Genomic DNA, 57,096 nt, shown 5'->3' on the forward strand with positions numbered 1-57,096 from the left:
GGGGAGCGCGGATCCCCAGGCCCCCGGCCCACGCGATCCCGGACCACAGGACCCCGGCGCGCCCAGCGTCGCCAAGCTGCTGTGGGGCGGCTGGCACCAGCGGCTCGGCGAGCTGGCCGTGCAGGTGAGAGGCGCCGCGGCCGCACTCGGCCCGGCGCGCTGGACCGCCGGCCGGCCGTACGAACTCGACGCCTTCCAGCGTCTCTTCCTCTTCTCCCGCGCCGACACCATCTACGGCGGCTCGGACGAGATCCAGCGCACCATCATCGCCGAGCGCGTACTTCACCTCCCCAAGGAATCACGCCGATGACGAAGACCTATGCGCACTGGATCGGCGGCTCGTGGCGGGATCCCGGGAACGGGCACTACCCCGTCATCAACCCCGCCACGGAGGAGACCGTCGGCCATGCCCCCGAGGCCGACCCGGCCGACGTGGACGCCGCCGTCCGGGCCGCCCGCGCCGCGTACGACGGCTGGTCGCGCACCGCCCCCCGGGAGCGCGCCGCCGTACTCGACAGGGCCGCCGATCTGCTCGCCGAGCACACCCCGGACCTGGTGCCCCTCGTCCAGGCGGAGACCGGGGCGACGCTGCGCGTCACCTCCTCCCTCCAGGTGCCCCCGGCGATCGACCGCTTCCGCCGCTACGCGCGCGGCGCCCTCGAACCGGACACCGTGCCGCTCGCCCCGCTGCCCATGGCCGCCACCCCGCTGGCGCCCGGCGGGCTGATCGGAGCGGCAGCGGTCCGCCGTCCTCTCGGTGTCGTCGGCTGTATCACCTCCTACAACTTCCCTCTCACGAATCTCGCGGGCAAGCTCGCCCCGGCCCTGGCCATGGGCAATACGGTCGTGGCCAAACCCGCACCGCAGGACCCGCTGTGCTGTCTGGAACTCGGCCCCCTGCTCAAGGAGGCCGGGCTCCCGGACGGTGCCTTCAATGTCGTCACCGGCTCGCGCGCGGCCGCCGGCGAGGCGCTGGTCGCGCACCCCGGTGTCGACATGGTCAGCTTCACCGGATCCACCGCCGTGGGTAAGAAGATCGCCGAATCCGCGGGGAGGTCGATGAAGCGCACCCTGATGGAACTGGGGGGCAAGGGCGCGGCCATCGTCCTGGGGGACGCCGACGAGCGAGCGATCGCGTCGGCGGTCGGGGCGGTCGGTTCGACCTTCTCCTTTCACAGCGGGCAGATCTGCACGGCGCCGACCCGTGTGCTCGTCCATCGATCGCTGTACGAGAAGGTCATCGCCGCACTCACACACTACGCAGAGTCACTGAAGATCGGGGACCCTGTGGATAACTCCACGATCGTCGGCCCGTTGATCTCCGCCGCGCAGCGCGATCGCGTCGAGGCGTATGTCTCCGGCGCCCGTGAGCAGGGCGCCCGGATCGTCGTGGGCGGCGAACGCCCCGCCCGCAAGCCCGGCTTCTACGTCGCCCCCACCCTCATCGCCGACGCCGACCCCGCGATGACCGTCGCGCGGGAGGAGCTGTTCGGACCGGTCGTCGTGGCCCTGCCCTTCGACGACGAGGACGAGGCGGTGCGGATCGCCGACGCCACCCCCTACGGCCTCTACGACTACGTCTTCAGCGCCGACGCGGGCCGCGCCTGGACCCTCGCCGCCCGTCTGCGCAGCGGAAACGTCGGCATCAACACCGCCCAGCGCCACCCCGAGACGCCGTTCGGCGGGTTCAAGGAAAGCGGAGTCGGCCGCGACGGCGGCTCGTTCGGCCTGCACGCGTACAGCGAACTCCAGTCGCTGGTATGGGTCTCCTGAGGCACCGGAAGGGTGATGAGGATGAGAGGCGTCATCTTCGACGGTACGGCGCCGCGCGTGGTCGAGGACCTGGAGGTGCGCGACCCCGGCCCCGGCGAGGTGCTGGTGCGCATCACCGCCGCCGGGCTGTGCCACAGCGATCTGTCGGTCATCGACGGCACCATTCCCTTCCCCCTCCCCGTCGTCCTCGGCCACGAGGGCGCGGGCGTGGTCGAGGAGATCGGGCCGGGCGTCACCCATGTCGCTCCCGGCGATCATGTGGCGCTGTCCACCCTCGCCAACTGCGGGACCTGCGCCGACTGTGCACGGGGCCGCCCCACCATGTGCCGCGCGGCGATCGGCCGGCCGACCCGGCCCTTCCGCCGCGGCGACGAGCGGCTGTACAACTTCGCCTCGAACTCCGCCTTCGCCGAGCGCACCCTCGTCACCGCCGTCCAGGTGGTGCGGATCCCCGAGGAGATCCCGCTCGTCTCCGCCGCCCTCATCGGCTGTGCCGTCCTGACCGGCGTCGGCGCCGTGCTCAACCGCGCCAAGGTGGGCCGCGGTGAGTCGGTCGTCGTCATCGGCAGCGGCGGCATCGGGCTCAATGTGCTGCAAGGGGCCCGGATCGCCGGGGCGTTCCCCGTCGTCGCCGTCGACTCCAACCCCGCCAAGGAGCCGCTGGCCCGGCGCTTCGGCGCGACCCACTTCGTGCCCTCCGCCGACGCCGTACGGGAGCTCCTGCCGACCGGCGCGGACCACGCCTTCGAATGCGTCGGCTCGACCCGGCTCATCCGTCAGGCCGTCGATCTGCTCGACCGGCACGGCCAGGCGGTGCTGCTGGGCGTGCCGCCCGCCGACGCCGAGGCGGCCTTCCGCGTCTCCTCCATGTATCTGGACAAGTCCATCCTGGGCTGCCGCTACGGCTCCTCACGGCCGCAAGCCGATATCGCCCTGTACGCCGACCTCTACCGGCAAGGGTTGCTGCTGCTGGACGAACTGGTCAGCAGAATCTACCCGTTGGAGGACTTCGCCAAGGCCGCCGACGACGCCCACCACGGCCGGGTGGCGCGCGCCGTGCTCACCTTCTGACGGGCTCCGGCCTGCCTACGGTCCGCGTCCCGCCCGCCTCCGGCCCGCCTCGGTCACCGTACGGTTTCGCGGACATCGGCCTCGGCGGCCGCGCGGAAGGTCCGGCGGTAGGCGGTCGGGCTGACGCCCACGGCCGCCTGGAAGTGCTGGCGCAGGGACGCGGGGGAGCCGAAACCCGCCTCGCGCGCCACCTGGTCCACCGACAGGTCGGTGTCCTCCAGGAGATGACGGGACCGCTCCACCCGCTGCCGGGTCAGCCACTGCCCCGGGCTGACGCCGACTTCCTCGCGGAAGCGGCGGGTGAACGTCCGCACACTCATCGACTCCTGGGCGGCCAGCTCCCTCAGCGAGATGGGCCGGTCCAGCCGGCCGAGCGCCCAGGCGCGCGCCGTCGTCGTGGTGGCCTGCTGGGGTTCGGGCAGCGGGCGCGGGATGTACTGGGCCTGGCCGCCGTCGCGATGGGGAGGCACCAGACTGTGCCGGGCGATGTCGTTGGCGACGGCCGTGCCGTGGTCGCGTCGCACCAGATGCAGACACAGGTCGATCCCCGAGGCGACACCGGCCGAGGTGAGCACATCGCCGTCGTCCACGAACAGCACATTCGGATCGACCTTGATCGTCGGGAAGAGCCGCTGGAATTGGTCGACGCTGGCCCAATGGGTGGTGGCCGGGCGGCCGTCGAGAAGACCCGCGGCGGCGAGCACGAACGAGCCGGTGCAGATGGACACCCAGCGTGCGCCCGGCCTGGCATGGGCGAGCGCGGCGCCGAGCGGCTCGGTCATCCGGCCCTCCTCGCGGACCGGGCCGAGTGCGTACGAGGCGGGCACCAAGATGGTGTCGGCCTCGGCGAGGGCCTCCGGGCCGAGCTCCACGGTGATCGGGAAGTCGGCGTCCGTGGGCACCAGACCGGGCTTGACGGTGCAGGTGACCACCTCGTACAGCCGCCGGCCGTCGGCGGAGCGGGCCTTACCGAAGATCCGGTACGGAATGCCCAGCTCGAAGGGGATCACACCGGGGAGGGCGAGGACGACAACGCGATGGCGCCCGTTGGCGTTACCGGGCGGGGATTGGGGCACTTCCGGCCTCCCGTCGTTCGGACATGGCCCCGAAAGGGGTGTGGCCCGATCCTAGCGAATACTGTCCCACGGGCCACTCGCTCGTAGGGAACCGCTGCTCAATGCTGGTCCGGTGACGCAGACAACCGAACTTTCCGGAGCACCCGAACAGGACGAGCAGCCCTGCCGGCCTCCACGAGGGGCCCTCCCACGCCTTCCGCACCGCGCCTGGTCGGTCGCCGCCGTCGCCTTCGTGACGATCATCGGCGCCGCCGGATTCGCCTCCCTGCCCGGTCTGCTCATCGATCCGCTCCACGACGAGTTCGGCTGGTCGCGCGGCACGATCGGGTTCGCGGTCTCCGTCAACCTCGCCCTCTACGGGCTCACCGCACCCTTCGCCGCCGCTCTGATGGATCGCTTCGGCATCCGTAAGGTCATCGCGGCCGCGCTCGCCGTCATCGCGACCGGTGGCGGCCTTACGGTCTTCATGACCGAGCCCTGGCAGCTCATCCTCTGCTGGGGTGTGCTGGTCGGCCTCGGCAGTGGCTCCATGGCGCTGGCCTTCGCCGCGACCGTGACCAACCGGTGGTTCGTCGCCCGACGCGGTCTGGTCACCGGCATCCTCACGGCAGGCGGGGCCTCCGGGCAGCTGATCTTTCTGCCGCTGCTCTCCTGGATCGTCGAACGGCACGAGTGGCGGCCCGCCGCGCTGACGGTCGCGATCGCCGCGCTGGCGATCATCCCCCTCGTCTGGCTGCTGCTGCGCGACTACCCCTCGGATGTGGGCCTCGCCCCGTACGGCGCCGACGGGCCGCCCACCCCGCCGCCCGCACCCCGGCGCGGTGCCGCCCGGCGGGCCGTCAAGGCCCTCACCTCGGCCTCGCGCACCGGCACCTTCTGGCTGCTCGCGGGCACCTTCGCGATCTGCGGCGCCTCGACGAACGGCCTCGTCAAGACCCACTTCGTGCCCGCCGCGCACGACCACGGCATGCCGGTGACGGCCGCCGCGAGCCTGCTCGCCGTCATCGGCGTCTTCGACATCATCGGAACGGTGGCCTCCGGCTGGTTCACCGACCGCTTCGACGCGCGACGGCTGCTGGCCATGTACTACGCGCTGCGGGGGCTCTCCTTGATGTTCCTGCCGATCCTGCTGGACGACGCGGTACATCCGCCGATGATCTTCTTCATCGTCTTCTACGGTCTCGACTGGGTCGCCACCGTGCCGCCGACGATGGCGCTGTGCCGGGAGCAGTACGGGGAGGACAGCGCGATCGTCTTCGGCTGGGTGCTCGCCTCCCACCAGGTGGGAGCCGGGATCGTGGCCTTCGTGGGCGGTATGGCGCGGGACGCCTTCGGCTCGTACGACCTGGTCTGGTACGGCGCGGGGGCGCTGTGCGCGATCGCCGCGCTGATGTCGCTGGTGATCCGGCGCGGCCCGAACGCGCAGGCCACGGCGGCGACGGTCTAGGGGTCGCGTGGTCTTGGGGAGGATGCGCGGGCCTTACGGAAGGCCGCGCGGCGCCTTACGGGAGGCCGCGCGGGCTTACGGAAGCGCCGTGAACTCCCCGAAGGAGCCGCGGTGGAAGAGCAGCGGCCCCGATCGCGCCGCGGACTCGTCCGTTCCCAGGGCCCGGACGCGGCCCACCACGACCAGATGGTCGCCGCCCGTGTGCACGGCGTGGACCGCGCAGTCGATCCACGCCGGGACGTCCGCGAGACGCGGTGAGCCGGTGACGGGGGCCGGTTCGTAGCGGACACCCGCGAATTTGTCGGGGCGCCGGGAGCCGCTGACCGCGAAGGCGCGGCACAGCTCGCCGTGGTGGGCGCCCAGGACATTGACGCAGAAGACGCCCGCGCGGGCGATGCGCGGCCAGGTCGTGGAGGTGCGGGCGACCATGAAGGCGACCAGCGGCGGGTCCAGGGACAGCGAGGCGAAGGACTGGCAGGCGAAGCCGGTCGGGCCGGTCCCGTCGACGGTGGCGATGACGGTGACCCCGCTCGCGAAATGGCCCAGCACGCGGCGGAATTCGGCGGGGTCGACCGGGGGCCGCTCATCGTCGCGCACACAGCGCAGCTCCGGCGGGGGCAGCGGGTCGACCGGTCGTACGGCGGCGGTCGGCGAGCCTCCCGCCCGGAGGTAGCGGACGGCGGTGGCGGCCATACCGGCGTGTCCCATCATGGCCCGTCCCCCTTTCTTGGCTTGCCCGACGGCTTTCCTGGCTTTCGTGGGTTTTCTTGGCTTGTGTGACGGCGTGGGTCTCTCAGCGGCCTCGGTACACGGCGGGCCGGCGCTCGATGAACGCGTTCACGCCCTCCTGAGCGTCGGCCGTGGTCATGTTGGTCTCCTGCGCCGCAGCCTCGGCGGCGAACGCGGCCGGGCGGCCGGACTCCAGGGAGGCGTTCACCAGTGCCTTGGTGAGGGCGAGGGCGCGGGTCGGGCCGGCCGCGAGGCGCTCGGCCCAGGCGCGTGCGGTCTTGGCCAGTTCGTCGTCCGGGACAACCCGGTTGACCAGGCCCAGCCGCTCGGCCTCCGCGGCGGGCAGCGCGTCGCCGAAGAACATCAGCTCCTTCGCGCGCTGCGGGCCGGTCAGCCGGGGCAGGAGATACGCACCGCCCCCGTCGGGGACCAGACCGCGGCGGATGAACACCTCGATGAAGACGGCCGATTCGGCGGCCAGCACCAGATCGCAGGCGAGGGCGAGATGGGCGCCGAGCCCGGCCGCCGTGCCGTTGACGGCGGCGATCACCGGCTTCTCGCAGTCGAGGACGGCGGCGATGAGCCGCTGCGCTCCGCCGCGGATCAGCCGGGCGACATCGCCCGCCACGCGTTCCGCCGCGGCCGGTGCGCCGCGCAGATCCGCTCCCGCGCAGAAGCCCTTGCCGGTGGCGGTCAGCACGACGGCCCGGACGGCCGGGTCCGCGGAGGCGTGGTCGAGCAGCGAAATCAGGTGTTCTCGCTGGTCGGGGGTGATGGCGTTCATCGAGGCGGGGCGGTTGAGCGTGATCCACGAGACGCCGTTGTCAGTGGTGTGCCGTAGAACGGAGTCAAGCGCTTCTTCGGGGGAGGGAGAGGTCATGGGAACGCTCCATCGGTCAGCGGCAGATCGCCAGCGCGTCCAGTGCCACGGCGCCTTGGCCGCGTTCCAGCACCATCAGCGGATTGACGTCGAGTTCGGCGAGGTGGTCCCCGAGTTCCAGGGCCATGCGCTGGACCCGCAGCACGACCTCCACGAGCGCGTCCACATCGGCCGGGGGAGCGCCGCGCACACCGTCGAGGAGGGCGCGGCCGCGCAGTTCGGCGAGCATCGCGCGCGCCTGGTCCTCGCCGAACGGGGGGACGCGTACGGCGGCGTCACGGAACACCTCGACGAGCACACCCCCTATACCCACGGTCACGGTCGGGCCGAAGAGGGTGTCGTGGCTCATGCCGACGACCATTTCCACCCCGCGCTGGACCATCTGGCAGACCAGCACCCCGTCCAGTTCGACGCCTTCGCAGCGGGCGATGTCGGTGAGCTCCCGATAGGTGTCGCGGACCTGGCTGGCCGAGGTCAGCCCCAGCCGGACCAGCCCCAGCTCGGTCTTGTGGGCGAGCTGCGGCGCGGATGCCTTCATGACGACGGGGTAGCCCACGAGCCCGGCGGCGCGGACGGCCGCGGCGGCGCTGGTCACCAGCTGCTCGCGCGGCACCCGGATGCCGTACGCCCGCAGCAGCTGTTTCGCCGCGTGCTCGCTCAGGCGGCCTCCTGGGCGCAGCAGATCGCGCACCTTGCGCAGGGACGGGGACGGGGTGCGCGGGGCGTCGTCGAAGGGCGAGCGGTACGCGGCGGTGAAGCGGTGGTGCCCCAGATAGGCGCGCACGGCGGTGATGCAGTTGGCGAACGTGCGGAAGGTGGCCACGCGCGAGGAGCCCAGCAGGGTGGTGCGGTAGGCGTCCTCGGTGCCGACCGGCGAGCCCCACACCACGCACACCAGCTTGTCCGTCTGCTCCGCCGCCTCCACCAGATCCTGCGCCAGCTTGTCGCTCATGGGCGGAAAGGGGCCGGTGATCGGGCAGATCAGCACGCCCACGGCGGGATCGGCCAGGATCGCGTCGATGATCTTGCGGCCGCGCCAGTCGCCGACCGGGTGACCGCCGTTGTCGACCGGGTTGGCGACGCTGAGATCGCCGGGTATCCACTGGTGGAGCTCGGCCTGCTTCTCGGTGGAGAGGGTGGGCAGGGTGAGGCCCGCCGCGGTGGCGAGGTCGGAGAAGTGGGCCCCGGTGCCCCCGGAGATCGAATACACCACGACGCCCTCGGCGAGCGGCGGGCGGGCGCGGGCGAGCAGCGCCGCCGTGTCCTGCAGCTCGTCCAGGCCGTCCACGCGGATCACGCCGAACTGCCGCATGGCCGCGTCCACCACCGCGTCCGAGCCGGTCAGCTTGCCGGTGTGGGAGGCGGCCGTGCGGGCGCCGGTCTCGGTGCGGCCGACCTTCACGGCGACGACGGGCACCTTGGCGCGGGCGGCCCGGTCGGCGGCGAGGAGGAAGCTGCGGCCGTCCTTCAGCCCCTCCGCGTACAGGGCGATGGCGCCGACCTCGGGCCGGGTGGCGAAGTAGGAGATGAAGTCGGCGGTCTCCAGATCCGCCTCATTGCCGGTCGGGGCCCAGTGGCTGAGCCGGATGCCGAGTTCCTGGAGGGTGAAGACCGGGCGGCCCTGGTGGCCTGACTGGGTGATGAGGGCGATGGCGGGCCCGTCGAGGTCGTCGCGGAACTTCTCGAAGGCGTTGAGGTTGGTATTGGGGCCGAGCAGCCGCAGCCCGGCGCCGCGGGCCGCGGCGGCCAGCCGGACCTGCGCGGCGGCGCCCTCGGGGCCGGTCTCGGCGAAGCCGGAGGCGAAGGCGACGGCGAACTTCACCTTGCTCCCGTCGAGTTCCTCGATGATCGGGAGCGGGTCACGGACGAGGAGGACGGCGAGGTCGACGGGTTCGGGCAGTGCGGCCACGGACGGTACGCACGGAATGCCGAAGACGGCGGGACGGGAGGGATGCACGGGGTGCAGCCGGGCGCCGACGCGTTCGGCCCAGGCCAGGAGCTGGCGGGTGATACCGGTGTTGGGACGGCCGTCCGCGTCGGAGGCGCCGATGAGGGCCACCGACTCGGGATGGAAGAAGCGGTCCAGATCGGGGACGGCGGAGTGCAGCGGGCGCCCGCTGACGTCCACGTCGTCCGCGCCTTCGGCCGTCCCGCCCGCCGCCTCCCTGCTGGAGACGTGCACGGCGGGGCCGGGGGCCCGCCCGCAGGCGACGGCGCGGGCATGACGGGAGTTGGTGGTCAGGGTGCCGTAGGTCGATCCAAGCATCGGTATCCGCCACTCCTGCTCGTTGGCCAATAACCGGGCAGGTGACCGGGTGGTTCGGCGGCAAAACTGACGCCAAGTCACATTACCCAGTAGTCAGGTTACTGAACTGACGGCCTGTCAGGAATGCTCGGGGCGCGGGGAACACGCAGGGTGACGGTGGGGGCGGCGGGATTCGGGCCTGGCCGCGCGCCCCGGGTTGCGGTGCGTGGTGTCGCGTTCGTGCCGCTGCCTGTGCCTGTGTTGGTGGTCTCGCCTGCTCGGCGGTCACGCCGTCGTGTGGGCCACCGTCTTGGCGATCTTCCGGGCGTCGATGGCCAGCTCGCGCAGCATCCCGCTGATCGGGTTCGTGTAGCCCGTGAAGTGCAGTCCCGGGGCGGACTTCAGAGTCCGCCGGCCGTGGGGGAGGGGGCGGCCACGGTCGTCGAGCACGCCCAGATGGCCGACCAGCTCCTCGAGGCCACGCCGGTAGCCGGTCGCGGCGATCACCACTTCGGGGCTGATCCGCGAGCCGTCGGCGAGGATCACCTTGTCCAGGTCGAAGGAGTCGACCGCCGAGACCACCTCCACCCGCCCCGTCCGGACCGCGTCGACCAGCCCCACGTCCTGGACCGGGATCGCGCCCTCCCGTACGCGGCTGTAGAGCCCGGTGTCGGGCCAGGGCAGACCGTGCTCGGTCAGGTCCGGCATGCTCAGCCGGCACATCGCCCGTGCCGCCCGGTCCACCGCGCGCCGCGGCAGCCTGCGCACCAGGATGCCGGTCGCCTGCGCGGGCCAGCCGGCCGTCGAGCGGCGCAGGATGTGCGGCACGGTGCGAACCGCCAGCCGCACCCGGGCCGCGCCGCCCTCGACCAGGTCGACCGCGATCTCCGCGCCCGTGTTGCCGACGCCGACCACGAGCACGTCGCGGCCCTCGAAGGGGCGGGCGTTGCGGTAGTGGGCGGCGTGCAGCAGCTCACCGGTGTAGGCGGTGCGGCCCGGCCAGTCCGGCACCCGTGGGGTGTGGTTGAAGCCCGTCGCGACGACGGCCACGGGCGAGGACAGCGCACGCCCGCCCGTGGCGCGCAGTACCCACTCCGTGTTGTCGGGCGACCGGTCGATGCGGGAGACCTCGACCCCCGTGACGATCTCCAGCCGGTGGTGCTCGGTGTAGCGCTCCAGGTAGCGCACCACGTCGTCGCGCCCGACCCAGCGCCCGTAGGACCGGGGGATCGGCAGCCCGGGGAGCGCGGACAGCCGGCGCGTGGTGTGCAGATGCAGCCGGTCGTAGTGGTTCCGCCATGACGCGGCGACCGCCTCGGACTTCTCCAGCACGACTGCGCGGATCCCGCGGTGGCTGAGCGCGGCAGCGGCGGCGAGTCCGCCCGGTCCACCGCCGATCACATAAACGGGTGAGGACTTCTCGGGGGAGCTGTCGGCCATGCGGGTGAGCGTAGCCGGGTATTTGACGGGTTTCGGTCAAAGCGATCCGGTCAAAGTGATTCCGAATGGATTGCGGACAGGTCACGGCCGGTCTGCCGGTCGCTGCTGCGGCGTCCCGTCGGTCCGGTGACCCGCCGGTCCCTGTTCCGCTGGTGCGACCCCTTGCGTGGGTCGCGCTCGGTCCGTGAAACTGACGTACCGTCAGATTCGCTGGGACGGGAGAGGTGGGGAACGATGCGGACGATCGGGCTCAGCGGGGCCGAATGGCTCGCCGTACTGCGCATCGGACTCGGCCTGTGGTGGCTCGAGAGCTGGCGGCACAAGAACAAGAAGGACTGGTTCGAGCGCGGCACCGGTATCGGCTGGGCGGTGGGCGTGGCCGACAAGCACCGCTGGGCGTTCGTCCGCAGCGGCTTCGGCGCGGTGGTCACACCCCGTCCCAAGGTCATGGCGTACGTCGTCGTCTACGCCGAACTCGCCCTCGGCCTCGGCCTGACGCTCGGCTTTCTGACCCCCATCGCCCTGGCCGGCGCGATCGTGCTCAATCTGCTCTATTTCCTGCTGATGATCCACGACTGGGCGGAGCAGGGGCAGAACTCGATGATGGTGCTGATCTCCGTGGTCGGGCTCTTCGGCATGTGCTGGCAGACCTGGTCGCTGGACGAGGCATGGGGGCTGTTCCTGTGAGCCCGGCGCCGCCCGCGGGCGCCCCGCGCTTCGACCTGCCCGAGATCGACGCCTTCACCCGCCCCTACTGGGACGCCGCGGCCGAGGGCCGACTGCTGATCCGGAGGTGCGCCGACTGCGGCCGGGCTCACCACTACCCGCGCGAATTCTGCCCGCACTGCTGGAGCGAGGACGTCACCTGGGAGGAGGCGAGCGGCGCCGCGACGCTCTACACATGGTCCGTGGTGCACCGCAATGACCTGCCGCCGTTCGGCGCCCGCGTCCCCTACACGGCCGCCGTCGTCGACCTCGCCGAGGGACCGCGGATGATGACCGAACTCATCGAGGCCCCGGCGAGCGGCCCGCGTGTCGGGATGCGGCTCCGGGTGGCGTTCCGGGCCGCCGATGCCGCCGAAGGGGACGCCCCTGCCGTTCCCGTCTTCCGGCCGCTGCTCACCTAGTCGCCCGCCGAGCGCATCGCGTCACGGCGTCGCCGCCTTACGGCCGCACTGTTCGACGGTGCACGCCTTACGGTCGCGTTCGCCTTCTCGTCGCACCCTTACGGTCGCCGCCATACGGCCGCACCGCCCCTATGGCCACAGCAGCTCCCGCCGCCAGCCGCCGCGCTCACCGGGGTCGCGGCGGTAGCGGAGCCGTACGTGCCGCCGCCGCGCCTCCTCCTGGTAGAACTCGACCTCGTCCGCCTCCAGGACGTACAGGGTCCAGGTGGGGGCGGTCGCGTCCGGTTCGCGTTCGGCCCGCTCGTACGCCGCCTCGGAGGCCCGTAGCAGCTCCTCGTACGAGCCGAGCACCTCGCTCTGGCGCCCGCTCCCGGCCAGCGCCGCCGCGAGCGCCGCGGGGGACCGGCCGCGAAGATCGGCCGCGCTCTCCTCCGGCCCGGCCTCGCCGACCCGCCCGCTGACGCGCACCTGACGGCCCGCCCGCATCCAGTGGAACGCGAGCGAGGCGTATGGGTTCTCAGCCAGTTCCCGGCCCTTACGGCTGGTGCGATGGGTGCCGAAGTGCCAGCCGCGCTCATCGGCGTCGTGCAGCGTCACCGTGCGCTGGGACGGGCGGCGGTCGGCGTCCGCGGTGGCCAAGGTCATGGTGTGCGGGCCGGGTTCCCCCGCCTCGGCGGCCTCCCGCAGCCACCGCCGGAAAAGCGGAAGCGGTGCGCCCGGGGCCGTGTCCGGGTCGAAGACCGGCAGATCGTCCGCATGGGGTACGCGCAGGCCGCGCAGCACTGCGCGGAATGCCTCGGCCTCATTCTGGTCATCGCTCATCGGCTCCCCATCCGATCACCCGCGACGGGCCGGGGCAAGCGGGGGCGTACGTACGGCCGGGGCGGGCCGAACCGGGACCGGCGCGGGCCCAGCAGTCATCCGGTCCCAGCCCCCGCGCGGGCCCCGGTCAGCCGCGGCCCAGGACGACCGTGCCCGCTGAGCAGAACCAGCCCCCCGTGCCCGACGCCACGGCCAGCTCCGGCAGCCGTCCGCCCGTCTTGCGCACCTGCCGCTCCCCGGCCTCGCCGCGCAGCTGCCGTACCGCCTCGACCAGCAGGAACAGCCCGCGCATCCCCGGGTGGCAGGCGGAGAGGCCGCCACCGTCGGTGTTGGTCGGCAGCTCGCCGTCCCGCGTCAGCCGCCCCTTCGCCGCGAACGCCCCGCCCTCGCCCTTGGCGCAGAAGCCCAGGTCCTCGAGGGTCACCAGGGTCATATAGGTGAAGGCGTCATAGAGCTCGGCCACATCGATATCCGAGGGCCGGACGCCCGCCCGTGCGAAGGCCGCCCGCCCCGAGGCCGCGGCCGGGGAGACCGTGAAGTCCTCCCATTCGGACATGGTGGTGTGCGAGACGGCCGTGCCCGAACCCAGCACCCACACCGGGGGTTTCACCGTGTCCGGTACGTACTCCTCGGCCGCGAGCAGCACCGCGCAGCCGCCGTCCGAGCGGATGCAGCAGTGCAGTTTGGTGAAGGGGTCGGCGATCATCGGGCCGCTCAGGACGTCATCGACCGTGATCGGTTCGCGAAACATCGCGTCCGGATTGTGCCCGGCATTGATACGCGCCTGAACGGCGATGTCCGCCAGCTGTTCGAGGGTGGTGCCGTACTGATGCATATGGCGGCGCGCGGCCATCGCGTACTTGGCGACCAGCGTATGCCCGTACGGAACCTCGAACTGCAGCGGTCCGCGCGCCCCGAAGGAGAGGTTCGCGGTGCGGCGGCCCGCGCGGATATCGGCGCGGGCGGTGGAGCCGTAGACGAGCAGGACGGCGCGGGCGTGCCCGGCGGCGATCGCGTCCGCCGCGTGCGCCGCCATGACCTCCCAGGTGGAGCCGCCGACGGCCGTCGAGTCGGTCCAGGTCGGCCGCAGCCCCAGATACTCGGCCACCTCGACCGGCGCAAGGGTGCCGAACCCCGCCGAGGCGAAGCCGTCGACGACCGACCGGTCCAGACCGGAGTCGGCGAGGGCCCGGCGGGCGGCCTGGGCGTGGAGGGCGTAGGGGGTGGCCGTGTCGACGCGGCCGCAGTCGGAGAGGGAGACGCCGACGACGGCGACCTTACGGGCGCGCTGCGCTGCGGGCGACATGAACCTGACGGTACATCAGATGAGCGGGAGGGGAAGAGGGCGTGGAAAGGGGGGTGGACGGGGGTGCTGCGCGCGAGCGTGCCGGGGAAGGGGGGTGGTCCGGACGCTCTCCCGTATGGCCGTGCTCGCGCCTCGAACACAAGCCCCGTCCGGACCACGCGTGAGGCGCCCGATTACTGCAGGAACTGCCCCACGCAAGCGGCGATCGCCACCAGAAGGCTCAGCACTCCAATGATGACCTGCCACTTGTCAGGGCCGGTCCATCGGTCGTCGCTCGTCTCCTGCGTGCTCCGATCGTCCATCACCCCTCCTCGCTCCTCCGAGGGGCCCCGGAGGACAGGGCCACCGCCGGTCTGCGCTCCGGCGGAGCCAGTGGGGAGGAACGTGGTGAGGTGCCGGCAGTTTAGCCATGGAGGAGGGCGGAGGGGTGGGAAAGTCCGGAGCCCGTCTCTAGTATGACGGCCCGTCAGAAAACGGAGGTGCTCGCCGATGGACGCCGCGTTCACCGAAGAACAGGACGAGATCCGCCGTACGCTGCGCACACTCCTGCGGGAGCGGTGCGGGCCGGACGAGGTCAAGGCGGCGGTCCGTACCGCGCCCGGCTACGACGAGGCCCTGTGGCGGCAGCTCGCCCGGACGCTCGGGCTGCCGGGCCTGGCCCTTCCGTCGGCGTACGGGGGCGTCGGCTGCGGAGTCACCGAGCTGGCGCTGGCCTGTGAGGAGACGGGGCGCGTACTGCTGCCCTCGCCTCTCCTGGCCACCGCCGTGTTCGCCGCGCCCCTGGTCGCCGCGGTGGGGACGGAGGCGCAGCGCGCCGAGCTGCTGCCGCGTATCGCGGAGGGCGCCCTCACGGCGGCGCTCGCGGTGCCGGGGCGCGCGCTGCCGGAGGCGCTCGGGCTCGTGGGAGCGCGGGACGGCGCGTGGGCCGGTGGGGGGCGCGCGGGGGGTGTCCAGGCGCGTCCGGACAGCGACGGCGGTGCGGGGTGGCGGCTGTACGGGCAGGTGGAGCAGGTGCCGGGTGGGCACAGCGCCGAACTGCTGCTGGTCGCCGCCCGCGCCGGGGGCTATACGCGTGGGCGGACACTGCTGTTCCTCGTCCCGGCGGACGCGGACGGACTGGTCCGCACCCGGTTGACCGCGCTCGATGCGACGCGCCCGCAGGCCCGCATCGAGCTGCGGAACGTACCGGCCGAGCTGCTGGGGGTGGATGGCGGCGGGAGCAGGAGCGGGAGCGGGGACGGGGTGGCGGAGGCGCTGGCGGCAGTGGGAACGGCGGCCGCGGCCGTGCTCGCCGCCGAGGCCGTGGGGGCAGCGGACGCGGCCCTCGCCCGGACGGTCGATTATGTACGGGCGCGTGAGCAGTTCGGCCGCCCGATCGGCTCGTTCCAGGCGGTCAAACACCGGCTGGCGGATGTGTACGTCGCGGTTCAGGCGGCCCGTTCGGCGGCCTACTACGCCGCTTGGGCCGCCGCCCAGGACGGCGCGGAGGGCGCGGTCGCGGCCCAGGGTGGTGCGGAGGACCCGGACACGGCCTCTGGTGGCGCGGAAGGCACGGACGTCGCGGTCGCGGGCGGGCTCGCGCTCGCGCAGGCGCTGGAGGCGCAGCGCATGGCGGCGGCAGAGGCGGTGCAGCTGCACGGCGGCATCGGCTTCACCTGGGAGCATGAGGCGCATCTCTACTTCAAGCGGGCCGCCTCCGACGAGCTGCTCTTCGGCCCCGTCCACCGGCTGCGGGCCCGGGCCGCGGAACGGGAAGGACTCTTCGGTGCGGCCGACCGCGCTCCTTACGGCGGCCATGGCGAGCGCGGGGGGAACGGTACCCACGGCGGGCATAGTCGGCGCGATGGGCCTGACAGGCGCGATGGGCGTGATGGGCGTGACGGGCCGCGGAAGGCGGTGACGGTCTGATGGCCGGTTACGGCGTGAAGCTGGTCCGGAAGGTGTCCTCGACCCGCGCCTTCGCCAAGGTCGCGCCCCATGTCATCCCCGCCTTCGACCGCACCGTCCACCGGCTGACCCGCGGCAAGGTGCTGCCGAGCGCGCGGATGCTGCCCGGCGTGATCCTTACCGCGCGCGGCGCGAGGTCGGGGCTTCCCCGCCGTACGCCGCTGGCCTGCATGCCGGAGGACGGCGGCACCTGGCTCCTGATCGGCAGCAACTTCGGCCGTCCGGGCCATCCGGCGTGGACGGCGAACCTCCTGAAGCACCCGGAAGCGGAGATCAGCTGGCGGGGCCGGGACATCGCCGTCCGGGCACGGCTGCTGGAGGGCGCCGAGCGCGAGGCGGCCTGGGCGGCGGCCCTCGCCTTCTGGCCGCCGTACGCGAGCTATCAGTCGCGGGTGGAGCGCGAGATCCGCCTCTTCCGCCTCCAGCGCGCCGAGGAGCGCTGAGCCGGTCCGTCGCCCGCCGGCCGGGCCCCGGCCCTCCCCGGCCCTCCCCGGCGACCTCAGGCCCTCCCCGGCGACCCCATGGCCGGTGGCGGCCGCGGTGGGGGGCAAAAAGGCCGCGGCGGATCACTCGGGAGTGATCCGCCGCGGCGTGACAGGACGTGCGGGCTCGGCCGGGCGGTCGGCGTGGAGAGGCCGGCAGGGAGAGGCCGAGGGTAGGGGCAGGGGAAGGGTGCGGATTCGTTACTTCGGCGGTTTGCGCCCGGTGACGCCGAGGTGGACGAGCCAGGTCAGGCTCGGCCTGAGGTCGGCCTGCTTGACGCCCCAGCTCTGGAAGCCCTTCTGATGCGCCGCGACCGCGGCCAGCATCGCGACCAGCGAGCCTGCGATGGCCCCGGGGTTGAGGTCCTCGTCGATCCGGCCCTTGGCCTGCTGTTCCTTGACGGCGTCCGTAAGGGAGTTGGTGACGGAATTGAGGATCTTCATGCGGATCTTGTAGAACCGCTTGTCGCCCTCGGCGGCGCCCAGGTCGACCACCCTCAGGATGGCGTCGTGTTTGCGCCAGAAGGAGAGGAACCCTTCGACCAGGTCCTCCGACGCCGCCGCGCCGGACTTGCCCGCCCATGAGCGGTCGGCGACCAGATCGGTCAGGTTCGCACCCTCCTTCGCCATCTCCTCGGCGAGCTCGAGGACCGCGCCCTCCACGTCGGGGAAGTACTGGTAGAACGTCGCAGGCGAGGTCCCTGCCTTACGTGCGACATCGATGACCTTGACGTCTCGATACGGGGATGTGCTGAGCATCTCGCCGAGGCAGTCGAGCAGCTTCTGCCGCGTCGCCTGCCCGCGACGACCGGCCACCCGCCCGTCGACTGTGCGTACTTGTCCTGTCATGCCGTCAGCTTACCGAGGGGTGATCGGAGCGCGATTCGGCTGCGTGCAAATGGGGTTAGGGCGGGATGAGAGGGTTTGTGAGCCTCGCCGAGCAGGCTGGAATGGCTGATTCCGGCCCCTGTTCGCCGTCGTCAAGCCCTCAATCACCGCTCACCCACACGTGTGAATTGTGTTATCAACAGGCTGTGGATAACAACGGTGGATGACGCGGTCGGATCCGTCTTGGTGCGAAAAGGATTGGCCAAATATTTCGAGTTCCGGGGCGAGCAGACCGGGCGATCCCCCGTTAGCGTGGCAAGTGAGGCAAACGAGCAAAGCGGCTCCAAACCCGCGCCAAGTATCTCCAAACGGGCTGTGCGTAAGCTCCCAGGGCCGAGCCCCAGGGCCGAGCCCCAGGGCCGAGCCCCAGGGCCGAGCCCCAGGGCCGAGCCCCAGGATCGAGCCCCAGGGCCGAGTTCCGATGACCGACTCCGAGGACCGAGGGACGCGAGAGGACCCGGACCATGGCGGCATTCGCGGAAGGCGTGCCCTGCTGGGCGGATGTGCTGCTGTCCGACCTCGCGGCGGGCCGGCGCTTCTACGGTGAGCTGTTCGGCTGGGCCTTTGAGGAGATCGCCACGGACTACGGCTCGTACACCCGTGCCCTCCTCGACGGTAAGGAGGTCGCGGGGCTGGTCCCCAAGCCGGACGGCCGGATGCCCACCGTCTGGAACATCTACTTCGCCGCCCAGGACGCCGCCGCGACCGCCGCCCGGATCCGCGAGGCCGGTGGCCGGGTGATCACCCCGCCGGTGTGGATCGACCGGTTCTGCGTCATGGCGACGGCCGCCGACCCGGGCGGCGCCGTCTTCGGGATCTGGCAGGCGGGCAGCCACACCGGCTTCGGACGGCGCGGCGGGCCCGGCTCGTACGGCTGGACCGAGGTCCACACCCGTCAGCCGCGCGCCGTGGACGCCTTCTACCGGGCGGTCTTCGGGTACGGGATGGAGCCCTCCGCCGAGGGTGCGTCGGCCGACCTGGTCCTGTGGACGCCGCGCGGAGAGCCCCCGGACCCCCGTCACGCGATCGGCGGACGCGTCGTGATCGGCGAGGAGTACCCGGCCGTTCTGCCCGCCCACTTCCTGACGTACTTTGTGGTGGCGGATTGCGATCGGACGCTGCGCACGGCCCACAGGCTGGGCGGGCGAGTTCTCAAGACCGCCGAAGATACGCCGTACGGGCGTTTCGCGGTTCTTGCGGACAATCAGGGCGCGGCCTTCGCCGTCATCGACACCTCGACGGCAGGCTGAACCCCGGCCGGAGAACTGGGCGATACGGGCCTGAGGGCACTTGGATGATCCTCGGTCGAACCGGACGGTCCCCGGCTCCGTATCGCCCGATGACACGACGATTCGCCCCCGGGTTCGCAACCGCCGCCTTCGCCAGAGAGAATGCAGGATGCGTGCCGCCGGTTGGTTTGTCGGTGAGACGCTGCACGGGGCTGTATTTTTTCAAGCCCCCACGGGGAGGTGGCAGGCAAGTGGTGGAGCAGCTGACGCAGCACGATCCGAGGCGGATCGGCCCTTTCGAGGTGCTCGGCCGTCTCGGCGCGGGCGGCATGGGGCTGGTCTATCTGGCCCGCTCGGCATCGGGCCGACGGGTCGCGATCAAGACGGTCCGGACCGAGCTCGCTGAGGACCAGCTGTTCCGTGTCCGGTTCACCCGTGAGGTGGAGGCGGCCCGTGCGGTCAGCGGCTTCTATACGGCCGCCGTCGTGGACGCCGATCCGCGCGCCGCGGTGCCATGGCTGGCCACGGCCTATGTGCCGGCTCCCTCCCTCGAGGAAATCGTCAACGAGTGCGGGCCGATGCCGGCCCAGGCGGTGCGGTGGCTGGCGGCCGGGGTGGCCGAGGCGCTGCAGTCCATCCATGGCGCGGGCCTGGTCCACCGGGATCTGAAGCCGTCCAATGTGCTGGTCGTCGAGGACGGCCCGCGCGTGATCGACTTCGGTATCGCCTCCGGTGTTTCGAACACCCGGCTGACGATGACCAACGTCGCGGTCGGCACCCCCGCCTATATGTCGCCCGAGCAGGCGCGCGACTCACGCAGCGTGACGGGCGCGAGCGACATCTTCTCGCTCGGCTCGACCCTGACCTTCGCGGCCACCGGGCACGCGCCCTTCCACGGCGCCAACCCGGTGGAGACCGTGTTCATGCTGCTGCGCGAGGGCCCCGACCTGACCGGGCTGCCCGACGAGCTGCGGCCGCTCATCGAGTCGTGCATGCAGATGGAGCCGGAGCGGCGGCCGTCCCCGGCCGATCTGCAGTCCCAGCTTGCCCCGCATCTGTTCGCGTCCAACGCCGACGACAGCGGTACGGCCTCGGCCTGGCTGCCGCCCGGCGCCGTCGCGCTCATCGAGCGCAAGCGCAGCGGCCGCAACCAGGTGCGCGGCTCCACCCGGCCCGCGTCCGGAGGCGGCCGTCCCGGGGTCGCCGGGCACGCCGCGAACGACGGCAGCCGGCCGTCCGCGCCGCTTCCGCCGGAGCGTCCGCCCACGCCGCCGCCCTCGTACGCCCCCGCCGCGGGAGGCCCCGCGGAGGGCCATGGCGGGCGGCACGGCGCGGCCGCGGGCGGGCCCGCGGGTGCGGGCGGCTGGGAGCCCGTGGGCGTGGGCGATCCGCGCGGGGGTCTGCGTGCGCCGGAGGCCGCGAGCCCGCCGAGCGCGCTGGGCTCCATCGGGCCCGGGCGGCACGCCGCCCCGTCCGCCGCCGCGCCCGCTCCGGCGCCCGCCGGGGCCGACGGGTCGGTGCGGCTGCCCGGTTCGCAGGTGCCGATCGGCCCGGGGCTCCGGGCCGACCAGGCGCGGGACCCGCAGCACGGCACCGGGCCCGCGACCGGCTGGGTGCGCCCGCCCGCCGGGGTGACCACCGGAGGGCTGAACGGAGGCGACGGCACGGCCGCCGTCCCGCCGCCGACCCACTCCCCGCCGGCCGAGCCGCCCGAGCCGCATGCCGGAGGAGCCGGGCACGGCCGCTGGCGCCCGTGGCGGTTCCGGATGTCCAACGACGTCTGGGGCACCCCGGCGGTGGCGGGCGATCTGCTGTATGTGACCTCGTTCGAGGTGCACGCGCTGGATGTGGCCACCGGTCGGCGCCAGTTCAAGACCCGCGACGTGGCGTGGGCGATGGCCGTGGAGAACGGCCGTATCCACGCCTCCGACGGCCCCACGCTGTACGCGCTGGACGCTGAGGACGGCGCCGAGCGCTGGCGGCTGTCGACCGACGGCTGGGTCTACTCCCTCAAGGTCGACCGCGGCACGGTCGTCACCGGGACGCGCGGCGGTGGCGTCCAGGCGTGGGAGGCGGCCAACGGCGAGCTGCTGTGGGAGATGCAGGGCCTCCAGACCGACTTCGAGACGCCCGAGTCCGGCCCGGCCGTCCACGACGGCACGGTGTATGTGTGGGCGGACGCGCGGCTGCGCGCCCTGGAGGCGCGCACCGGCGCGGAGCGCTGGTCGTATCCGGTGGGCGACGCGGCCTCGTGCGGCGGTGTGCCGCTGCGGCTGCTCGCGGCGCCCGATGGGGTGGTCTACGTCTCGGCGGGGACGCGGGTGCTCGCGCTCGACGCCGCCCGAGGGGATGTGCGGTGGCGTTTCGAGGCGCCCGCCGTCTTCCTGTGCGCCCCCGCGTACGCGCCGGGGCCCGCGGTGACCGGCGGCGGCATCTACATCGCCGACTATCTGGGCACGGTGTACGCGCTGGACGCGACGAACGGCCGCGACCGCTGGCGTATCGCCACCGAGGCCCGGCAGGCGATCGAGCCGGTGCTGGTGGCCGACGGCTCGGTCCATCTGGGCAGCGGCAGCGCGCTCTACACGCTCGACGCGGTCACCGGCACGCCCAAGTGGCGGTTCGCGGCGGGCGGCGAGGTCATCGGCTCGCCGGTGGTCGCCGACGGCCGGGTCCACTTCGGCTCGGCCGACCACTGTCTCTACACGGTGGACGCGGCGGGCGGACAGCTGCGCTGGAAGCTGGCGACCGGCGGCGAGATCACCGGGTCCCCGGTGGCCGCCGGGGGTGTGGTGTACGCGTGCAGCAAGGACCGGTGCGTCTACGCGCTGGACGCGGTCAAGGGCACGGGCCAGTCCCGGCCGTCGGGCGGCCGGGCCTGACCGATCCCCGGGGGCGGCGCGGTGACGCGTCGAGGCGGCTGGTCGCGGGCTGTGTCCCTGACAATTCCTGCTACGGTTGCGGGCGTTCATCGACCTCCTGGGAGCCGGGAGGTCGATGGGTAACTCTCTGCGCGGTCTTCGGGGGACGGGGTCTGTGATGATGCGGCGTGGTCTACGGCTGGCGGCCGTGCTCACCGTGGTGCTGGTGGCGCTGACCGGGTTCAAGGGGCGTGGCCATGGCCACGGGGGTGGCGGAGGCGGCTGTTCCAGCTCCTCCTCGCACCACTCGGGGTCGGGCTCCGGTTCCAGTTCCGGCTCCGGTGGTTACTCGGACTCCGACGACGAGAGCTCCACCACCGGTTCGGGCTCCGGCGGCTCCCGCTACCGCGACTACGACGATGACGACTACGGCGACAGCGCGTCCAGCGGCTCCTCGGGCGGCACCGCGTCGTCCAACGAGCCCCAGGCGACCGTCGTCATCTGCGCGGGCAAGGACAAGAACGGCCGTCCGGCGGCGACCGTGAAGGTGCGCAACCGCTCGGGCGCGGCCGACACCTATCTCGTCGACATGAGCTTCCAGGACCGGGACGGCTCGACCCTGACCTCCGGGCGCGCCGATGTGCGGGTCCCCGCAGGGAAGTCGAGGACCGTACGGGTGCCGCTCGATGATCCCTCGGTGTCGGGAACCGTGGTGCGGTGTGAGGTCGTCTCCGTCCTCTGAGAGCCGGGCCGGGCGCGCGTGTAGGTGACTTTGGGGTAGCAAAAACCCGTTGCTAGGGTGGCGTGCACTTGTCAACCAGCCCTGGCTGGCTTGAATGTGTCTTTTCAACGGGGGTAATGCCATGCAACGCCGCTCCATGCGGATATTCGCCGTCGCCCTGGTCGGGCTCATCGCGCTGACCGGCTGTGGGAAGAAGGGCCGAAGCCACGAGAGCGGCCTCGGCGGGTTCGTCTCGGGCGGGAGCGGCGGCGACAAACCGGCGTCCGGTCCCACCGACCTCCCCACCGACCTGCCCAGCGGAGTCCCCTCCGACCTCGACGTGCCGTCGTACGGGGCCCCCACGCCCTCCTACACCTACTCCGCGCCGCCCACCTACAACTCGGACGGCACGAACGACATCACCGCGACCGGCTGCGACTACGACGAGTCGACCCACTCGTTCCAGTACACCCTCAACCTCAGGAACCCCGAGACGCAGTCCATGCACTACTCGATCACCATCGAGTGGGAAAACCAGAGCGGCGGCAGCCTGCTGGGATCCGACTACAAGTCCGTCACCGTGGCATCCGGCAGCAGCCAGACCCTCAGCGCCACCTCGTACCGCTACCTCACCGAGCAGACCTCCTTCACCTGCAAGGTCACCTCGGCGCTCAAGTACCCGAGCTCCACCTGAGGCCCCGAGCCGATCCGGGGCCGGTGGGCTCACCGCGTACGGAAGCCGGGCGTACGGGCCGCGAAGAGCGCGGCCTGGCGCCCCGGCGGCAGATTGCCCAGGGCGATCAACTGCGGGGCCTGCGCCAGCGCCTGGGCCAGCGCCGCCTCCTTCGCCGCCCATAGCGCCCTTACGGTCCCCTGCACCGCCTCCGTCGGGTACGACGCGATGACCGACGCGGCGCGCACGGCCGCCGTAAGGGCCTCGCCGGCCGGGGCCACCTCGCTGACCAGGCCCGTCTCATACGCCCGCCGGGCCGAGAGTCGCTCCGCCGTCCCCATCAGCGCCATCCGCGCGACCTCGCCCATCGGCATCCGCTGCGCCATATAGACGGCCTCGTAGGCGCTGACCATCCCATAGCTGGTGTGCGGATCGAAGAAGGCCGCCGTCTCGTCGGCGACGATGAACTCGGCCTCGCCCAGCAGATAGAACGCCCCGCCGCACGCCATTCCGGCCACCGCCGCGACCACCGGCTTCCACAGGTCGTTCGCCTTGGGCCCGACGGTGCGCAGCGGATCGTCCATCGCGTAGGGTGACGGCGGCTGCGCGACCTCCACCGAGCGGTCGATGCCGGTGCTGAAGGCCCGGCCGCCCGCGCCAGTGAGGACGACCGCCCGGACCGCGTCATCCTGGCGGAAGCGCCGCCATACGGCCGTCAGTTCGCCGACCGTCTCCAGGTCGATGGCGTTGTGCCGCTCGGGCCGGTCGAGGGTGACGACCGCGACCCCGCTCTCCTCCACCCGCGTGCGGATCGTCATGGCCGCTCCAGCAGCCAGCGCACCACCGTGAGCCCGCCGTCCGTGGCGTGGAAGGCGGCCTTCACGGGCGCGCCGATGCGGATCCGCTCCGGCGGGACCGAGTTCAGCGCGGCGTCCGCGGCGGCGACCAGATTGCCCACCAGCCGGATGCGCGGGGCGTCCGCGAGCTCCACGAGGACGACGTTGTACGGCGCCTGCGCCGCGTAGGCGGGCAACAGCGGGGGATGGGGCAGAACGTACGACCAGATCCGGCCACGGCCGCTCAACTTTTTCCACAGGCAGTCGAAGGACTGGCAGTGGGGGCAGCAGGGCCGCGGCGGGAAGCGCGGTTCACCGCAGCCGGCGCAGCACTGGACGCGCAGTTCGCCGCGCGCCGCGTAGGCGAAGAAGGGCGCCCCGTCCTCGTCGGGCATGGGCGCCAGCAGCCCGTCGGACCTTTCGCTTCCGTCGCTCGCGGCCGTTGTCGTGTCAGCCGTCGTGTCCGTCGTCGTGTCAGCCGTCGTGTCCGTTGTCGTGTCAGCCGTCGTGTCCATCTGTGTCATGGCGTCGGTCAACTCCTCAGCAGCAGGGCCGATGTGGGAACCCCTTCACCCGCCGTGACCAGGCAGGTCGTGGCGCCGGGGACCTGGGCGGTGCCGGTGCCGCGCAGCTGTCTGACCCCCTCGGTGATCAGGTTGAAGCCATGGACGTACGCCTCGCTGAGGCCGCCCCCGCCGGTGTTGAGCGGCAGCCGTCCGCCGATCTCCAGCGCGCCCCCCTCGGTGAAGGCGGCGCCCTCGCCGCGGGCGCAGAAGCCGTAGCCCTCCAGGGAGAGCGGGATCAGCGGGGTGAACGCGTCGTAGATCTGGGCGACATCCACATCCTGCGGCCCGAAGTCGGCGGTTTTCCACAGTCGGCGGGCGGCGGTCCAGGAGGGGCCGGTGAGCGGGTCGTCGTTCCAGTAGTTGACCATCCCGTGGTGCTGGGCGGGCAGCCCCTGGGCGGCGGAGTGCACGTACACGGGCCGTTGCCGGCAGTCGCGCGCCCGCTCGGCCGACACCACCACACAGGCCAGCGCGCCATCGGTCTCCAGGCAGTTGTCGAAGAGGCAGAGGGGTTCGCTGATCCAGCGCGCGGTCATATACATCTCGCGGGTCAGCGGGCGGTCGTACATGATCGCGGCGGGGTTCTGATTGGCCCGGTTGCGGCAGGCCAGCGCCACATTGAAGAAGTGGTCGCGGGTCGCGCCGTACTCATGCATATAGCGCCGGGCCAGCAGCCCGATCTCATCGGCCGGGCGCAGCAGCCCGTACGGCCGGGTCCACTGGGCCGGGGCGGGCAGTTGCACCCGGGTATTGGTCCAGGGGCGCGGCCCGCTGCCGCGTTTGCGCGACCGCCAGGCCACCCCCACGCTCGCCTGTCCGGTGGCGATCGCGGCGGCCAGATGCGCGACGGTCGCACAGGAACCGCCGCCCCCGTAGCCGGCCTTGCTGAAGAAGGTCACATCTCCGGCGCCGATGGCCTTGGCGACCTCGACCTCGTCGGTCTCCTCCATGGTGTACGACGCGAAGGCGTCCACCTCGGACGGGGCGATGCCGGCGTCGTCGAGCGCGGCCAGGATCGCCCGGCAGGCCAGGGTCTTCTCGGATTCGGGGAGGCGTTTGGCGAAGGAGGTCTGCCCGATGCCCACTATCGCCGTCGCGTCCTTCAAGGTCGCCCCCGCCGTTGCCCTTGTCGCCCCCATGGCCGCCTCCGTGGTCGCGTTCACCGGTGCTGACAGCGGGGAAGGCTACCGCTAATCTGACGGGTAGTCAGCTAGTGGGGTCGTCCGTCCCGGGTTCCGGGGAGGGGAGCGGTCCGATGCAACGGATGGCACAGGGGAACACCATCCCGGCCCTGATCCGGGCAGCGGTCGAGCGGTACGGCCCGGCCGAGGCCGTGGTCGAGGGCCGGGCCCGGATCTCGTACGCCGAGCTCGGCGCCCGGATCGAACGCGCCGCGGCCGCGTGCGTCGCCTCGGGCCTCGAACCGGGCGACCGCGCCGCGATCTGGGCGCCCAACACCACCGACTGGATCGTGGCGGCGCTCGGCGTGGTCACCGCGGGCGGAGTGCTGGTCCCGGTCAACACCCGCTTCAAGGGCGCCGAGGCGGCGTATGTGCTGCGCCGCACCCGGGCCTCGCACCTGTTCATCACCGGCACCTTCCTGGGCACCTCGTATGTGGCGTCGCTGCGCCGGGCGGCGGGGGACGGGGCGGGCCACGGCCCCCTGCCGCGCCTGCCCTACCTGCGGGAGGTGGTCGTCCTCGCCGACAACGGCCCGGAGGACTTCCGCACCTGGAAGGACTTCCTGGCGTTGGGCGACGCCGTATCGCCGGAGGAGGTCCGGTCCCGGGCGGAGGCGGTGCGCCCCACGGACCCGTCCGACATCACCTTCACCTCCGGCACCACCGGCCGGCCCAAGGGCGTGGTGACCACGCACTTCCAGACCGTGCGCGTCTTCGACACCTGGAGCGAGATCACGGGGCTGGCGGCGGGCGATCGCTATCTGATCGTGAACCCGTTCTTCCACACCTTCGGCTACAAGGCGGGCATCATCGCCTGTCTGAGCCGCGGCGCCACGATGGTGCCGCAGCCGGTCTTCAGCGTGGAGACCGCCCTGGCCAACATCGCCGCCGAACGCATCACCGTCCTCCCCGGCCCGCCCACCCTCCACCAGTCGCTCCTCGATCACCCGTCCCGCGCCGCGCACGACCTGTCCACGCTGCGCCTGGTCGTCACCGGCGCCGCGGTGGTCCCGCTGGAGCTGGTGGAACGGCTGCGTTCGGAACTCGGGGTCGCGACCGTCCTGACGGCGTACGGTCTTACGGAGGCGTCGGGCACCGTCACGATGTGCCGCCGTGGCGATCCGCCCGAGGTCATCGCGGGCACGGCGGGCCGCGCGATCCCGGACACCGAGGTCAAGATCGCCCAGCCCACCGGACGCGAACTCCCCCCGGGGCTGCCGGGCGAGGTCTGGGTCCGCGGGTACCACATCACCCCCGGCTACTTCGAGGATCCGATCGCCACGTCCCGGACCATCACCCCCGACGGCTGGCTGCGGACCGGCGATGTCGGGGTGATGGACGAGCAGGGCAATCTGCGCATCACCGACCGGATCAAGGACATGTTCATCGTCGGCGGCTTCAACGCCTACCCCGCCGAAATCGAGCAACTCATCGCCCGCCACCCCGATGTGGCCGACGTCGCGGTCGTCGGCATCCCGGACGCGCGCCTGGGTGAGGTGGCCAAGGCGTACGCGGTCCGCCGCCCGGACTCGACGCTGACGGCGGACGACCTGATCGCCTGGTCGCGCCGGGAGATGGCCAACTACAAGGTGCCGCGGCAGGTGGTGTTCCTGGCCGAGCTGCCGCGCAACGCCAGCGGCAAGGTCCTCAAGGCCGAGCTGCGCGCGGGCCGGTCACTCTCGTAAGGCCGTCAGCCGCCACCCGCCCCCGATCTCAGCCGCATCCCGAAACCCCCCGGCCATGGCGGGGTCAAGGCGTGCGCGGCCGGGCATCACCAAAGGGCCGGGCATGTTCGCCCGGCCCCTTCGGTCTTCATAAGTCGTCTTGCCGCGCCTACTGCGGGCTGGTGGGGGCATGGCCCTCGCCCTGCGGGGCCGGGGTGGCAGCAGTGGCGTATTCGCTACTGTCCACGCCGACGATAGGGGTGTGACTATCGCTTGCAGCTGCGAATGCGGCTGTCTGGCTTGTGGCTCCGACCGCGGCACCTATCGCGATAATCAAGGTCGCAATGCCCTTTGTGGCACGAGTCATTCCGGTTCCTCCGATACGGGGGGTGATTATCTATTTTGTACTGCAAATTAACAAAGAGGGGTACGTGTGTTCGGCCATCTGGCCGGAAGTGGTCGAAGCTTGGCGGAAAGGGGGCCCGCCCGTGGTGCGAGGAGCCGCTCGTCCGGAGGCGCCCGCACAGAGGGGCCGACGCCGATGACGTCCCCTCCGCGTCATCGACATCGGCCCCGCGGTTACCTGGTGGATACGAACGACGTTCCGTGGTGCTCCTACTGGGGTGCCGAGGGAGTGTGGCCTTCGCCCTCGGCGCTCAGCTGCGGCGGCGCCGGTGTGTGGCCCTCGTCCATGGTGCTGAGCTGCGGAGGCGCCGGCGTGTGCCCCTCCCCCTGCGTGATCAGCTGCGGCGGCGCCGGTGTGTGGCCCTCGTCCATGGTGCTGAGCTGCGGAGGCGCCGGCGTGTGCCCCTCCCCCTGCGTGATCAGCTGTGGCGGGGCGGGCGTGTGGCCTTCGCCCTGGGTGGTCACCTGCGGCGGCGCCGGCGTGTGGCCCTCGTCCTGAGAAGTGAGGGTCGCCGGGTCGGCCTCCAGTGGCCGGTAGGTGTCGGACTGGGGCTTCTTGTCCGTGCTCGTCACGATCAACTCCATCGGATGCTCTGGTCGGTAGAGGCCCGTTGACACCCGCCCGGCGACTCCCCCGTGGGTCGCCGGACAGGTGTCTCAAAAGGGCCGCCCACCTTACGGTGTGACCTCGCAACCGACCCGTCTGCCCCCCGCGGGGACGGGTCGACCGGTACTAAGACTCCCGGACGGCGATAAACGATTGATGAACGGTCGGCGGGACGCGCGATTATGCCGCGGTCGCGGGGGTCAGAAGCCCCCGGACGTCCTCTGCCTCCGGTGCTCCCAGCCGCTCGTGAATCGACAGCGCCTCACGCCAGCAGGCATCCGCGCGCTCGTTCTGACCGAGCTCCAGCAGCGCCTTGCCGAGCAGCGTCAGCACGATGGCCCGGCGCCACTCACCCCCGATGCCCCGCAGGGCGAGGGCCTGTTCGGCGTGGGTGGCGGCCTCCGCCGGGCGCCCGATGGACAGATGCGCCTCGGCCATCCGCTGGTGGGTCATGCCCTCCCAGAGCGGCTGGCGGTGCTCACGGAAGAGGCCGAGGGCCTCGGTGAGCTGCTCCAGCGCGTGCGTCAGGCTTCCGGACCCGGTCAGGGCGATACCCAGCGCGTACTTACCGTTGGCCAGGCGCAGGGTGCGCCCCAGGCTCCCGTAGATCCGCACGCCCTGCCGGGCCAGGTCCACGGCGCTGTCGATGCGGCCCATCTCCACATACGCACGGGACAGGTTGCACAGCGCGCTGGCCTCGCCGGGCTGGTCGTCCACGGCCCGGTAGGCGTCGATGGCACGGAGGAAATGCCGCTCCGCGTCATCCCAGCGGGTGCGGCTGAGGTGCGCGATGATGCCGCGTTCGGTGAGGGCGCGGCCCATGGTCACGTGGTCCTCGACCGTGGAGCCCAGGGCCAGGGCACGCTCCGCCTCCGCGTCGGCCTCCTCGAGCCGGCCGGTGAGGTTGCGCACCTTGGCGAGGCAGGTGCGGGCCCGGCCCTCGGCCCGGGTGTCGCCGACCGTGTGCGCCGTCTCGCTGACGACGCGGGCGACGGCCTCGTAGCGCGGGGCGTTGGCACCGGATTCGGCCAGGTCCATGGCGGCGAGCAGCAGATCCGCCGCCCGGCCCAGGGTGGTGCCGGAGGCGGCCTGCTGGGCGCAGGCCAGCAGGCAGTCGGCCTCGGTGAACAGCCAGTCCAAGGCGGCGTCCTGATGCGGAAAGACCAGGCCGGGGTGGTCGGCGGGGGCCAGGTGGTCGCCCAACCGGTCGCCCGGCCGCTCCATGGCGTACACCCGCGCCGCCGTGGCGAGGTAGAAGTTCAGCAGCCGGGAGAGCGCCGCCTCGCGTTCCGTGGCCGACTGGTGCCGCTCCGCGCGGTCACGCGCGTAGAGCCGTACGAGGTCGTGGTAGCGGTAGCGGCCGGGCGCCGCGGACTCCAGCAGGGAGGCGTCGACCAGGGACTCCAGGAGCTCCTCGGCGTCGAAGGTGTCCAGCTGCAGGAGGACGGCCGCCGCGGCGAGCGAGATGTCGGGGCCGTCCGCCAGCCCCAGCAGCCGGAACGCCCGGGCCTGCGGCGGCTCCAGTTGGCCGTAGCCCAGCTCGAAGGTGGCCCGTACGGCCAGGTCGCCCGCCCGCAGCTCGTCCAGCCGCCGGCGCTGGTTGGCGAGCTTGCGCGCCAGTGTGGAGACGGTCCAGGTGCGGCGCGAGGCCAGCCGGGAGGCCGCGATCCGGATGGCCAGCGGCAGGAAGCCGCAGGCCGCCACCACGTCCATGGCCGCGTCGCGCTCCGAACTGACCCGCTCCGCGCCCACGATGCGGGTGAAGAGGACCAGCGCCTCCTCGGGGCTCATCACATCCAGATCGACCAGGTGGGCTCCCTCCAGGTCGACCATCCGGGTCCGGCTGGTGATCAGCGCGGCGCAGCCCGGCGTACCGGGCAGCAGCGGCCTGACCTGCGCGGCGTCGCGCGCGTTGTCGAGCAGCGTGAGCACCCGGCGGCCGTCCAGCATCGAGCGGTAGAGCGCGGCGCGCTCGTGGACGCCCTCGGGGATCGCGCTGTCCGGGGTGCCGAGGGCGCGCAGGAAGGCGCCCAGGATCGCGTTGGGCTCCGCGGGCACCGGGCCCGCGCCCTGGAGGTCGACATAGAGCTGGCCGTCGGGGAAGTGGGCGCGGGCCGCGTGGGCGACGTGCACGGCGAGCGTCGTCTTGCCGACCCCACCGATTCCGGCCACGGCTGACACGGCCATGACACGCCCCTCGGCGGTGGCGAGCTCATCGCTCAGCTCCTCGACGAAGGCGACCCGGCCGGTGAAGTCCGCGACCGTCGCGGGCAGCTGGGCCGGGCGTACGAAGCTGGGTCCGGCGTGCGTGCGGTCGTCCACCGGGACCGCCAGCTCGGCATCCGCCTGCAGAATGCGCTGATGCAGCTCGGACAGCTCCGCGCAGGGGTCCACGCCGAGATCCTCGGCGAGCAGCCGCCGGGTGTCGTTGTACACCGCCAGGGCCTCGGCCTGCCGGCCGCTGCGGTAGAGCGCCAGCATGAGCAGCTCGCGCAGCCGCTCCCGGAGCGGATGGGCGGCGGTGAGCGCGGTGAGCTCGGAGACCGCCTCGGTGTGGTGGCCCAGCTCAAGGTCGAGATCGAGCCTGGTCTCGGTGAGCACGAGCTGCCACTCCGACAGGCGGGCGCGCTGGGTCGTGGCGTAGGGCCCCGACAGCCCGGCCAGGGCCTCGCCGTCCCAGAGGTCCAGTGCCCGGCCGATGAGCTCATGGGCGCGCAGCCGGTCGCCCGAGTGCCGGGCCTTCTCCGCCTCCGCCGCCAGGCTCTCGGCCACGTCGATGTCCAGGGCCCCGAGGCCCACTTGGACCGCATAGCCGCCCGATTCGCTGACCAGGATGTCCGAATGCGGGGTGAACGCCTTGCGCAGCCGGGAGGCGTAGGTGCGCAGCGCCGCGATCGCGGCGTCCGGCGGATCGTCGCCCCACAGGGCGTCGACGAGTTCGGGGGCGGTGGCGGTGCGCCCGCCGCGCAGCAACAGAGCAGCGAGCAGGGCTCTTTGCTGCGGTGATCCGGTGCTCAGCTGTTCCTCGCCCCGAAAGGCCCGTACCGGTCCGAGCACGGTGAAGCGCAAGGACTGCTCCTGCGCCCGCTCCTTCTCGCCGGCCATGGTCTCCCCCTGCCTCCGCTCCCAGTTGCACGGGCCAGTTTGCCTTGCCGATACCCCTCACGTCAGTAGGGGCCGGACCTCTCCACAAGGCCCGCCCGACTTCGAGACCTCCGTGTGCCGACGGATCGTCAGTTCCAGGGCCCGCTTTCGGACACCGGGGGGCCGACTCCGAAGGCGTCCCGATGGCCGGGATTCGGATCCGTGGCCGCCGGGAGGTCCGGTGCCGAGGTCGCCAGCAGTTGGCGCACCTCCTCGGGCTCGGGTGAGCCCAGCCGTTCGCGAAGGGTCTGCGCCTGGCTCCAGTACTCCTCGGCCCGGCTTCGCTGCCCGGCCGCCATCAGGGCCTTCGACAAAACGGTGAGAAAGGAGAAGCGCCGCCACTCGCCGCCGAGGCCGCCCAGGGCGAGGGACTGCTCGGCGTGCGCCACCGCCTCGGTGGGGCGATGTGCTGCCAGATGCATTTCGGCCAGCCGGAAATGTGTCATGCCTTCCCACAGCGGCTGACGGGCTTCGCGGAACAGGTCGAGCGCCTCGATGAGGTGAACGGACGCCTCTTCCAGGCGGTGGGCACGCGTCAGCGCGATGCCGAGGGTGTACATCCCGTTGGCGAGCCGTAAGGGGGCGCCGATCCTGCGGTAGATGGCGAGTCCCTGCTCGGCCAGTTCCACCCCGCTCCGGGTGCGGCCCCGGCTCACATGGAGCCGGGAGAGATTGGCCAGGGCGCTGGCCTCACCGGCCTCGTTGGCATCGGCGCGGAACGCGTCGAGGGCCTGTCCGAGGAACCTCTCCGCGTCGTCGTACCGCCCCAGGCCGTTGGTGACGATGCCGAGCTGGTTGGAGGCGCGGCTGGCGATCACCGGATCCTCGCCGTCCAGCTCCAGTGCGAGGCGAAGCTCGCGCTCGGCCTGGGCGTACCGGCCCGTGAAGCTGTACAGATGACCCAGTGCCGAGCGGGCGCGGGCCTCGGTACGGGAGTCCCCGGCGGCGTGGGCCGCGTCGCCGGCCGCCCGCGCCACCGTTTCGTACTGCCGCGGCCGGGCCCCGGACTCGGCGAGGTCCAGCGCGCCCAGCAGCAGATCCCCGGCGCGGCGGCGGGTGGTCTCCCCGGTGCACCTGGGCACGCAGTCGAGCAGGCAGTCGCCCTCCGCGAAGAGCCAGTCCTGGGCGGCCTTCGAGGTCTCGAAGCACAGCCCGGGATGGCCGGTGGGCTCCAGGTGCTCGACCATGCGGTCCCCGGGCCGCTCCATGGCGTACACCCGCGCCGCCGTGGCGAGGTAGAAGTCCAGCAGCCGCGACAGCGCCTCCTCGCGGTCCGCCGCCGCCTGTGACTCCCGCTCGGCGCAGGCCCGTGCGTAGAGCCGTACGAGGTCATGGAAGCGGTAGCGCCCCGGTACGGCGGACTCCAGCAGCGAGATGTCCACGAGGGAGGTGAGGAGCCGGGCGGTCTCCTCGACGTCGAGGCCGAGCACCGCGCCCGCCGCCGGCAGGGAGATGTCCGGGCCGCCGACCAGGCCGAGCAGGCGGAAGGCGCGGGCCTGGGCCGGGTCGAGCTGTCCGTAGCCGAGTCCGAAGGTCGCCTTGACCGCCAGATCCCCGGCCCGCAGCTCGTCCAGCCGCCGGCGCTCGTCGGCGAGTTTGCGGGCGAGAACGGAGACGGTCCAGGTGCGGCGGGAGGCGAGCCGGCAGGCCGCGATGCGGATGGCGAGCGGGAGGTAGGAGCAGGACGCCACCACCTCCATGACCGCCGCGCGCTCGACCATCGCCCGCTCCTCGCCCACGATCAGCGCGAAGAGGGCGAACGCCTCCGTCGGGCTCATCGCGTCCAGGTCGACCAGGTGGGCGCGGTCCAGGTCGGCCATATGGGCGCGGCTGGTGATCAGCGCCACGCACTCCGGTGCGTCCTCGCCCGGGAGCAGCGGCCGGACCTGGGCGGCGTCGCGGGCGTTGTCCAGCAGGACGAGGACCCGGCGGCCCTCGAGACAGGCGCGGTAGAGGGCGGCGCGCTCCTCGGTGCCGTCCGGGATGGCGGCGTCGGGGGTGCCGAGCGAGCGCAGGAAGGCGCCGAGCACGGTTTCGGGGTCGGCGGGGGAGGGGCCCGCACCGCCGAGGTCGATGTAGAGCTGGCCGTCGGGGAAGTGCCGGCGGGCGGTGTGCGCGAGATGGACGGCCAGGGCGGTCTTGCCGATGCCTCCGATACCGGCGATGGCGATGGCGGCCGGGCGGTCGGAGCCGGGCGCGAGCCGGTCGTTCAGCTCCCGTACGAGGTCCTCGCGGCCGGTGAAGTCGGCCACCGTCGCGGGCAGTTGCGCGGGACGGACGGCGGTGGCATCGGCGGCCAGGGGGCGTTGCGGGCGGCCCACGGCGGTGGGCCGGGAGAACGCGGTGGCGGGCCGTGGAGCGGCGTGCGGCCGGAGCTCGGGGACGACATCGGCGTGGTAGCCGCTCTCCCACTCCAGCCCGATCCGCGTCCGGTCGAGGGCGGGGTCCGGGTCCTCGCCGAGGGCGAGGTTCGCCTCGTCACCGCGCCACCGCTGGTCCGGTACGGATCCGGCGGAACCTGTCCGCCGCCCCAGGCGCTCGTCGCCGACCATGGTGCCCCCCGCACACGCTTCCTCGCTGTACGGCCAGTCTGCCGTGCCTGTGGGCCGTACGTCAGTAAAGAGTTCGACGTGTCCGTGGCATCCCCCGAAACCTCGCGGGAGGTGCCCAGTGAGCTGACGATCCGTCAGATCGGCGCTACCGTGCAGTCATGGAGAGCTTCCCGAAGATAATCTCGGTGGACGACCACACGGTTGAGCCCCCTCACGTCTGGCGGGACCGCCTCCCGTCGAAGTACCGTGACACCGGGCCGCGCATCGTCCGGGCGCCGCTGAAGGAGATGACCTTCATCGGCGGCCGGTTCGCCCCGAAGATGGGCGCGCCGGGGGACGACGGGCCGCTCGCGGACTGGTGGGTGTACGAGGAACTGCACCGGCCGCTGACCCGGCTGGACACCGCCGTCGGGTACGACCGGGACGAGGTCAGGCTCGAGGCCATCACCTACGAGCAGATGCGGCCCGGATCCTTCTCGGTGCCGGACCGGCTCGCGGACATGGACGTCAACCACGTCCAGTCGGCGCTCTGCTTCCCGACCTTCCCCCGCTTCTGCGGGCAGACCTTCACCGAGGCCGCCGACCGCGGGCTGGGGCTGCTCGGGGTCCGGGCGTACAACGACTGGATGGTGGAGGAGTGGTGCGGCCCCGAGGCCCGGGGCAGGCTGATTCCGCTGATCATCGTCCCGCTGTGGGACGCCGAGCTGGCCGCCGCCGAAGTGCGGCGGAACGCGGCGCGCGGGGTGCGGGCCGTCTGCTTCTCGGAGATCCCGCCGAACCTGGGGCTGCCGTCGATCCACACCGACGACTGGGACCCCTTCCTCGCCGCGTGCGACGAGACCGGCACGGTCATCGCGATGCACATCGGCTCCTCCTCCCGGATGCCCTCGACCTCCGCGGACGCGCCCCCCGCGGTCGGCTCCACGATCACCTTCGCCAACTGCTGCTTCTCGATGGTCGACTGGCTGATGAGCGGCAAGTTCGAGCGCTTCCCGAACCTCAAGGTGATGTACGCGGAGGGCCAGATCGGCTGGATCCCCTACATCCTCGAGCGCGCCGATGTGGTGTGGGAGGAGAACCGGGGCTGGGGCGGAGTGGCCGACAAGGTGCTGCGCCCGCCGTCCGAGCTGTTCGCGGAGCATGTGTACGGATGCTTCTTCGACGACGCCTTCGGGCTGCGCAACCTCGACGCGATCGGGGTCGGCAACGTGCTGTACGAGACGGACTATCCGCACTCCGACTCCACCTGGCCCAAGTCGCGCGAGGTCGGCGAGGCGCAGATGGGGCATCTGGTGCCGGACGTCGTGGAGCGGATCGTGCGCGGCAACGCGATCGAGCTGCTGGGGCTCACGGCGGACGGGCTCTGGGCGGGGGCGGGGGAGTAGCGCCGGGCCGACACGCCTCGGCGCTGCCTTGGTCACGGAGGAGCAAGAAAGCGGTCACTGCCGGTCAATGACATCCTTCGGTCGCTTCGGCAGGCTGTGGGGCACACCGGCCCTCCCCCTCCCAACGCCGTCACCCACCCCTACGAAGTGACAGGGGCCGTGGGCGGTGCGGAGGGCCGGGAGTCCGTGCGCGCCGGGCGCCGCGGGGTTGCGCCCGGCGCGCGGGACACCCGTGCCAGGTGGCGGTAGTCGCTGGGCGGCATGCCGTACGCGGCGCGGAAGGCGCGGCTGAAGACGGCGGGGTGGGCGAAGCCCCAGCGGGCGGCGAGTTCGTGGATGGGGACGGTGTGCAGGCCCGGGTCGGTGAGGTCGCGCCGGACGCGGTCCAGCCGTTGCTGCCGGATCCATGCGGAGACCGTGGTGTCGCGGGCGCGGAAGAGGCGGTGCAGATAGCCGACGGAGATGTGGTGCGCGGCGGCGATGGTGGCCGGTGACAGCCGCGGGTCGGACAGGTTCCGCTGGATGAAGCTCTGCACCCGTAAGGCCAGGGTGTGCCGGTGGGTCTCGGGCGGCAGGGCGTCGTCGGCCTCGACGGCCTGGGCGAGCAGCGCCGCGGCCAGGTCGATCAGCACGGTTCCCAGCCGCGGGCCGTCGGAGGGGCCGTAGGAGCTACGGTCCGCGGCCAGCCGGGCGAGGAACCCGGTCAGCAGGGCGCCGACGCCCTCGCGCGCCGGGATGGGCCGGGCGAGCAGCCGGTCGATCCGGTCGTGCGGGACCGGGATCAGGGCCTTGGGGATCTCGAGGCCCACGCCTCCGGGAGGGCCGCCGAAGGCCAGACAGTCGAAGGGGCGTGAGGTGTCGACGACGTAGAGCCCCTGCGCGGTGTGCGCGGCCTCCTGGCGGGACTGGGAGACCTGGAGGTTTCCCTCCTGGATGAACGAGAAGTGGTACAGCTCGGGGTCGGACTGCCGGATGAGCTTGGGGGTGCGCCGGAAGTTCATCTCACGGAACTTCGTGGGCCACACGGAGGCGGCGCCGAAGTCGAGGATGCGCACCTCTCCCCGGAAATCACGGGTGTGGTCGCTGCTCATCTCCATCGGCGCCATGAGTTGTGCCATCTGCTCACGCCAGAAGTCGAACCGATCCGCTCTGGGCAGATCCTCGCAGCGGAAGACCGTCTCGATCATCACGTGCCCCTCTGTGTGCCCCTTACTGTGCCCCCCGTGGTGGCCCCTGAGCGGGGCGGCGGGCGATGGGCCCGAGGTCCGAACGTCCGTACGCTAGCAGTGCCTCGCAATGCGGGACGAGACCGCCATACCCCTTGTCTGATGGACCGTCAGATACCACCATGGCCGAGGTCCGATACGACGATGGCGGTCCACCGACGAGGAGGCCCGGCATGCGCGTCCTGCCCCGGGGCCGGTTGAGCTACGGCATGCAATTGCCGGTCCAGTCCCAGTCCACCCTTTACGCCGAGCCGTGGGAGGCGGAGGCCGGCCCGGCCGAGTTGCTCGCGGTCGCCCGCGCCGCCGACCGGCTCGGCTTCGCCTACCTCGCGGTCTGCGACCATGTCGCGATCCCGCGGCGGCTGGCCGCCGCGATGGGCACCGTCTGGTACGACCCGGTGGCCACCCTCGGCTGGCTCGCCGCGGCCACCGAGCGGGTATTGCTGCTCAGCCATGTGGCGGTCGCCGCGCTGCGGCATCCACTGCTGACCGCCAAGCAGTACGCGACGCTCGACCACCTCTCCGGCGGCCGGCTGATCCTCGGGGTCGGGGCCGGGCATGTGCGGGAGGAGTTCGAGGCGCTCGGGGTGGACTTCGCCCGGCGCGGGGCGCTGCTGGACGAGACGGTCGACGCGCTGAAGGCGGCGCTGGGGCCGGAGGAGTTCCCCGACTTCCGTGGGGAGCGGTTTGCCTTCAGCGGTCTGGGGCAGGCCCCGCGCCCCGTCCAGACGCCACGGCCCCCGCTGTGGATCGGCGGCTCCTCGCCCGCGGCGGTGCGCCGGGCGGCGATCCGGGGCGACGGCTGGCTGCCGCAGGGCGATCCACGGGACCGGCTGCCCGGCCAGATCGCCCGGCTGTGCGCGCTGCGGGAAGAGGCGGGGATCGACGAGCCCGCCGAGATCGGCGCGATCACCGAGCCGCTGTACGTGGGCGAGCCCGGCTGGAACGTGGGGCGCCGGACCCTGACCGGCGCGCCGGAGCGGCTGGCCGAGAGCCTGCGCGCCTACGCCGCGATGGGGGTGGACCAGATCCAGGTGCGGTTCCGCTGCCGGGACCACACCGAACTGACCGACCAGATGGCGGCCTTCGCCGCCGATGTCGCTCCGCACCTCGATGACTAGGGAGAACGGAATGGGCAAGCTGGACGGGCGAGTCGTCGTCATCACCGGGGCGGCGCGCGGACAAGGTGAGCAGGAGGCGCGGCTGTTCGTGGCGGAGGGCGCGCGGGTGGTCCTCTGCGACGTGCTGGACGAGCCGGGCGAGGCGCTGGCCAAGGAGCTGGGTGAGAGCGCCCGCTTCGTCCATCTGGACGTGGGCCGGGAGGACGACTGGAACGCCGCCGTCGCGGCCGCCAAGGACACCTTCGGCGCGGTGGACGGCCTGGTCAACAACGCCGGGATCCTCCGCTTCAACGAGCTGGTCAGCACCCCGCTCACCGAGTACCTGGAAGTGGTCCAGGTCAACCAGGTCGGGGCGTTCCTGGGGATGCGGACCCTCGCGCCGGAGCTGACGGCGGCGGGCGGCGGGACGATCGTGAACACCGCCTCGTACGTCGCCCTGTCCGGTATGCCCTTCCTCACCTCGTACGCCGCGACGAAGGCGGCGGTGGTGGGGATGACGCGGGTGGCCGCGATGGAGCTCGCGGACAAGGGCATCCGGGTCAACGCGATCTGCCCGGGCGCGATCGACACCCCCATGACCAACCCGGCCCAGCTCGACCCGGCCGCCGACGCCGCGGAGGCGTCGGCGGCGGTCGACGAGCTCTATCGCAAGCTGGTGCCGCTGGGCCGGATCGGCCGCCCGGAGGAGGTGGCGCGGCTGGCGCTCTTCCTGTCGTCGGAGGACTCGTCGTATGTGACGGGCCAGCCGTTCGTCGTCGACGGCGGCTGGCTGACCGGCGTCTCGGTCTTCTAGGACCCCTCCGGGTCCGGCGCGGCTGCGGCCCTTGACGGTCCCTGTCCGCGGTGCCAGAGTCAATCAAAATCTGACGATGCGTCAGATCGAGTCGTCTGAGGCGGTGAACCTCCATGGAATTCGGACTCTTTGTGCAGGGATACGTCCCCGAAAGCCGACGCCGAACCGACCCCGAGGCCGAGCACCACGCGCTCGTCGAGGAGACCGAGTACGTCATCCAGGCCGACCGGTCCGGCTTCAAGTACGCATGGGCCTCCGAGCACCACTTCCTGGAGGAGTACTCCCACCTCTCCGCGAACGACGTCTACCTCGGCTATCTCGCCCACGCCACCGAGCGCATCCACCTGGGCTCCGGGATCTTCAACCCGCTGCCGCAGGTCAACCACCCGGTCAAGGTCGCCGAGAAGGTCGCGATGCTCGACCACCTCTCCGGCGGCCGGTTCGAGTTCGGCTCGGGCCGGGGCGCGGGCAGCCACGAGATCCTCGGCTTCCTCCCGGGGATCACCGACATGAACGCCACCAAGGAGATCTGGGAAGAGACGATCGCCGAGTTCCCCAAGATGTGGCTGCAGGACGAGTACCAGGGCTTCGCGGGCAAGCACTGGTCGCTGCCGCCGCGCAAGGTGCTGCCCAAGCCGTACGGGGGCTCCCACCCGGCGATGTGGTACGCGGCCGGGTCGCCGCCCTCGTACGCGATGGCCGGCAAGAAGGGCCTCGGCGTGCTCGGCTTCTCCATCCAGAAGGTCTCCGACATGGAGTGGGTTCTCGACTCCTACAAGAACGCGATCAAGGAGGCCGAGCCGGTCGGCGGCTTCGTCAACGACAACGTGATGGTCACCTCCACCGCGATCTGCGCCGAGACCCATGCCAAGGCCGTCGAGATCGCGGTCGGCGGCGGGCTCAACTATCTGCAGTCGCTGCTCTTCCGCTACCACGACACCTTCCCCCGCCCCGAGGGCATTCCGGAGTGGCCCGAGCTGCTGCCGGAGTACACCGAGGAGATCATCGAACTCCTCATCGCCGAGGAGCTGATGATCTGCGGCGACCCGGACGAGGTCTTCCGCCAGTGCAAGCGGTGGGAGCAGGCCGGGGCCGACCAGCTGTCGTTCGGGCTGCCGATCGGGATCGGCTACGAGGACACGATGAACACGGTCAAGCTCATCGGCGAGCACGTCATCCCGAAGATCGACACCGATCCGGTGCACCGCACGACCCGCTTCCGCCACGCCGAGACCCGGTAGCCGCGGACGTGAGAGCCGAGGCCGCGTAGTCGCGGACGCGAGAGCGGAGCCCCAGCAGCCGCGGACGTGCGAGCCGAGACCCAGCAGCCGCAGACGCGAGAAGGGATCCACCCGTGCTCGACCACCTGATCAAGGGCGCCACCGTGGCGGACGGCACCGGCGCGCCCTCCTACGTCGCCGACGTCGGCATCCGGGACGGCCGGATCGTGGCCATCGGCGAGCCCGGGACCGTCACCGAACCGGCGCGGTCCGCCGAGGACGCCACCGGGCTCGTCCTCGCGCCCGGGTTCGTCGACCCGCACACCCACTACGACGCCCAGTTGTTCTGGGATCCGTACGTCACCCCCTCCATGAACCACGGCGTGACCACCGTCGCGGGCGGCAACTGCGGCTTCACCCTCGCCCCGCTCAACCCCGACCGGCCCGGCGACGCCGACTACACCCGGCGGATGATGAGCCGGGTCGAGGGCATGTCGCTGGTGGCGCTGGAGCAGGGCGCGCCCTGGAACTGGCACGGCTTCGGCGAGTACCTGGACGCGCTGGAGGGCCGGATCGCCGTCAATGCGGGCTTCATGGTGGGGCACTGCGCGCTGCGCCGCCATGTGATGGGCGAGGACGCGATCGGCGGACAGCCCACGCCCGCGCAGCTGGAGGAGATGCTGCGACTCTTCCACGAGGCGATGGACGCGGGGGCGTGGGGGCTGTCCACCACCCAGTCCTCGACCCACTCGGACGGGGACGGACAGCCGGTCGCCTCCCGCCATGCCGAACCCGAGGAGCTCCTGGCGCTCTCCCGGGCCGTCGGCGAACACGAGGGCACGCAGATCGAGGCGATCGTGGCGGGCTGTCTCGACCAGTTCGCCGACGAGGAGATCGATCTGCTGGTGGAGATGAGCGCGGCCGCCGGCCGCCCGCTCAACTGGAACGTCCTGACCATCGACGCGGCCGTCCCCGAGCGGGTGCCGCGCCAGCTCCAGGCCAGTGAACGGGCCCGTAAGGCGGGCGGCAGGGTCGTCGCGCTCACCATGCCGATCCTCACCCCCATGAACATGTCGCTCGGCACCTTCTGTGCGCTGAACCTCATCCCGGGCTGGGGCGACATCCTGGGGCTGCCGATCCCGGAGCGGATCGCGAAGCTCCGCGACCCGGACGTACGGGCGGAGATGCTGCGCCGCGCGGGCAGCCCCGAGGCCGGGGTCTTCCGCCGGCTCACCCACTTCGGGCGGTACGTCATCGGCGACACCTACAGCGCGGCCAACGCCGGGCTGACCGGCCGCGTCGTCCGCGACATCGCCGCCGAGCGCGGCGAGGAGGACTTCGCCGCACTGGTGGAGATCTGCGCCGCGGACGAGATGCGTACGGTGCTGTGGCCCATGCCGACCGACAACGACCCGGCCAGCTGGGAGCTGCGCCGGCGCACCTGGGAGCACGAGGACGTCATGCTCGGCGGCTCGGACGCGGGGGCCCATCTGGACCGGATGTGCGGCGCCCCGTACACCACCCGGTTCATCGGCGACTGTCTGCGCGGCCGGAAGCTGGTCGGCCTGGAGCGGGCGGTACGGATGCTGACGGACGATCCGGCACGGCTGCTCGGGCTGCGCGAGCGCGGCCGGATCGCCGAGGGCTACCACGCCGACCTGGTCCTCTTCGACCCCGAGCGGATCGACGCGGGCCGGGCGCGGCTGGTGCACGACCTGCCGGGCGACAGCCCCCGGCTGGACTCGCGGGCGATGGGGATCGTGAGCGTCCGGGTGGGCGGCACCGAGACCATCCGGGACGACGAGATCACCGGCGCGGTGCCGGGACGGGTGCTGCGGTCGGGCCGGGACACGGAGACGGTGAGCACGAGGGGCTGAGCCGATGGCACGCGCGGCCCTGATCACGGGCGCCTCACGCGGTATCGGCCTGGCAGTGGCGAAGGCGCTGATGGCGGACGGTGCGGCGGTCTGCCTCACGGCGCGGGACCCGAAGGAGCTGGCCGAGGCCGTACGCCGCCTCGGCCCGCGCGCCGTCGCCTGCCCCGGGGATGTGGCGGACCCGGCGCACCTGGAGGCGGCGGTGGCCCGCACCATCGGGGAGTTCGACCGCCTCGACATCCTGGTCAACAACGCCGCCACCAACGCCCCGCTCGGCCCGCTGATGACGGTGGACCCGCTCGCCTGGCGCAGGGCCTTCACAGTCAATGTGGAGGCCCCGCTGCGGCTGACCCAGACGGCCTGGCGGGCCTGGATGAGCGACCACGGCGGCGCGGTCGTCAACATCTGCACCGAGGGCACCCACGGCGTCGGCCCGGGCGTCGGCGCCTACGGCACCGCCAAAACCGCCCTCCTCCGCCTCACCCGCCAGCTCGCCGCCGAACTGGCGCCGTCGGTCCGCGTCAACGCCGTCTCCCCGGGCCTGGTCCGCACCGAGATGGCCCGCTTCGTCTGGGAGCCCGGCGAGCGCGAGATCGCCGCGGCGCTCCCGCTGGCCCGGATCGGCGAACCGGACGACGTGGCGCGCGCGGTCCGCTGGCTGGTCTCGGACGAGGCGTCCTGGATCACCGGTGCGGACCTGGTGGTGGACGGCGGCCGCCGGGTCCGCGAGGGGCGGCCCCTGAGCTGACCCGGCAGGGGCCCGCTTTCCGCTTCCTGGGGCTGGGCCGGGCGGCGGACCCTGTTCCTGTGTTCCTGGGCCGGGGGTCAGTCGTTCGACGGTGGGGTCAGTCCGTGGCGGTGGAGGAAGGCGTCCACGAGCCGGTCGGTGAACTCCTGGCCGACGGGTTCGTCGGTCACCAGCACCCGGTAGTAGACGGGGCCCGTGAGCTGGTCGGTCTCGGCCGTCAGGTCCAGGCCGGGCGGCAACTCACCGCGCTCCATGGCCCGTTCCAGCGGGAGGCGGTCGCGGCGGCGCTGGTCGTCGAGGTACCGGGACCGGAAGTCCCGGGCGAAGACCGGATCGTGCTGCGCCTGGGCGACCAGGGCCTTGAAGACGGCGCCGGGGTCGGAGGCGCTGAGGAACCCGGCCAGGTCGCGCAGATAGCTGCGCAGGTCCAGGGCGAGATCACCGCGGTCGCGCACGGGCAGGTCCTCCGCCACATCCTGGAGGAAGGCGTCCATGAGGATGTCGGTCTTGGTGCTCCACCAGCGGTAGACCGTCTGCTTGGCGACCCCGGCCCGGGTGGCGATCCCCTCCATGGTGACGCCCGCGAAACCCTTCTCGGCCAGCAGGTCGTCCGCGGCGTTCAGCACCGCCAGCCGGGCCTGCTCGCTGCGCCCGTGCCGGTTGCCGTGGTGGCGCGGTGCCGGTCGGCCGGTGCCGCTCGTCCCGGCGGTCTGTGTCGCGCGTGCCATCTTGCCTCCCCGAGATCTCAGGATAACCACCCTCCCCGGCTGAGTCTTTTCTAGACAAGACGCAACGTCGCGTCTACTCTGCGACTCATGACAGTCACTCACACGCTTGCCGACCCCCGGGTCGAGACCGCCCTCAGCCGGATGTTCGAGCTGGCCGAGCAGGACGAGACCGCCCAAGCGCAGCTGCCCCCCGGCGCACTGGAATCGTTGGCCCCGCAGGAACTCGCCGACGCCGCGGCCGGGATCTACATGCCGATCTCCGCCGAGGGCGGGAAGCTGCTCTACAACCTGATCCGCGCCATCCGCCCGGCCACGGTGGTCGAGTTCGGCATGTCCTTCGGGATCTCCACGCTCCATCTGGCCGCCGCCGTGCGGGACAACGGCACCGGGCGCGTCATCACCACGGAGCTGAGCAAGGAGAAGATCGCCGCGGCCCGCCGCACCTTCGCCGAGACCGGGCTGGACGACGTGATCACCGTGCTGGAGGGGGACGCCCGGGAGACCCTCGCCGACCTCGATGGTTCCGTGGACCTTCTGCTGCTCGACGGCTGGAAGGACCTGTGCCTGCCCGTGCTGCGGATGCTCGAACCGCGCCTGCGGCCCGGCACGCTCGTCGTTGCCGACGACATCGACCAGTTCGAGGGCCCCATGCGGCCGTATCTCGACTACGTACGCGACCCGGCGAACGGCTACCAGAACGTCTCCTTCCCCATCGAGGACGGCATGGAGATCAGCTGCCGCCTGTGACCCGGGGACCGGCCCGTCGGCCGGTGGGACATCACCGGCCGACCCCGACGACCGCCGGTGGCCCGCTCGGGCCGCCGGCACGATCCGTCCGCGGCAGGCCGTCGCGGACCTCTCCGAAAGAGCAGTGACATGCAGGTATTCATCACCGGAGCGACCGGGTGGATCGGCTCGGCCGTGGTCGACCACATGCTCGACGCCGGGCACGAGGTCACCGGCCTCGCCCGCTCGGACGCCTCCGCCGCCGCGCTCGAGGCCAAGGGCGCCCGGGTGCTCCGCGGCGACCTCGACGATCTCGACGGCATCCGCTCCGGCGCCGGCGCCGCCGATGCCGTCGTCCACCTCGCCAACAAGCACGACTTCGCCAACCCGGCGGTGAGCAACCGGGCCGAGCGGGGCGCCGTCCAGACCATCGGCGAGGCCCTCGCGGGCTCTCACCGGCCGTTCATCCTCGCCGCCGGCCTGGCCTCCCTCACCCCTGGCCGCGTGGCCACGGAGGAGGACCGCTCCCCGTTCCACGGCATCGATTCCCTGCGCGGCGGCGGCGAGAACCTCGCGCTGGAGTTCGTGGAGCAGGGCGTCAACACGATCGTCGTGCGCTTCGCCCCCACCGTGCACGGCGATGGTGACCACGGATTCATCGCCGGGCTGGTGGCGACGGCTCGCGCCAAGGCCGTCTCGGCCTATATCGAGGACGGGGGCAACCGCTGGGCGGCGATCCACCGCGGCGACGCCGGGCGCATCGTGCAGCTCGCCCTCGACAAGCGGGCCCCGGCCGGCACCATCCTGCACGCCACGGCCGAGACCGGCGTCCCGGTCCGCGACATCGCCGGGGCCATCGGCCGCGGACTCGGCCTGCCCGTCGCCTCCGTCCCGGCCGACGGCGCTGGTGAGCACTTCGGCTGGCTGAACAAGTTCTTCGGAGCGGACATGGCCGCGAGCAGTGACGCCACCCGCGCGCTGCTCGGCTGGGCACCCGGCGGCCCGACCCTCGCCGAGGACCTCGACAGCGGCCGCTACTACCGCTGACCGAGCGGCGGCGGACGGTGTGGCACATGCGCCCGGACGGCTCCGGCGGCCGGGAAGGCGTCAGCGCGCGCCGAAGCCGTCAGTGCTCGCCGACGCCGTCAGTGGCCGCCGAAGCTGTCACCGCTCGCCGAAGCCGTCAGTGCTCGCCGAGCCAGATCGGGTTCGTCATCGCGGCCATCGGGCCCGGTGTCCCCGACGCCCCGCCGTCCGCCGGGGCGTGGCGCACCTCGGCGCGCACATACGCCGCGTAGGACGCCGTCGTACGCCATTCGGCCGTGAGCGTCCCGGAGTCGGGGACCGCCGTCCCGTACAGCTGGCCCTGGTCGGTGATGAACCGCACCGAGCAGCCCGGGCCCACGCCGGAGACCTTGAGCCGGACCGTCACCACCTCCGCGCCGCCGACCTTCAGGCGCTCGCCGATACCGGCGTGCCTGCCGCGCCCGCCGACCGCCTCGAAGGTGAGGTCGATCTTCGAGGACTCGGCGATCCAGCTGCGGCCGGCCCGGATGCCCTCCTGGAGGGCGGTGCGGGACAGGTCGTCGGCGAGCACCACCGTCTGCGGCAGGCCCACGACCTGGGGCTCGCGGTGGGCATCGCTGTGGCCGACGGCGGGCAGCCAGCGGCCCTCGCCCCGGGAGGCGGCGACCAGGGTGTTGTCCCACTCGGAGATCGTGACCTCGTCGTCCGGGGTGAAGTCCGCGTTCCACACCTCGACCGCGTCGGCCTCGTTGAAGCCGAACTTCCAGTTGCAGCCGACACAGGTGCCGTGCGGATGGGCCGGGATCACCAGGCCGCCGGCCTGCCGGACCTTGCGGGCGAACTGGCCGAAGCGGTTGTCCCGGGCGCGGTAGCGCCAGTCGATGAAGGTGCCCGGGTCGGTGCCGAGGGCGACCACATGGCCGTTGCGCGTGGTGATCTCCTCACCGGTGAGGATCAGCAGGTCATCGCCCCACAGACCCTCGAACGCGGCATGCGCCGACGTGGTGTTGTGATCGGTGGTGGTGATGAAGTCCAGCCCGGCGGCACGGGCGGCGGCGACCAGCTCGGCCGGGGTGCGCTTGCCGTCGGAGTGCACGGTGTGCAGATGCGAGTCGCCCCGGTACCAGGCGCGGCCCCGGCCCTTCGCCCGCTGCGGCGGATAGGCCCCCAGACTCCGTCCGGGAGGTGCCCCCTGCTTGCGGGGCGTGCCGGGCGCGCCGTACTGCAGCGTGACGGTGACCGTGTAGTCCAGGCCCTGGGGAGCGACCGTGTACGGCCCCAGCACGACATGCCAGGTGCCCGCCTTCACCGGGCCCGCCAGATAGCCGGGCGTCGCCTCCTCGGCGCTGATGGTGAACTCCGTACGGGCCCCGCCGGACCAGCCGCGGAAGCCGCCTCCGCCCAGCTCCGTGCCACGCTCGTCGAAGATGCCGATATCGCAGGCGTTCCCCTGAGTGCCGGCCGGGACGGTCGGCTTGTCGTAGGTGTACGACACGGCGATCTCGCGCACCCCGCGCGGCACCTCGACGGGCACATAGACGAAGTCCGGCGCGCCGGTGGGCAGATGGCCGCTGAGGGTCTTCGTCTGCTCATGGTCGTCGGCCGGACCGGCCGCTTCGGCCTGGGTGAAGGTCATGGGATCGAGTGTCAGCACACCCGCCGTGCCCGCAAGCGCGGAGAGCCTGAGTACATCGCGTCGCTGCATGAGGGACCCCCAGAGTCGAGAGTGCCGTCCGGCACCCGCGTGACACCGTTGTACGCGTGGGTGACACGCGCGGAAAGCCCTGTGGATAACTCCATGGCGACAAGGGAACGTACATCCCCCGCACCGACCCCTGCGCTCTCGCGCGGCGGCCCCCGCCGTGCCAAGTCCCGTCCGGACAGCGGACGTCGGCACCCGCCGCGTGTAGCCCGCACGCTTCACGGTGTCCTATTCCCGCCCACGGCCCGCGGCAGCCGTGATCAGACCCACAAAACCGCAGGCCCGGCCCGTCTGGCGGTGTCACACACCGCTCGTATGCTCGGAGGATGACCACGAGCGCGCAGGGAAACGAACCGGCTGCCCCGACTGGCTCCGCCGCCCCCACAGCCAACGCGATGCGCCGTGCGCTCAGGCGCGCCCGCGACGGCGTGGCGCTGGACACCGCCGAGGCGGCGGTGCTGCTCCAGGCGCGTGGTGACGACCTGAAGGATCTGATGGCCTCCGCCGCCCGGGTCCGCGACGCGGGCCTGGAGGCGGCCGGCCGCCCCGGGGTCATCACCTACTCGCGCAGCGTCTTCATCCCGCTCACCCGGCTGTGCCGGGACAAGTGTCACTACTGCACCTTCGCGACCGTGCCCGGCAAGCTGCGCCGCGCGGGCCACGGGATGTTCATGTCGCCCGACGAGGTCCTCGCCATCGCCCGCCGGGGCGCCGAAATGGGCTGCAAGGAAGCGCTGATCACCCTCGGCGACCGCCCCGAGGACCGCTGGCCCGAGGCGCGTGAATGGCTGGAGGCCGAGGGGTACGACGACACCATCGCGTACGTACGGGCCATGGCGATCCGCATCCTGGAGGAGACCGGCCTCCTGCCCCACCTCAACCCCGGCGCGATGACCTGGACCGACTTCCAGCGGCTCAAGCCGGTCGCCCCTTCCATGGGCATGATGCTGGAGACCACCGCCGAGCGGCTGTGGAGCGAGCCCGGCGGCCCCCACTACGGCTCGCCCGACAAGGAGCCGGCGGTGCGGCTGCGCGTTCTGGAGGACGCCGGGCGCAGCTCCGTCCCGTTCACCAGCGGGCTGCTGATCGGGATCGGCGAGACGCAGGAGGAGCGGGCGGAGTCGCTGTTCGCGCTGCGCCGCGTCGCCCGCTCGTACCACGGCATCCAGGAAGTCATCATCCAGAACTTCCGCGCCAAACCGGACACCGCCATGCGGGGAATGCCGGACGCGGAGCTGGACGACCTGCTGGCCACCGTCGCCGTCGCCCGCCACATCCTGGGCCCGTCCGCCTGCATCCAGGCCCCGCCCAACCTGGTCGACGCGGAGTACGAGCAGCTCATCGGCGCCGGTATCGACGACTGGGGCGGCGTCTCCCCGCTCACCCCGGACCATGTCAACCCCGAGCGCCCCTGGCCCCAGGTGGACGAGCTGGCCGAGCGCTCCGCCGCCGCCGGCTTCAGCCTGCGCGAACGGCTCGCGGTCTACCCCGAGTACATCCAGCGCGGCGAGCCCTGGCTGGACCCCCGGCTGCTGCCGCATGTGACCGCCCTCGCCGACCCCGGGACCGGCCTGGCCCGCGAGGACGTGACCCCCACCGGGCTGCCCTGGCAGGAGCCGGAGGAGGCGTTCAGCGCCTCCGGCCGCACCGATCTGCACCACACCATCGACACCGAGGGCCGCACCGGTGACCGCCGTAAGGACTTCGACGAGGTCTACGGCGACTGGGAGGCGCTGCGCGAGGCCGCGGCCCCCGGGATGGTCCCGTCCCGCATCGACGGCGACGTCAAGGCCGCGCTCGCCCAGGCCGCCGACGACCCGACCAAGCTGACCGACTCCGAGGCGCTGGCCCTGTTCCACGCCGACGGCCCGGCGCTCGACGCCCTGTGCCGCATCGCCGACGATCTGCGCCGGGCGGCGGTCGGCGACGATGTCACCTACATCGTCACCCGGAACATCAACTTCACCAATGTCTGCTACACCGGCTGCCGCTTCTGCGCCTTCGCCCAGCGCCGTACGGACGCCGACGCCTACACCCTCTCCCTGGACCAGGTCGCCGACCGCGCCCAGCAGGCGTGGGACGTGGGCGCGGTGGAGGTCTGCATGCAGGGCGGCATCCACCCCGATCTGCCCGGCACCGCGTACTTCGACATCGCCCGCGCCGTCAAGGAGCGCGTGCCCGGGATGCATGTCCACGCCTTCTCCCCGATGGAGGTCGTCAACGGCGCGACCCGCACCGGGATGTCCATCCGCGAATGGCTGACGGCGGCGCGCGAGGCGGGCCTGGACACCATTCCCGGCACGGCGGCCGAGATCCTGGACGACGAGGTGCGCTGGGTCCTCACCAAGGGCAAGCTGCCGACGGCCACCTGGGTCGAGGTCGTCAAGACGGCGCATGAGCTGGGCGTCCGCTCCTCGTCCACGATGATGTACGGCCATGTGGACCAGCCCCGCCACTGGCTGGCCCATCTGCGGCTGCTCGCCGAGATCCAGCAGGAGACGGGCGGCTTCACCGAATTCGTCACCCTCCCCTTCATCCACACCAACGCCCCCGTCTACCTCGCCGGTATCGCCCGCCCCGGCCCCACCAGCCGCGACAACCGCGCCGTCACGGCCATGGCGCGGATCCTGCTCCACCCCCATATCCCCAACATCCAGACCAGCTGGGTGAAGCTGGGCGCGGAGGGCGCCGCCGAGATGCTCCGCTCCGGCGCCAACGACCTGGGCGGCACCCTGATGGAGGAGACCATCTCCCGTATGGCGGGCTCCTCCTACGGCTCCTACCGCTCCATCCAGGACCTGGTGGCCATCGCCGAGCTGACCGGACGACCCGCCCGCCCCCGCACCACCACCTACGGCTCGGTCCCCGAGGACCGCCAGGCCGTGGCCCTCGCCTCGGACGGCCATCTGCCGGAGCTGCTGCCGGTGCTGGGGGACTGAGCCCGACTCAGGGTTCGCGGGCGCGCCGCGCGGATACGCTGCCATGGGAAGCGGGGGGGAAGGGGCACCCATGGCAGCGCAGCGTCCGACGATCCGGGAGCTGATCCGGCAGCGCCGCCGGTTCGTGGGGCGGCGGCAGGAGCTGGCCGCGTTCCGGGAGAACTTCGCCGTGCCGCCCGAGGACGCCGCGCACCACTTCCTGTTCCATGTGCGCGGCGACGCCGGGGTGGGCAAGACGACGCTGCTGCGGCAGCTGGAGAACACCGCGCGGGAACACCGGGCGCTCACCGCCTCCGTGGACGAGTCGGTGAACAGCGTCCCCGAGGTGATGGCGGCCATCAGCGCCCAGTTCGCCGGGCAGGGCCACCCGCTGAAGTCCTTCGACAAGCTGCTGGCGACCTACCGGCAGCGGCGCCACGAGGCCGATTCGGCGGCGCAGCAGCCCGCGCCGCAGCCTTCGGAGGAGGCGGTGGGCGAGCCCCGGCCGTCGGCGTCCAGCGCGTTCGTCGCCCGGGCGGGGCTGATCGGGCTCGGCATGGTGCCGGGCGTCGGGGCGTTGGCCGGGGCGGCGGAACCGGACCGGGTCGCCCAGGCCGCCGACCGCGCGCGGGCCAAGCTCAGCGCCCGCCTCCGCAGCCATGACGACGTGGACCTGGTGATGTCGCCCCTGGACGCCCTCACCCCCGCGTTCCTCAAGGACGTGGGCGAGGCGGCCGCGTCCGTGCCCTGGATGGCGTGGTTCTTCGACACCTATGAGCGCACCGGTCCGCTGCTCGACCTGTGGCTGCGCGATGTGATGTTCGAGGGCCGCTACGGCTCGCTCCCGGCCAACGCGGTGGTGACGCTGGCCGGACAGGGCACGCTCGCCCCGCGCTGCTGGGCCGACTACGCCGACCTCGTCGCCGACCTCCCGCTCGTCCCCTTCACCGAGACGGAGGCCCGGCAGCTCCTGACCGCCAAGGGCGTGGTCGACGAGCAGGTGGTCGAGGTCGTCCTCCGGCTCACCGGAGGGCTGCCCGTGCTGGTGTCCATGCTGGCCGAGGCCCGGCCCACCACCCCCGAGGCCGTGGGCGACCCCTCCGGCACCGCCGTCGAGCGCTTCCTGAAGTGGGTGAGCGACGAGACCCACCGCTCGGCCGCCCTGGCCGCGGCCCTGCCCCGGAGCCTGGACGAGGACGTCTTCGCGGCCGCGGTGGAGGACGAGGCGGCCGACCTCTACGGCTGGCTGCGCTCGCTCCCGTTCGTGGCCGACGGCTCCGGCCGCTGCGGCTACCACCAGGTCGTCCGCACGGCCATGCTGCGGCTCCAGCGCAACCAGTCCCCGCAGGCGTGGCGCGCCCGTCACCTCCGGCTGGCCGAGGCGTTCGCGCGCTGGCAGCGCGAGATCGAGGAGACGCTGGAGGGCGACCGGAAGTGGGAGCACGAGCGATGGCTGGACTACCGGCTCGAGGAGGCTTACCACCGGCTGTGCGCGATTCCGGAGGAAGCCCTGCGCGAGGAGCTGCGCGCGTATGTGTGCGCGTATATCGACTACACGTCGGCGTCGTGGGACCACCGCTGGAGGCAGATGCTCGTGGAGGCGGGCCGGGATTCCGGCAGCGGGGCTGTGGCCGCCTGGGGCGACCGGCTGCTCGCGGAGTCCACGAGGAGCGACCTGGTCGACAACGCGACGCGGCTGCTGGACGAGGTGGGGTCGGACGAACGGGCCATGGCCATGGCGCTCGGGCTCCGCGGCATGGTCCGCGCGGACATGAACGAGCTGGAAGGGGCGCTGGCGGACGCGGAGCGAGCGCTGGAGCTGGACGCCGACTGTGTGCGTGCTCTTGCCGCCCGGGGGAGCGTGCACCTCGACATGGAGCTCTACGAGCAGGCGCTGGAGAGCTTCGACCGCGCGGTGGCACTGGATCCCGACTTTCCCTGGCCGCTCGCCCGGCGTGGCGAGACGTATCGCCTGCTCGAGCGGTACGAGGAAAGCCTGGCGGACCTCGATCGCTCCTTCGACCTGCACGAGAGCGCGTGGACCGTGGGGACCCGCGCCCAGGTCCACCACGCCATGGAGGACTACGAGAAAGCGCTGGCGGATTTCGGGCGGGCGGTGGAGATCACTCCCGAATGGTCCTGGATCTACGCGGAGCGGGCCAGGACCTACCGCTTTCTGGGGCGGCACGAGGAGGCGCTCGCGGACTGTGACCGGGCCCTCGAACTCGGTGCGGCCTACGCCGCGTTCGGGCGCGTCCACGCCCTTCGGCGACTGGACCGTTACGAGGAGGCGATCGACGCGGCCGACCGGTCCTTGGCGTCCCACCCCGAGGACCAGGCCGTGCTCGCCGAGCGCGGTGAGGCATACCGGATGACGGACCGCTTCCAGGAGGCGCTGGCGGACTTCGGCCGGGCCATCGAGATCGAGCCGTCGTATGTGTTCGCGCTGGTCTGTCGAGCGCAGACGCATGAGCACATCGGTCTGCTCGGCGAAGCCCTGGCGGATTTCGACGCCGCCGCCTCCGCCTCTCCCGACGACGCGTGGGTGCTGGCGAACCGGGGTGCCCTGCGGCTGCGCCTGGGCGACGACGAGGCCGCCCTCGCCGATCTGGACCGGGCGATTGGGCTCCGCCCCGAGGGCCTGCTCGCGCTGGAGGCCAGGGCCAGGTGCCACCGCCTGGCGGGCAGGTACGCCGAGGCCGCCACGGACATCGAACGGGCAGCGGCCCTGGACGGCCAGGACCTCGACATCGCCTTCGAGCACGCGATGCTGGTGAGCCGCACGGCCGGTCTCATCGAGGCGCGCGGGCCGTGGACCGCTTTCGAAGCGCTCCTGGAGGAGCACGGCGGCCAATGGGACGCACAGGCCCGGGTGGCCGCCCCGATCATCAGCAGGGCCGCCCTCGGGGACGGGGCCGGGGCGGAGCGTCTCGTGGTGGAGCTCCCCGCCACCCGGCCGTACTGGCAGATCGTCGACGACGCCCTGCGCGCCCTGGACGAGCTCGCCCGGATACCCGGGGCGGATCCCGCCCTGCTCGCCGCCCTCCGCGCGCCGCTCGCCGAGCTTCGCGCGGCCCTGGAGCCCGGCGCGGCGGCGCTCGCATAAGGGCTCGGAGCGCATACGACATTCGGTGAGGGAATTCGCATTTTCGGAATGCGTCCATCCGTCGTCTTCTCGGTGATGACGCCTTCACAATCCTCGGCGGCCAAGAGGCGATCATTCGGTGTCCATTACAGTTCAAAGACAGTTCTGGGCCATTCACGCAGCGAAGAAAAGAGGCATAGGTCGTGACCGCAACCGCCAGCGCAGCGACCGGCGTATGGGGCCGCGCCGAACAGCAGGACTTCCGCAGCCGGGTGCGCGGCTGTCTGCTCGGCGGGGCCATCGGGGACGCGCTGGGGGCGGCCGTCGAGTTCGCCTCGCTGGACGAGATCAGGGCGGCGCACGGAGCCGAGGGCGTGACGGACTTCCTGCCCGCCTATGGCGGTCGCGGACGGGTCACCGACGACACCCAGATGACCCTGTTCACCGTGGACGGGCTGATACGGGCGCAGGTGCGCCGCGACACGGGGGCCTGGCATCCGCCCACCGACATCCACTCCGCACACCGCCGCTGGTACTCCACCCAGCGCGACTGGGGCCCCGATGAGCGCCGTAAGGACGCCGGCTGGCTGGCCCGCGAGGAGTGGCTGTACGCCCAGCGCTCCCCGGGCCGGGCCTGTATCACCGCGCTCGCCGACGAGACCATGGGCACCCTGGAGGCGCCCAAGAACCCCGACTCCAAGGGATGCGGCGCCGTGATGCGCTCCGCCCCCTTCGGACTGCTGGTGGGCTGGGAGCCGCAGCTGGTCTTCCAGTTGGCCATCGAGTGCGCGGCCCAGACCCACGGCCACCCCACCGGCTATCTCGCGGCCGGTGCCTTCGCCCTCATCGTGCACGGGCTGGCGCGCGGTGAGGGGCTGGACGGAGCCGTCCAGCGCGCCCTTGCCCATCTGGCCACCCGCCCCGGCCACGAGGAGACCACCAACGCGCTGCGGTACGCGCTCGGCGCGGTACGGCAGGGCCTGCCGACCCCCGAGCGGGTCGCGTCCCTGGGCCAGGGCTGGACCGGTGAGGAGGCCCTGGCGATGGCCCTGTACTGCGCCCTGGTCGCCGAGGACGTCCGCCATGGGCTGCTGCTCGCGGTCAACCACGGCGGGGACAGCGACTCCACGGCGGCCATCTGCGGCAATCTGCTGGGCGCGCTGCACGGCGAGACGGCGCTGCCGCCCGCCTGGCTGGCGGAGGTCGAGGGGCGCGGCACGATCCTGGAGCTGGCCGACGACTTCGCCATGGAGATGACCCAGGGCCCCGCGCTCCACGGCCCGGGCAGCTCCTCCCCGGCCTGGCTCACCCGCTACCCGCGCGCGTAGGTCCGCTCCGGCCGCCGCCGCGCCGCTTCCGTACCGGCGGTGGCCGTCTGCCGCCGTACGGTCCCGATCCCCTCCCATGGACGCCTTACGGCGCGCAGGGTCAGATACGCGGCCACGCCCAGGAAGGCGATACCGATCAGCGGATAGACGGCGGTGAGGAGCATCTGGGCGGGGTTCTGGTGGAGTTCCACCCGGGTCGGCCTGCTGTGGGGCGCGTACCAGACCATGAAGGAGCAGAACAGCAGCCCGGTCACGGCCGTCCAGGCCGTCCAGCCCGCCGTGCGCCGCCGCACCGCCTCCACCGCGAGCAGCAGGACCATCGGGACGGCCCACACCCAGTGGTGCGACCAGGAGACCGGGCTGACCATGAGGGCGGTCACCGCGCAGGTCAGGGCGGCCCAGGCGCGGGCGTTCGGCAGCCGGCTGTCGTCGGTGAGCTGGGCGGCGACCGCCGCCGTGGCCAGGCCCACACAGCCCACCAGCGCGGCCGCCACGAGCCACCACATGCCCGGGTCGGGGGTGTGCAGGATACGGGCGAGCGCGCCCTTGAGGTTCTGGTTGCCCGCGCCCTCCACATCGCCGGGGCGGTCGGTCGCGAAGAGAACCTCGGTCCAGAAGCGCCGGGAGTCATGCGGCAGCGCCAGGGCCGAGAACGCGACCGTAAGGGCGAAGGCGGCGGTGGCGACGGCCGCGCGGCGCAGATGGTCGTTCAGGAAGCGCCGCCGCGGCAGCCCGCTGCCGGGCTCGCCTCGCCTCCGGGCCGCCCCGGCCGCCCACAGCCGACGGAGGCCGAGGAACAGTCCGGCGAGCCCCAGGAAGACCACGAAGAGCCCCGGGGTCAGCTTGATCCCGGTGGCGATGCCCGTCCCGACCCCGGCCCAGCGGTGGCCCGCCCGGCGGGTCAGGTCCCACAGCACCAGCGCCGTGACCAGCAGATTGATCTGCCCGTAGCGCAGGGTCGTCCACACCGGCTCACACCACACCGCGACGGCGGCCAGGGCCAGGACGGCGGCTGGTCGCGGCACCCGGGCGGGCAGATCGATCAGCCGCAGCGACAGATGGGCCACGGCGACCATCAGGCCGAGGTTGACGGCCGTCCCGAAGGTCCGCAGGACGCCCGTGCCCATCACGGTCAGCGGGATGAAGACCAGGGCCGCGAACGGCGGATAGGTATTGGGAAGATTGTGCTGGGTCGCCCGCATGTCATACAGATCCTGGGCATTGCGTACGGTCCATCCCTCGGCGCGATAGACCAGCAGATCGACCATCGACACCTGGGCGGCCCGCTGCGCGATCCAGAACCCGGTGAAGGAGAGCAGGCAGAAGACCGCCGCGCACAGCACCGGCCGGCGCAGTACGAAGGCGCGGGCCCGGTGGATCCGGGAGTCGCTGATCGTCTGAGTAGCGGTCACGGGGGCTCCAGAGGTCCCTGGGGACCGCGACTCGGCCGGGGCGGGTCGACGAGTCGGGTCCGGGTGGTGCGGTCGGGGGCGGTCGGCTCGGACGGCCGCCCATCGTACGTTCCGGATGTGGACGTCAGGTGGAGGAGGGGTTCCCTGGGCAGCATGGATATCCCGATCGTCGCCCCTGCATGACGTTCCACTTCTGCCCCGGCGTCGGGGATGGGCCGACCGTAAGGTGGCCGCCCCCCGGGGCCGTCGGCCGTAGGTGGCCGCTCCTGGGACGGTCGGTCGTAGGGTGGTCCGGTGCCTGCCTCCGCCGCCGTCATACGTGATGCGACCCACGCCGACCTGGGCGCCATCGCCGCGATCTTCAGCCACTACGTCACCGAGACCGTCGTCACCTTCGAGGAGGTCCCGCCCACCGTCGGCGACTGGGCGCGGCGGCTGGCGGAGCTGACCGACCGGGGGCTGCCGTTCCTGGTCGCGGAGGTCTCCGAGGCGGCCGAGGTCCCCGGAGACACCCGCCGTACGGTCGCGGGATACGCCTACGCCGGGCCCTGGCGCCCCAAGCCCGCCTACCGCCACACCGCCGAGGACGCCATCTACCTCGCCCCCGGCCGGACCGGCGCGGGGCTGGGGGCGGCGCTGCTCGACGCGCTGCTCACCCGCTGCGCCGAGGCCGGCGTACGACAGGTCGTCGCGGTCATCGCCGACTCCGGCAGCGACGCCTCGGCCGCCCTCCACCGGCGCTTCGGCTTCACCCCGGCGGGCACGCTGGCCGGTGTCGGGCGCAAGCACGGACGCTGGATCGACACCCACCTCATGCAGTGCGATCTGACGACCGGCACGGACCCGCAGACGGAACCGGGCCGCCGGTCACCCCGCGATGGGGGGTGACCGGCGGCCCGGATCGTGGCCGCCGCGCGGAGGGCGTCAGTCCGTGGCGCCCGCGACCGACTTCTGGCCGGCCGCGCCCTGCCCGGGCTCCGACAGTGCGGCGCTCGCTGAACCCGGCCCGTCGTCATCCGAGTTGAGCGAGGCGAGGATGGCATCGCGCTCCGGGGTGTCCTCCGGCTTGAGGTAGCCGACGACGATGAAGAGCACGAGCGAGACCGCGAGCGGGATGGAGATCTGGTACTCCAGGTTCACGCCTCCGTCGATCGCGTCGTTGATCGGGTAGTTGACCAGGTAGAAGGCGATCAGACCCATGGCCCAGCTGACCAGCGCCGCCGTCGGGCCCGACTTGCGGAAGGCGCGCAGCATGCCCAGCATCAGCGGGATCGCGATCGGCCCCATCAGGCCGGCGACCCATTTGATCACCACGGTGATGATGTCGCCGAAGAAGTCCGAGTTGACCTGGGTGGCGATGGCCATGGACAGGGCGAGGAAGAGCAGCGTGGTGTAGCGGGCCGCGAGCAGCCCGGTGCGGGAGGACCATTCCCGTACCGACTTGAAGATCGCGGGCATGATGTCCCGCGTCACCACCGCCGCGATCGCGTTGGCGTCCGAGGAGCACATCGCCATGGTGTGCGAGAAGAAGCCGACGATCACCAGCCCCAGCAGACCATGCGGCAGTAGGTGTTCGGCCATCTCGGCGTACGAGTCGGCGGGCTTGTCCGTCTTGATGATCAGGGGCGCGACCCACATGGGGAAGAACAGGACCAGCGGCCACACGAACCACAGGATGGCCGACAGGCGGGCCGAGCGCTTGGCGGAGTGGGCGCTGTCGGTCGCCATGTAGCGCTGCGCCTGGTTCCACATGCCGCCGTTGTACTCGAACGTCTTGATGAAGAGGTAGGCGAGCAGGAAGATCAAGGTGTACGGGCCGACGGTCGGCTCGTGGTGGCTGTCGGGGAGGTCGTCCCAGACGGTCCAGAAGGTGGAGAAGCCGTCCAGCTCATTGAGCACCGCGATCAGCATCGCGATGCCCGCGATGAACTGGATGATGAACTGGCCGAGTTCGGTGAGCGCGTCGGCCCACAGTCCGCCCACGGTGCAGTAGATGGCGGTGACCACGCCCGTGATCAGGATGCCCTGGTTGAGCGAGACGCCGGTGAAGATGGACAACAGGGTGGCGATGGCCGCCCACTTGGCGCCCACGTCGACGATCTTCAACAGCACCCCGGACCAGGCCAGCG

43 protein-coding genes and 1 pseudogene (2 of these 44 running past the window's edge) are annotated in these 57,096 nt (G+C 72.2%); 25 read left to right on the forward strand and 19 right to left on the reverse strand.

From position 1 onward, the window contains the following. The 3 genes in view from ACFYOY_RS23430 to ACFYOY_RS23440 are tightly spaced (at most 21 nt apart) and all read left to right on the forward strand, a layout consistent with a single transcriptional unit that may run on beyond the window. On the forward strand, positions 1 to 310 hold the 3' portion of the coding sequence (locus tag ACFYOY_RS23430; protein WP_388589289.1) for an acyl-CoA dehydrogenase family protein. 1,040 nt of this gene lie to the left of the window's left edge; 310 of the gene's 1,350 nt are visible here — the last part of the coding sequence; its start codon lies beyond the left edge, outside the window; the stop codon is at positions 308 to 310. Continuing rightward, positions 307 to 1,773 carry an aldehyde dehydrogenase family protein gene (locus tag ACFYOY_RS23435; RefSeq protein ID WP_351896863.1) on the forward strand — a complete coding sequence of 489 codons (1,467 nt, stop codon included), beginning with the start codon at positions 307 to 309 and terminating at the stop codon, positions 1,771 to 1,773. Before ACFYOY_RS23430 ends, ACFYOY_RS23435 begins: the two co-directional genes overlap by 4 nt. Before the next feature lie 21 nt (positions 1,774 to 1,794). Then, complete coding sequence (locus ACFYOY_RS23440) at positions 1,795 to 2,844, forward strand: Zn-dependent alcohol dehydrogenase (RefSeq protein ID WP_351896870.1); 1,050 nt, start codon at positions 1,795 to 1,797, stop codon at positions 2,842 to 2,844. 53 nt (positions 2,845 to 2,897) lie between these two features. On the opposite strand, the gene ACFYOY_RS23445 is transcribed toward ACFYOY_RS23440, so the two are convergent. Next, the gene (locus tag ACFYOY_RS23445; protein ID WP_351896875.1) at positions 2,898 to 3,920 is read right to left on the reverse strand and encodes a helix-turn-helix domain-containing protein; all 1,023 of its coding nucleotides are present in this window, start codon (positions 3,918 to 3,920) and stop codon (positions 2,898 to 2,900) included. Between the two features lie 112 nt (positions 3,921 to 4,032). On the opposite strand from ACFYOY_RS23445, the gene ACFYOY_RS23450 reads away from it, so the two are divergent. Continuing rightward, the gene (locus ACFYOY_RS23450) at positions 4,033 to 5,367 is read left to right on the forward strand and encodes an MFS transporter (RefSeq protein WP_388589293.1); all 1,335 of its coding nucleotides are present in this window, start codon (positions 4,033 to 4,035) and stop codon (positions 5,365 to 5,367) included. Between the two features lie 75 nt (positions 5,368 to 5,442). Here ACFYOY_RS23450 and ACFYOY_RS23455 read toward each other — a convergent pair whose 3' ends face one another. The 4 genes from ACFYOY_RS23455 to ACFYOY_RS23470 form a co-directional block, all read right to left on the reverse strand. After that, the gene (locus ACFYOY_RS23455) at positions 5,443 to 6,078 is read right to left on the reverse strand and encodes a flavin reductase family protein (RefSeq protein WP_388589296.1); all 636 of its coding nucleotides are present in this window, start codon (positions 6,076 to 6,078) and stop codon (positions 5,443 to 5,445) included. An 82-nt stretch (positions 6,079 to 6,160) separates the two neighbouring features. Continuing rightward, positions 6,161 to 6,976, reverse strand: a complete 816-nt coding sequence (locus ACFYOY_RS23460) for an enoyl-CoA hydratase-related protein (protein WP_351896888.1) — start codon at positions 6,974 to 6,976, stop codon at positions 6,161 to 6,163. A 16-nt stretch (positions 6,977 to 6,992) separates the two neighbouring features. Then, the gene (locus tag ACFYOY_RS23465) at positions 6,993 to 9,242 is read right to left on the reverse strand and encodes an acetate--CoA ligase family protein (RefSeq protein ID WP_351896893.1); all 2,250 of its coding nucleotides are present in this window, start codon (positions 9,240 to 9,242) and stop codon (positions 6,993 to 6,995) included. 264 nt (positions 9,243 to 9,506) lie between these two features. Continuing rightward, entirely contained in the window at positions 9,507 to 10,661 is a 1,155-nt protein-coding gene (locus ACFYOY_RS23470) for an NAD(P)/FAD-dependent oxidoreductase (protein WP_351896896.1), read from the reverse strand. A gap of 234 nt (positions 10,662 to 10,895) precedes the next feature. Between ACFYOY_RS23470 and ACFYOY_RS23475 the strand changes: the two genes are divergently transcribed. Both ACFYOY_RS23475 and ACFYOY_RS23480 read left to right on the forward strand, forming a co-directional pair. Beyond that, positions 10,896 to 11,348: a DoxX family protein gene (locus ACFYOY_RS23475; protein ID WP_351896902.1), complete on the forward strand. Its 453-nt coding sequence runs from the start codon at positions 10,896 to 10,898 to the stop codon at positions 11,346 to 11,348. Then, the gene (locus ACFYOY_RS23480) at positions 11,330 to 11,788 is read left to right on the forward strand and encodes a Zn-ribbon domain-containing OB-fold protein (protein ID WP_388589301.1); all 459 of its coding nucleotides are present in this window, start codon (positions 11,330 to 11,332) and stop codon (positions 11,786 to 11,788) included. The genes ACFYOY_RS23475 and ACFYOY_RS23480 overlap by 19 nt, the downstream gene beginning before the upstream one ends. A 129-nt stretch (positions 11,789 to 11,917) precedes the next feature. Here the strand turns inward: ACFYOY_RS23480 and ACFYOY_RS23485 are convergent, their stop codons facing one another. Beyond that, positions 11,918 to 12,610: a pyridoxal 5'-phosphate synthase gene (locus ACFYOY_RS23485; protein ID WP_351896912.1), complete on the reverse strand. Its 693-nt coding sequence runs from the start codon at positions 12,608 to 12,610 to the stop codon at positions 11,918 to 11,920. Between the two features lie 127 nt (positions 12,611 to 12,737). Next, positions 12,738 to 13,916 carry an acetyl-CoA acetyltransferase gene (locus tag ACFYOY_RS23490; protein WP_388589304.1) on the reverse strand — a complete coding sequence of 393 codons (1,179 nt, stop codon included), beginning with the start codon at positions 13,914 to 13,916 and terminating at the stop codon, positions 12,738 to 12,740. A 489-nt stretch (positions 13,917 to 14,405) separates the two neighbouring features. On the opposite strand from ACFYOY_RS23490, the gene ACFYOY_RS23495 reads away from it, so the two are divergent. Next, positions 14,406 to 15,824 carry an acyl-CoA dehydrogenase family protein gene (locus ACFYOY_RS23495; protein WP_388589307.1) on the forward strand — a complete coding sequence of 473 codons (1,419 nt, stop codon included), beginning with the start codon at positions 14,406 to 14,408 and terminating at the stop codon, positions 15,822 to 15,824. After that, entirely contained in the window at positions 15,824 to 16,306 is a 483-nt protein-coding gene (locus ACFYOY_RS23500) for a nitroreductase family deazaflavin-dependent oxidoreductase (protein WP_351896933.1), read from the forward strand. Before ACFYOY_RS23495 ends, ACFYOY_RS23500 begins: the two co-directional genes overlap by 1 nt. Positions 16,307 to 16,546: 240 nt before the next feature. On the opposite strand, the gene ACFYOY_RS23505 is transcribed toward ACFYOY_RS23500, so the two are convergent. Further along, positions 16,547 to 17,194 (reverse strand): TetR family transcriptional regulator, encoded by a 648-nt coding sequence (locus ACFYOY_RS23505; protein ID WP_078643001.1) that lies wholly within the window; start codon positions 17,192 to 17,194, stop codon positions 16,547 to 16,549. A 503-nt stretch (positions 17,195 to 17,697) separates the two neighbouring features. Between ACFYOY_RS23505 and ACFYOY_RS23510 the strand changes: the two genes are divergently transcribed. From ACFYOY_RS23510 to ACFYOY_RS23525, 4 genes are all read left to right on the forward strand, one after another. Beyond that, the gene (locus ACFYOY_RS23510) at positions 17,698 to 18,483 is read left to right on the forward strand and encodes a VOC family protein (RefSeq protein WP_161560347.1); all 786 of its coding nucleotides are present in this window, start codon (positions 17,698 to 17,700) and stop codon (positions 18,481 to 18,483) included. A gap of 230 nt (positions 18,484 to 18,713) precedes the next feature. Continuing rightward, positions 18,714 to 21,344 (forward strand): PQQ-binding-like beta-propeller repeat protein, encoded by a 2,631-nt coding sequence (locus ACFYOY_RS23515; protein WP_351905498.1) that lies wholly within the window; start codon positions 18,714 to 18,716, stop codon positions 21,342 to 21,344. Positions 21,345 to 21,501: 157 nt separating this feature from the next. Beyond that, complete coding sequence (locus ACFYOY_RS23520; protein ID WP_351905501.1) at positions 21,502 to 22,065, forward strand: hypothetical protein; 564 nt, start codon at positions 21,502 to 21,504, stop codon at positions 22,063 to 22,065. Between the two features lie 121 nt (positions 22,066 to 22,186). Continuing rightward, a complete protein-coding gene (locus tag ACFYOY_RS23525; RefSeq protein WP_388589313.1) occupies positions 22,187 to 22,738 on the forward strand; it encodes a hypothetical protein in 552 nt (183 codons plus the stop codon). Positions 22,739 to 22,767: 29 nt separating this feature from the next. Here the strand turns inward: ACFYOY_RS23525 and ACFYOY_RS23530 are convergent, their stop codons facing one another. From ACFYOY_RS23530 to ACFYOY_RS23540, 3 genes are all read right to left on the reverse strand, one after another. Next, positions 22,768 to 23,535, reverse strand: a complete 768-nt coding sequence (locus ACFYOY_RS23530) for an enoyl-CoA hydratase/isomerase family protein (protein ID WP_388589316.1) — start codon at positions 23,533 to 23,535, stop codon at positions 22,768 to 22,770. Next, positions 23,532 to 23,948: a Zn-ribbon domain-containing OB-fold protein gene (locus ACFYOY_RS23535; RefSeq protein ID WP_388589576.1), complete on the reverse strand. Its 417-nt coding sequence runs from the start codon at positions 23,946 to 23,948 to the stop codon at positions 23,532 to 23,534. Before ACFYOY_RS23535 ends, ACFYOY_RS23530 begins: the two co-directional genes overlap by 4 nt. Positions 23,949 to 24,085: 137 nt before the next feature. Then, complete coding sequence (locus ACFYOY_RS23540; RefSeq protein ID WP_388589320.1) at positions 24,086 to 25,204, reverse strand: lipid-transfer protein; 1,119 nt, start codon at positions 25,202 to 25,204, stop codon at positions 24,086 to 24,088. 170 nt (positions 25,205 to 25,374) lie between these two features. Here ACFYOY_RS23540 and ACFYOY_RS23545 point away from each other — a divergent pair, with 170 nt between their 5' ends. Next, positions 25,375 to 26,985, forward strand: a complete 1,611-nt coding sequence (locus ACFYOY_RS23545) for a FadD3 family acyl-CoA ligase (protein WP_351905513.1) — start codon at positions 25,375 to 25,377, stop codon at positions 26,983 to 26,985. Between the two features lie 594 nt (positions 26,986 to 27,579). Here ACFYOY_RS23545 and ACFYOY_RS23550 read toward each other — a convergent pair. The 3 genes from ACFYOY_RS23550 to ACFYOY_RS23560 all read right to left on the reverse strand — a co-directional run bounded on the left by ACFYOY_RS23550 (position 27,580) and on the right by ACFYOY_RS23560 (position 33,672). Beyond that, a complete protein-coding gene (locus tag ACFYOY_RS23550; protein WP_351905516.1) occupies positions 27,580 to 27,942 on the reverse strand; it encodes a hypothetical protein in 363 nt (120 codons plus the stop codon). Positions 27,943 to 28,156: 214 nt separating this feature from the next. Beyond that, entirely contained in the window at positions 28,157 to 31,081 is a 2,925-nt protein-coding gene (locus tag ACFYOY_RS23555) for a BTAD domain-containing putative transcriptional regulator (protein ID WP_351905519.1), read from the reverse strand. A gap of 128 nt (positions 31,082 to 31,209) precedes the next feature. After that, positions 31,210 to 33,672, reverse strand: coding sequence for a tetratricopeptide repeat protein (locus ACFYOY_RS23560; protein ID WP_351905522.1), 2,463 nt, complete (start codon positions 33,670 to 33,672; stop codon positions 31,210 to 31,212). A 158-nt stretch (positions 33,673 to 33,830) separates the two neighbouring features. On the opposite strand from ACFYOY_RS23560, the gene ACFYOY_RS23565 reads away from it, so the two are divergent. Further along, entirely contained in the window at positions 33,831 to 35,057 is a 1,227-nt protein-coding gene (locus ACFYOY_RS23565; RefSeq protein ID WP_388589325.1) for an amidohydrolase family protein, read from the forward strand. Between the two features lie 140 nt (positions 35,058 to 35,197). Here the strand turns inward: ACFYOY_RS23565 and ACFYOY_RS23570 are convergent, their stop codons facing one another. Next, positions 35,198 to 36,244 carry an AraC family transcriptional regulator gene (locus ACFYOY_RS23570; protein WP_351905528.1) on the reverse strand — a complete coding sequence of 349 codons (1,047 nt, stop codon included), beginning with the start codon at positions 36,242 to 36,244 and terminating at the stop codon, positions 35,198 to 35,200. Positions 36,245 to 36,456: 212 nt separating this feature from the next. Between ACFYOY_RS23570 and ACFYOY_RS23575 the strand changes: the two genes are divergently transcribed. The 5 genes and pseudogenes from ACFYOY_RS23575 to ACFYOY_RS23595 all read left to right on the forward strand — a co-directional run bounded on the left by ACFYOY_RS23575 (position 36,457) and on the right by ACFYOY_RS23595 (position 42,042). Further along, entirely contained in the window at positions 36,457 to 37,404 is a 948-nt protein-coding gene (locus ACFYOY_RS23575; protein WP_351905531.1) for an LLM class F420-dependent oxidoreductase, read from the forward strand. A 10-nt stretch (positions 37,405 to 37,414) separates the two neighbouring features. Next, complete coding sequence (locus ACFYOY_RS23580) at positions 37,415 to 38,197, forward strand: SDR family NAD(P)-dependent oxidoreductase (protein ID WP_351905534.1); 783 nt, start codon at positions 37,415 to 37,417, stop codon at positions 38,195 to 38,197. Positions 38,198 to 38,310: 113 nt separating this feature from the next. Further along, on the forward strand, positions 38,311 to 39,438 hold the full coding sequence (locus tag ACFYOY_RS23585) for an LLM class flavin-dependent oxidoreductase (RefSeq protein WP_351905537.1): 1,128 nt from the start codon (positions 38,311 to 38,313) through the stop codon (positions 39,436 to 39,438). Positions 39,439 to 39,521: 83 nt separating this feature from the next. After that, positions 39,522 to 41,294, forward strand: a pseudogene (locus tag ACFYOY_RS23590) (amidohydrolase family protein); the annotation flags it as partial. Between the two features lie 4 nt (positions 41,295 to 41,298). Further along, positions 41,299 to 42,042: an SDR family oxidoreductase gene (locus ACFYOY_RS23595; protein WP_388589330.1), complete on the forward strand. Its 744-nt coding sequence runs from the start codon at positions 41,299 to 41,301 to the stop codon at positions 42,040 to 42,042. 77 nt (positions 42,043 to 42,119) lie between these two features. On the opposite strand, the gene ACFYOY_RS23600 is transcribed toward ACFYOY_RS23595, so the two are convergent. Next, complete coding sequence (locus ACFYOY_RS23600) at positions 42,120 to 42,770, reverse strand: TetR/AcrR family transcriptional regulator (protein WP_388589333.1); 651 nt, start codon at positions 42,768 to 42,770, stop codon at positions 42,120 to 42,122. An 87-nt stretch (positions 42,771 to 42,857) separates the two neighbouring features. Here ACFYOY_RS23600 and ACFYOY_RS23605 point away from each other — a divergent pair, with 87 nt between their 5' ends. After that, positions 42,858 to 43,517: an O-methyltransferase gene (locus ACFYOY_RS23605; RefSeq protein WP_388589336.1), complete on the forward strand. Its 660-nt coding sequence runs from the start codon at positions 42,858 to 42,860 to the stop codon at positions 43,515 to 43,517. Between the two features lie 129 nt (positions 43,518 to 43,646). Next, positions 43,647 to 44,543, forward strand: a complete 897-nt coding sequence (locus ACFYOY_RS23610) for an SDR family oxidoreductase (RefSeq protein WP_351886444.1) — start codon at positions 43,647 to 43,649, stop codon at positions 44,541 to 44,543. A 136-nt stretch (positions 44,544 to 44,679) separates the two neighbouring features. Here the strand turns inward: ACFYOY_RS23610 and ACFYOY_RS23615 are convergent, their stop codons facing one another. Continuing rightward, positions 44,680 to 46,227, reverse strand: a complete 1,548-nt coding sequence (locus ACFYOY_RS23615) for a CehA/McbA family metallohydrolase (protein ID WP_388589339.1) — start codon at positions 46,225 to 46,227, stop codon at positions 44,680 to 44,682. A 323-nt stretch (positions 46,228 to 46,550) separates the two neighbouring features. Here ACFYOY_RS23615 and ACFYOY_RS23620 point away from each other — a divergent pair, with 323 nt between their 5' ends. The 3 genes from ACFYOY_RS23620 (at position 46,551) to ACFYOY_RS23630 (ending at position 53,555) form a co-directional block, all read left to right on the forward strand. After that, positions 46,551 to 49,163, forward strand: coding sequence for a bifunctional FO biosynthesis protein CofGH (locus ACFYOY_RS23620; protein WP_351886450.1), 2,613 nt, complete (start codon positions 46,551 to 46,553; stop codon positions 49,161 to 49,163). Positions 49,164 to 49,233: 70 nt separating this feature from the next. Next, positions 49,234 to 52,248 (forward strand): tetratricopeptide repeat protein, encoded by a 3,015-nt coding sequence (locus tag ACFYOY_RS23625; RefSeq protein WP_351886453.1) that lies wholly within the window; start codon positions 49,234 to 49,236, stop codon positions 52,246 to 52,248. 182 nt (positions 52,249 to 52,430) lie between these two features. Next, positions 52,431 to 53,555, forward strand: a complete 1,125-nt coding sequence (locus tag ACFYOY_RS23630; RefSeq protein ID WP_351886456.1) for an ADP-ribosylglycohydrolase family protein — start codon at positions 52,431 to 52,433, stop codon at positions 53,553 to 53,555. Here ACFYOY_RS23630 and ACFYOY_RS23635 read toward each other — a convergent pair. Next, a complete protein-coding gene (locus ACFYOY_RS23635; protein WP_351886459.1) occupies positions 53,540 to 54,967 on the reverse strand; it encodes a glycosyltransferase 87 family protein in 1,428 nt (475 codons plus the stop codon). The genes ACFYOY_RS23630 and ACFYOY_RS23635 overlap by 16 nt on opposite strands. A 294-nt stretch (positions 54,968 to 55,261) precedes the next feature. On the opposite strand from ACFYOY_RS23635, the gene ACFYOY_RS23640 reads away from it, so the two are divergent. Next, entirely contained in the window at positions 55,262 to 55,855 is a 594-nt protein-coding gene (locus tag ACFYOY_RS23640) for an N-acetyltransferase family protein (protein ID WP_351886462.1), read from the forward strand. Between the two features lie 36 nt (positions 55,856 to 55,891). Here ACFYOY_RS23640 and ACFYOY_RS23645 read toward each other — a convergent pair whose 3' ends face one another. Next, positions 55,892 to 57,096, reverse strand: partial view of a sodium:solute symporter family protein gene (locus ACFYOY_RS23645; RefSeq protein ID WP_351886465.1) — the 3' portion only. It continues 367 nt past the right edge of the window; the window shows 1,205 of its 1,572 coding nt (coding positions 368–1,572); its start codon lies beyond the right edge, outside the window; it ends in the stop codon at positions 55,892 to 55,894.

Source organism: Streptomyces sp. NPDC007875 (assembly GCF_042868035.1).
In the GTDB taxonomy this organism is placed as follows: domain Bacteria; phylum Actinomycetota; class Actinomycetes; order Streptomycetales; family Streptomycetaceae; genus Streptomyces; species Streptomyces antimycoticus.

What these genes read in the sequence shown, in the direction of transcription:
- ACFYOY_RS23435 (WP_351896863.1), top strand. Translation starts at nt 307, where the DNA reads ATGACGAAGACCTATGCGCACTGGATCGGCGGCTCGTGGCGGGATCCC.
- ACFYOY_RS23440 (WP_351896870.1), top strand. Translation starts at nt 1,795, where the DNA reads ATGAGAGGCGTCATCTTCGACGGTACGGCGCCGCGCGTGGTCGAGGAC.
- ACFYOY_RS23455 (WP_388589296.1), bottom strand. Translation starts at nt 6,078, where the DNA reads ATGATGGGACACGCCGGTATGGCCGCCACCGCCGTCCGCTACCTCCGG.
- ACFYOY_RS23460 (WP_351896888.1), bottom strand. Translation starts at nt 6,976, where the DNA reads ATGACCTCTCCCTCCCCCGAAGAAGCGCTTGACTCCGTTCTACGGCAC.
- ACFYOY_RS23465 (WP_351896893.1), bottom strand. Translation starts at nt 9,242, where the DNA reads ATGCTTGGATCGACCTACGGCACCCTGACCACCAACTCCCGTCATGCC.
- ACFYOY_RS23470 (WP_351896896.1), bottom strand. Translation starts at nt 10,661, where the DNA reads ATGGCCGACAGCTCCCCCGAGAAGTCCTCACCCGTTTATGTGATCGGC.
- ACFYOY_RS23475 (WP_351896902.1), top strand. Translation starts at nt 10,896, where the DNA reads ATGCGGACGATCGGGCTCAGCGGGGCCGAATGGCTCGCCGTACTGCGC.
- ACFYOY_RS23480 (WP_388589301.1), top strand. Translation starts at nt 11,330, where the DNA reads ATGGGGGCTGTTCCTGTGAGCCCGGCGCCGCCCGCGGGCGCCCCGCGC.
- ACFYOY_RS23485 (WP_351896912.1), bottom strand. Translation starts at nt 12,610, where the DNA reads ATGAGCGATGACCAGAATGAGGCCGAGGCATTCCGCGCAGTGCTGCGC.
- ACFYOY_RS23490 (WP_388589304.1), bottom strand. Translation starts at nt 13,916, where the DNA reads ATGTCGCCCGCAGCGCAGCGCGCCCGTAAGGTCGCCGTCGTCGGCGTC.
- ACFYOY_RS23495 (WP_388589307.1), top strand. Translation starts at nt 14,406, where the DNA reads ATGGACGCCGCGTTCACCGAAGAACAGGACGAGATCCGCCGTACGCTG.
- ACFYOY_RS23500 (WP_351896933.1), top strand. Translation starts at nt 15,824, where the DNA reads ATGGCCGGTTACGGCGTGAAGCTGGTCCGGAAGGTGTCCTCGACCCGC.
- ACFYOY_RS23505 (WP_078643001.1), bottom strand. Translation starts at nt 17,194, where the DNA reads ATGACAGGACAAGTACGCACAGTCGACGGGCGGGTGGCCGGTCGTCGC.
- ACFYOY_RS23510 (WP_161560347.1), top strand. Translation starts at nt 17,698, where the DNA reads ATGGCGGCATTCGCGGAAGGCGTGCCCTGCTGGGCGGATGTGCTGCTG.
- ACFYOY_RS23520 (WP_351905501.1), top strand. Translation starts at nt 21,502, where the DNA reads ATGATGCGGCGTGGTCTACGGCTGGCGGCCGTGCTCACCGTGGTGCTG.
- ACFYOY_RS23525 (WP_388589313.1), top strand. Translation starts at nt 22,187, where the DNA reads ATGCAACGCCGCTCCATGCGGATATTCGCCGTCGCCCTGGTCGGGCTC.
- ACFYOY_RS23530 (WP_388589316.1), bottom strand. Translation starts at nt 23,535, where the DNA reads ATGACGATCCGCACGCGGGTGGAGGAGAGCGGGGTCGCGGTCGTCACC.
- ACFYOY_RS23535 (WP_388589576.1), bottom strand. Translation starts at nt 23,948, where the DNA reads ATGCCCGACGAGGACGGGGCGCCCTTCTTCGCCTACGCGGCGCGCGGC.
- ACFYOY_RS23545 (WP_351905513.1), top strand. Translation starts at nt 25,375, where the DNA reads ATGCAACGGATGGCACAGGGGAACACCATCCCGGCCCTGATCCGGGCA.
- ACFYOY_RS23555 (WP_351905519.1), bottom strand. Translation starts at nt 31,081, where the DNA reads ATGGCCGGCGAGAAGGAGCGGGCGCAGGAGCAGTCCTTGCGCTTCACC.
- ACFYOY_RS23560 (WP_351905522.1), bottom strand. Translation starts at nt 33,672, where the DNA reads ATGGTCGGCGACGAGCGCCTGGGGCGGCGGACAGGTTCCGCCGGATCC.
- ACFYOY_RS23565 (WP_388589325.1), top strand. Translation starts at nt 33,831, where the DNA reads ATGGAGAGCTTCCCGAAGATAATCTCGGTGGACGACCACACGGTTGAG.
- ACFYOY_RS23570 (WP_351905528.1), bottom strand. Translation starts at nt 36,244, where the DNA reads ATGATCGAGACGGTCTTCCGCTGCGAGGATCTGCCCAGAGCGGATCGG.
- ACFYOY_RS23575 (WP_351905531.1), top strand. Translation starts at nt 36,457, where the DNA reads ATGCGCGTCCTGCCCCGGGGCCGGTTGAGCTACGGCATGCAATTGCCG.
- ACFYOY_RS23580 (WP_351905534.1), top strand. Translation starts at nt 37,415, where the DNA reads ATGGGCAAGCTGGACGGGCGAGTCGTCGTCATCACCGGGGCGGCGCGC.
- ACFYOY_RS23585 (WP_351905537.1), top strand. Translation starts at nt 38,311, where the DNA reads ATGGAATTCGGACTCTTTGTGCAGGGATACGTCCCCGAAAGCCGACGC.
- ACFYOY_RS23595 (WP_388589330.1), top strand. Translation starts at nt 41,299, where the DNA reads ATGGCACGCGCGGCCCTGATCACGGGCGCCTCACGCGGTATCGGCCTG.
- ACFYOY_RS23600 (WP_388589333.1), bottom strand. Translation starts at nt 42,770, where the DNA reads ATGGCACGCGCGACACAGACCGCCGGGACGAGCGGCACCGGCCGACCG.
- ACFYOY_RS23605 (WP_388589336.1), top strand. Translation starts at nt 42,858, where the DNA reads ATGACAGTCACTCACACGCTTGCCGACCCCCGGGTCGAGACCGCCCTC.
- ACFYOY_RS23610 (WP_351886444.1), top strand. Translation starts at nt 43,647, where the DNA reads ATGCAGGTATTCATCACCGGAGCGACCGGGTGGATCGGCTCGGCCGTG.
- ACFYOY_RS23615 (WP_388589339.1), bottom strand. Translation starts at nt 46,227, where the DNA reads ATGCAGCGACGCGATGTACTCAGGCTCTCCGCGCTTGCGGGCACGGCG.
- ACFYOY_RS23620 (WP_351886450.1), top strand. Translation starts at nt 46,551, where the DNA reads ATGACCACGAGCGCGCAGGGAAACGAACCGGCTGCCCCGACTGGCTCC.
- ACFYOY_RS23625 (WP_351886453.1), top strand. Translation starts at nt 49,234, where the DNA reads ATGGCAGCGCAGCGTCCGACGATCCGGGAGCTGATCCGGCAGCGCCGC.